This window comes from Alcaligenes sp. Marseille-Q7550 (genome assembly GCF_965112015.1).
In genome coordinates this window covers 1,647,767-1,705,437 of the sequence record NZ_CBCOPU010000001.1, presented here as the reverse complement: position 1 = coordinate 1,705,437, position 57,671 = coordinate 1,647,767, and the positions used below count along the sequence as shown (strand labels likewise).

The 57,671-nt window shown below is 64.6% G+C and carries 49 protein-coding genes, 1 tRNA gene and 2 pseudogenes (2 of these 52 running past the window's edge); 20 read left to right on the top strand and 32 right to left on the bottom strand.

Translation table 11 applies throughout. The features are described from left to right. The 4 genes from ACWPWO_RS08135 to ACWPWO_RS08120 form a co-directional block, all read right to left on the bottom strand. A protein-coding gene (locus ACWPWO_RS08135) for a DUF4148 domain-containing protein (RefSeq protein WP_454005830.1) crosses the window boundary here: on the bottom strand, positions 1-317 show its 5' portion. It extends 61 nt beyond the left edge of the window; the window shows 317 of its 378 coding nt (coding positions 1-317); the start codon lies at positions 315-317; the stop codon falls past the left edge of the window. A 134-nt stretch (positions 318-451) separates the two neighbouring features. Next, positions 452-1,975 carry an MFS transporter gene (locus ACWPWO_RS08130; RefSeq protein ID WP_454005828.1) on the bottom strand — a complete coding sequence of 508 codons (1,524 nt, stop codon included), beginning with the start codon at positions 1,973-1,975 and terminating at the stop codon, positions 452-454. 8 nt (positions 1,976-1,983) lie between these two features. Further along, entirely contained in the window at positions 1,984-3,072 is a 1,089-nt protein-coding gene (locus ACWPWO_RS08125; RefSeq protein WP_454005826.1) for an HlyD family secretion protein, read from the bottom strand. Positions 3,073-3,092: 20 nt separating this feature from the next. Next, entirely contained in the window at positions 3,093-4,529 is a 1,437-nt protein-coding gene (locus ACWPWO_RS08120; protein ID WP_454005824.1) for an efflux transporter outer membrane subunit, read from the bottom strand. A gap of 81 nt (positions 4,530-4,610) precedes the next feature. Here ACWPWO_RS08120 and ACWPWO_RS08115 point away from each other — a divergent pair, with 81 nt between their 5' ends. Together ACWPWO_RS08115 and ACWPWO_RS08110 are read left to right on the top strand one after the other, a co-directional pair. Next, positions 4,611-5,255: a TetR/AcrR family transcriptional regulator C-terminal domain-containing protein gene (locus ACWPWO_RS08115; RefSeq protein ID WP_454005822.1), complete on the top strand. Its 645-nt coding sequence runs from the start codon at positions 4,611-4,613 to the stop codon at positions 5,253-5,255. Between the two features lie 188 nt (positions 5,256-5,443). Next, positions 5,444-5,557: pseudogene (locus ACWPWO_RS08110) on the top strand (aspartate/glutamate racemase); the annotation flags it as partial. A gap of 81 nt (positions 5,558-5,638) precedes the next feature. Here the strand turns inward: ACWPWO_RS08110 and ACWPWO_RS08105 are convergent. Beyond that, positions 5,639-7,138: a peptide MFS transporter gene (locus ACWPWO_RS08105; RefSeq protein WP_454005820.1), complete on the bottom strand. Its 1,500-nt coding sequence runs from the start codon at positions 7,136-7,138 to the stop codon at positions 5,639-5,641. Positions 7,139-7,184: 46 nt separating this feature from the next. After that, positions 7,185-8,348 (bottom strand): OprD family outer membrane porin, encoded by a 1,164-nt coding sequence (locus ACWPWO_RS08100; RefSeq protein WP_454005818.1) that lies wholly within the window; start codon positions 8,346-8,348, stop codon positions 7,185-7,187. Between the two features lie 281 nt (positions 8,349-8,629). Between ACWPWO_RS08100 and ACWPWO_RS08095 the strand changes: the two genes are divergently transcribed. Together ACWPWO_RS08095 and ACWPWO_RS08090 are read left to right on the top strand one after the other, a co-directional pair. Next, a complete protein-coding gene (locus ACWPWO_RS08095; RefSeq protein WP_454005816.1) occupies positions 8,630-8,857 on the top strand; it encodes a hypothetical protein in 228 nt (75 codons plus the stop codon). Between the two features lie 750 nt (positions 8,858-9,607). Continuing rightward, positions 9,608-10,126 carry a GrpB family protein gene (locus ACWPWO_RS08090; RefSeq protein WP_454005814.1) on the top strand — a complete coding sequence of 173 codons (519 nt, stop codon included), beginning with the start codon at positions 9,608-9,610 and terminating at the stop codon, positions 10,124-10,126. A 353-nt stretch (positions 10,127-10,479) separates the two neighbouring features. Here ACWPWO_RS08090 and ACWPWO_RS08085 read toward each other — a convergent pair whose 3' ends face one another. The 3 genes from ACWPWO_RS08085 to guaA form a co-directional block, all read right to left on the bottom strand. Then, positions 10,480-10,686 carry a hypothetical protein gene (locus ACWPWO_RS08085; RefSeq protein ID WP_454005812.1) on the bottom strand — a complete coding sequence of 69 codons (207 nt, stop codon included), beginning with the start codon at positions 10,684-10,686 and terminating at the stop codon, positions 10,480-10,482. A 162-nt stretch (positions 10,687-10,848) separates the two neighbouring features. Next, entirely contained in the window at positions 10,849-11,703 is an 855-nt protein-coding gene (locus tag ACWPWO_RS08080; RefSeq protein ID WP_454005810.1) for a hypothetical protein, read from the bottom strand. Between the two features lie 337 nt (positions 11,704-12,040). Then, positions 12,041-13,627 carry a glutamine-hydrolyzing GMP synthase gene (gene guaA / locus ACWPWO_RS08075; protein ID WP_454005808.1) on the bottom strand — a complete coding sequence of 529 codons (1,587 nt, stop codon included), beginning with the start codon at positions 13,625-13,627 and terminating at the stop codon, positions 12,041-12,043. Between the two features lie 161 nt (positions 13,628-13,788). On the opposite strand from guaA, the gene ACWPWO_RS08070 reads away from it, so the two are divergent. Together ACWPWO_RS08070 and ACWPWO_RS08065 are read left to right on the top strand one after the other, a co-directional pair. After that, the gene (locus ACWPWO_RS08070) at positions 13,789-14,325 is read left to right on the top strand and encodes an alpha/beta fold hydrolase (RefSeq protein ID WP_454005806.1); all 537 of its coding nucleotides are present in this window, start codon (positions 13,789-13,791) and stop codon (positions 14,323-14,325) included. Further along, positions 14,322-14,669, top strand: a complete 348-nt coding sequence (locus ACWPWO_RS08065; RefSeq protein WP_454005804.1) for an alpha/beta fold hydrolase — start codon at positions 14,322-14,324, stop codon at positions 14,667-14,669. The genes ACWPWO_RS08070 and ACWPWO_RS08065 overlap by 4 nt, the downstream gene beginning before the upstream one ends. Positions 14,670-14,739: 70 nt before the next feature. On the opposite strand, the gene guaB is transcribed toward ACWPWO_RS08065, so the two are convergent. The 9 genes from guaB to ACWPWO_RS08020 all read right to left on the bottom strand — a co-directional run bounded on the left by guaB (position 14,740) and on the right by ACWPWO_RS08020 (position 28,607). After that, the gene (guaB, locus tag ACWPWO_RS08060; protein WP_454005802.1) at positions 14,740-16,200 is read right to left on the bottom strand and encodes an IMP dehydrogenase; all 1,461 of its coding nucleotides are present in this window, start codon (positions 16,198-16,200) and stop codon (positions 14,740-14,742) included. A 41-nt stretch (positions 16,201-16,241) separates the two neighbouring features. Further along, positions 16,242-20,303, bottom strand: coding sequence for a phosphoribosylformylglycinamidine synthase (purL, locus tag ACWPWO_RS08055; protein ID WP_454005800.1), 4,062 nt, complete (start codon positions 20,301-20,303; stop codon positions 16,242-16,244). A gap of 205 nt (positions 20,304-20,508) precedes the next feature. Next, a complete protein-coding gene (gene greB / locus ACWPWO_RS08050) occupies positions 20,509-21,090 on the bottom strand; it encodes a transcription elongation factor GreB (RefSeq protein WP_454005798.1) in 582 nt (193 codons plus the stop codon). Positions 21,091-21,110: 20 nt separating this feature from the next. Further along, positions 21,111-21,959: a 3',5'-nucleoside bisphosphate phosphatase gene (locus ACWPWO_RS08045; protein ID WP_454005797.1), complete on the bottom strand. Its 849-nt coding sequence runs from the start codon at positions 21,957-21,959 to the stop codon at positions 21,111-21,113. A 4-nt stretch (positions 21,960-21,963) separates the two neighbouring features. Further along, positions 21,964-22,857, bottom strand: a complete 894-nt coding sequence (locus tag ACWPWO_RS08040) for an alpha/beta fold hydrolase (protein ID WP_454006325.1) — start codon at positions 22,855-22,857, stop codon at positions 21,964-21,966. A 237-nt stretch (positions 22,858-23,094) separates the two neighbouring features. Further along, on the bottom strand, positions 23,095-25,539 hold the full coding sequence (locus tag ACWPWO_RS08035) for a DNA internalization-related competence protein ComEC/Rec2 (RefSeq protein ID WP_454005795.1): 2,445 nt from the start codon (positions 25,537-25,539) through the stop codon (positions 23,095-23,097). Between the two features lie 171 nt (positions 25,540-25,710). Then, entirely contained in the window at positions 25,711-26,544 is an 834-nt protein-coding gene (locus ACWPWO_RS08030) for a TatD family hydrolase (protein WP_454005793.1), read from the bottom strand. A gap of 94 nt (positions 26,545-26,638) precedes the next feature. Beyond that, complete coding sequence (locus ACWPWO_RS08025) at positions 26,639-27,340, bottom strand: ABC transporter ATP-binding protein (RefSeq protein ID WP_454005791.1); 702 nt, start codon at positions 27,338-27,340, stop codon at positions 26,639-26,641. Continuing rightward, a complete protein-coding gene (locus ACWPWO_RS08020; protein WP_454005789.1) occupies positions 27,333-28,607 on the bottom strand; it encodes a lipoprotein-releasing ABC transporter permease subunit in 1,275 nt (424 codons plus the stop codon). Before ACWPWO_RS08020 ends, ACWPWO_RS08025 begins: the two co-directional genes overlap by 8 nt. A gap of 42 nt (positions 28,608-28,649) precedes the next feature. Here ACWPWO_RS08020 and ACWPWO_RS08015 point away from each other — a divergent pair, with 42 nt between their 5' ends. Next, entirely contained in the window at positions 28,650-29,597 is a 948-nt protein-coding gene (locus ACWPWO_RS08015) for a hypothetical protein (RefSeq protein WP_454005787.1), read from the top strand. Continuing rightward, positions 29,579-31,288 carry a single-stranded-DNA-specific exonuclease RecJ gene (gene recJ / locus ACWPWO_RS08010; protein ID WP_454005785.1) on the top strand — a complete coding sequence of 570 codons (1,710 nt, stop codon included), beginning with the start codon at positions 29,579-29,581 and terminating at the stop codon, positions 31,286-31,288. The genes ACWPWO_RS08015 and recJ overlap by 19 nt, the downstream gene beginning before the upstream one ends. A gap of 108 nt (positions 31,289-31,396) precedes the next feature. Here the strand turns inward: recJ and ACWPWO_RS08005 are convergent, their stop codons facing one another. After that, positions 31,397-32,308, bottom strand: a complete 912-nt coding sequence (locus ACWPWO_RS08005; RefSeq protein WP_394065462.1) for a DMT family transporter — start codon at positions 32,306-32,308, stop codon at positions 31,397-31,399. Positions 32,309-32,559: 251 nt separating this feature from the next. Between ACWPWO_RS08005 and ACWPWO_RS08000 the strand changes: the two genes are divergently transcribed. Then, positions 32,560-33,498 (top strand): bile acid:sodium symporter family protein, encoded by a 939-nt coding sequence (locus ACWPWO_RS08000; RefSeq protein WP_394065461.1) that lies wholly within the window; start codon positions 32,560-32,562, stop codon positions 33,496-33,498. A 103-nt stretch (positions 33,499-33,601) separates the two neighbouring features. Here the strand turns inward: ACWPWO_RS08000 and ACWPWO_RS07995 are convergent, their stop codons facing one another. Further along, complete coding sequence (locus ACWPWO_RS07995; RefSeq protein ID WP_454005782.1) at positions 33,602-34,516, bottom strand: DMT family transporter; 915 nt, start codon at positions 34,514-34,516, stop codon at positions 33,602-33,604. 442 nt (positions 34,517-34,958) lie between these two features. Between ACWPWO_RS07995 and infA the strand changes: the two genes are divergently transcribed. The 6 genes from infA (at position 34,959) to lysS (ending at position 40,613) form a co-directional block, all read left to right on the top strand. Next, the gene (gene infA / locus ACWPWO_RS07990) at positions 34,959-35,228 is read left to right on the top strand and encodes a translation initiation factor IF-1 (protein ID WP_394065459.1); all 270 of its coding nucleotides are present in this window, start codon (positions 34,959-34,961) and stop codon (positions 35,226-35,228) included. A 115-nt stretch (positions 35,229-35,343) separates the two neighbouring features. Next, positions 35,344-35,733: a hypothetical protein gene (locus ACWPWO_RS07985; RefSeq protein WP_454005780.1), complete on the top strand. Its 390-nt coding sequence runs from the start codon at positions 35,344-35,346 to the stop codon at positions 35,731-35,733. Positions 35,734-35,795: 62 nt separating this feature from the next. Then, the gene (locus tag ACWPWO_RS07980) at positions 35,796-37,052 is read left to right on the top strand and encodes a methyl-accepting chemotaxis protein (RefSeq protein WP_454005777.1); all 1,257 of its coding nucleotides are present in this window, start codon (positions 35,796-35,798) and stop codon (positions 37,050-37,052) included. A 182-nt stretch (positions 37,053-37,234) separates the two neighbouring features. Then, a protein-coding gene (gene prfB, locus ACWPWO_RS07975) for a peptide chain release factor 2 (protein ID WP_454005775.1) occupies positions 37,235-38,339 on the top strand; the annotation gives its coding sequence in 2 pieces (ribosomal slippage) (positions 37,235-37,315 and positions 37,317-38,339; 1,104 coding nt in all). 1 nt (position 38,340) lies between these two features. Further along, positions 38,341-39,078, top strand: coding sequence for an SDR family NAD(P)-dependent oxidoreductase (locus tag ACWPWO_RS07970; protein ID WP_454005773.1), 738 nt, complete (start codon positions 38,341-38,343; stop codon positions 39,076-39,078). A gap of 11 nt (positions 39,079-39,089) precedes the next feature. Then, positions 39,090-40,613, top strand: coding sequence for a lysine--tRNA ligase (gene lysS, locus ACWPWO_RS07965; RefSeq protein ID WP_454005771.1), 1,524 nt, complete (start codon positions 39,090-39,092; stop codon positions 40,611-40,613). Between the two features lie 68 nt (positions 40,614-40,681). On the opposite strand, the gene ACWPWO_RS07960 is transcribed toward lysS, so the two are convergent. The 7 genes from ACWPWO_RS07960 to uvrB all read right to left on the bottom strand — a co-directional run bounded on the left by ACWPWO_RS07960 (position 40,682) and on the right by uvrB (position 47,035). Beyond that, complete coding sequence (locus ACWPWO_RS07960; protein ID WP_454005769.1) at positions 40,682-41,563, bottom strand: methylglyoxal synthase; 882 nt, start codon at positions 41,561-41,563, stop codon at positions 40,682-40,684. 6 nt (positions 41,564-41,569) lie between these two features. Beyond that, on the bottom strand, positions 41,570-41,893 hold the full coding sequence (locus ACWPWO_RS07955; protein WP_394065453.1) for a HesB/IscA family protein: 324 nt from the start codon (positions 41,891-41,893) through the stop codon (positions 41,570-41,572). Positions 41,894-41,921: 28 nt separating this feature from the next. Next, on the bottom strand, positions 41,922-42,326 hold the full coding sequence (locus tag ACWPWO_RS07950) for an iron-sulfur cluster assembly scaffold protein (RefSeq protein ID WP_394065452.1): 405 nt from the start codon (positions 42,324-42,326) through the stop codon (positions 41,922-41,924). An 18-nt stretch (positions 42,327-42,344) separates the two neighbouring features. Then, positions 42,345-43,526: an IscS subfamily cysteine desulfurase gene (locus ACWPWO_RS07945; RefSeq protein WP_454005767.1), complete on the bottom strand. Its 1,182-nt coding sequence runs from the start codon at positions 43,524-43,526 to the stop codon at positions 42,345-42,347. A gap of 22 nt (positions 43,527-43,548) precedes the next feature. Then, positions 43,549-44,034 (bottom strand): Fe-S cluster assembly transcriptional regulator IscR, encoded by a 486-nt coding sequence (gene iscR, locus ACWPWO_RS07940; protein ID WP_454005766.1) that lies wholly within the window; start codon positions 44,032-44,034, stop codon positions 43,549-43,551. Positions 44,035-44,176: 142 nt separating this feature from the next. Continuing rightward, positions 44,177-44,668, bottom strand: a complete 492-nt coding sequence (locus ACWPWO_RS07935) for a low molecular weight protein-tyrosine-phosphatase (RefSeq protein ID WP_454006323.1) — start codon at positions 44,666-44,668, stop codon at positions 44,177-44,179. A 345-nt stretch (positions 44,669-45,013) separates the two neighbouring features. Further along, positions 45,014-47,035 carry an excinuclease ABC subunit UvrB gene (gene uvrB, locus ACWPWO_RS07930; protein ID WP_454005764.1) on the bottom strand — a complete coding sequence of 674 codons (2,022 nt, stop codon included), beginning with the start codon at positions 47,033-47,035 and terminating at the stop codon, positions 45,014-45,016. Positions 47,036-47,118: 83 nt separating this feature from the next. Here uvrB and ACWPWO_RS07925 point away from each other — a divergent pair, with 83 nt between their 5' ends. From ACWPWO_RS07925 to lexA, 3 genes and pseudogenes are all read left to right on the top strand, one after another. After that, positions 47,119-48,321: an amino acid aminotransferase gene (locus ACWPWO_RS07925; protein WP_454005762.1), complete on the top strand. Its 1,203-nt coding sequence runs from the start codon at positions 47,119-47,121 to the stop codon at positions 48,319-48,321. A gap of 68 nt (positions 48,322-48,389) precedes the next feature. After that, positions 48,390-48,950 carry a GNAT family N-acetyltransferase gene (locus ACWPWO_RS07920; protein ID WP_454005760.1) on the top strand — a complete coding sequence of 187 codons (561 nt, stop codon included), beginning with the start codon at positions 48,390-48,392 and terminating at the stop codon, positions 48,948-48,950. Positions 48,951-49,052: 102 nt separating this feature from the next. Then, positions 49,053-49,704 (top strand): annotated as a pseudogene (gene lexA / locus ACWPWO_RS07915) (transcriptional repressor LexA). 188 nt (positions 49,705-49,892) lie between these two features. On the opposite strand, the gene lon reads toward lexA, so the two are convergent. From lon to tig, 4 genes are all read right to left on the bottom strand, one after another. Beyond that, entirely contained in the window at positions 49,893-52,358 is a 2,466-nt protein-coding gene (gene lon / locus ACWPWO_RS07910; RefSeq protein ID WP_454005758.1) for an endopeptidase La, read from the bottom strand. A gap of 143 nt (positions 52,359-52,501) precedes the next feature. Next, positions 52,502-53,803 (bottom strand): ATP-dependent Clp protease ATP-binding subunit ClpX, encoded by a 1,302-nt coding sequence (gene clpX / locus ACWPWO_RS07905; protein ID WP_394065444.1) that lies wholly within the window; start codon positions 53,801-53,803, stop codon positions 52,502-52,504. A gap of 99 nt (positions 53,804-53,902) precedes the next feature. After that, positions 53,903-54,556, bottom strand: coding sequence for an ATP-dependent Clp endopeptidase proteolytic subunit ClpP (clpP, locus tag ACWPWO_RS07900; protein ID WP_394065443.1), 654 nt, complete (start codon positions 54,554-54,556; stop codon positions 53,903-53,905). Beyond that, positions 54,557-55,867: a trigger factor gene (gene tig, locus ACWPWO_RS07895; protein WP_454005756.1), complete on the bottom strand. Its 1,311-nt coding sequence runs from the start codon at positions 55,865-55,867 to the stop codon at positions 54,557-54,559. A gap of 193 nt (positions 55,868-56,060) precedes the next feature. Here tig and ACWPWO_RS07890 point away from each other — a divergent pair, with 193 nt between their 5' ends. Then, positions 56,061-57,278: a CaiB/BaiF CoA transferase family protein gene (locus tag ACWPWO_RS07890; RefSeq protein ID WP_454005754.1), complete on the top strand. Its 1,218-nt coding sequence runs from the start codon at positions 56,061-56,063 to the stop codon at positions 57,276-57,278. A gap of 109 nt (positions 57,279-57,387) precedes the next feature. Then, positions 57,388-57,472, top strand: a tRNA-Leu gene (locus tag ACWPWO_RS07885). Positions 57,473-57,500: 28 nt separating this feature from the next. Here ACWPWO_RS07885 and ACWPWO_RS07880 read toward each other — a convergent pair. Further along, a protein-coding gene (locus ACWPWO_RS07880) for a hypothetical protein (RefSeq protein ID WP_454005752.1) crosses the window boundary here: on the bottom strand, positions 57,501-57,671 show its final stretch. The gene runs 240 nt beyond the window's last position; 171 of the gene's 411 nt are visible here — the last part of the coding sequence; its start codon lies beyond the right edge, outside the window; the stop codon is at positions 57,501-57,503.

Below are 57,671 nucleotides of genomic sequence, written 5' to 3'. Positions count from 1 at the left end.
TCGTCGCGCGACTTGCCCGGCCCTTGTGAAATGACGACGGGATAGTCACTGTCCGCCACGTTCAACAGCCCTTGGGCTCGCGCTTGCTGCAGTTCGCGCTCCACCTGCTCGCGCGACTTCTCCGGCCCGCTCCGATCCAGGATCGGATAGTCGCTGTCTGTCACGGGGATCAGGCCCCGGCTGCGCGCCTGCTCGAGCTCCGCCCTCACCTGCTGACGCGTCAGACCGTCCTGGCCATCCGTGCCGGCAGCCTGTACCCAGCTCGCAGGCAGGACAAGCGCTGCCACCATGCTTGCGGCCATGATTCGTACTTTCATCTTTCAACTCCTTTTAAAAAACGCTTTCGGTCTCGGCGGCTCCAGGACGTTCCTTTCCCGCCCCAACCGTGCGCATGACAAGAAAAACAAACTAACAACGTTAGATTAAAAGCAAAAAAATAGCGGCTGACGGCTCAGGAAACCGGCGCCGCGAACGGCGGCACAATGGGATTGGGTGGCGATGCACGCAGTCCCATTGCCAGAAGCAAAGCCGTCAGGCTGGTGCAGAACACCAGGTTGAAGCCGTCGATATAGGCGATGACCTGGGACTCGCGGGCCAGGACCTGAGCAAGCTGCGCCAGTCCTGCGCCCGCCCTTTCGATCGCCAAGGGCGATCCCGCCTGCACGTGCAGGTCCAGCGAAGCCCGGCTCAGATCGCCGGCGATGCGCAGCCAGGCCGTCATCACGGTGCCCGCCAGCACCGGCGTCAAGACACGCGCCACCGGCACGTAGGCGCCCAGCGCCGCTGCATGGACCGGATCGAGATTGGTGACGAACGCCGCGATCAGACCGATGAGCATGATGCACTCCCCTACGGACTGCAGGATCAGGATTCCGACGAACTGCTCGACCCGCCAGTCATGCGAGAGCTGCGCGCCCATCCGGGCCACCAGCGCAATCACGATCAGTCCGGCCATGATCAGGAGCCGAGGCTCGATCCTGCGGCCCAGATAGACCGCAAGCGGCGTGCACGCCAGGTAGGCGGCGAACGCAATCAGGGCGGCCGTGCCCGTCTGCATGGGCTTCAACCCGCCCATCAGGCCCAGAAATGCCGGGATCAGCAGGGAGGTTGGAGTCATCAGCACGCCGAACAGGCAGGCGATGGCCAGGCAGATGCGGATGTTCCTGTTCCCCAGAGGAGCCAGGGCGCCGAACAGGGACGGATGGCGCGCCGCGCGCAGGACGGCGGCCCCGAACAGGATCAGACCGCCCGCCAGGCTGGATGCCACCAGGCGGGAATAAATCCAGCCCAGGCGCTCGGCCGGCTCCACGCCCAGGAAGATCAGCCCCAGGCCGCCGCAGAACAAGGCCATCCCGCCCCAGTCGGTCCGGCTCAAGCCGTCCTGGTCCACGGGCGCCATGGGCACCGCCTTCCAGACCAGCAAAGCGATCAATGGCCCCACACCTGCGGCGGTCCAGTAGATCCAGCGCCAGTCCAGTTCCTCGACGAACCAGGCCGACACGCCCATGCCCGCGTCCATGCCCGTCGACACCCGCAGGCTGTACGCCGCCATGACGAGCAGCCACAGTCCGGGCCGCACGCTGCGCAGCGCCAGCGAGACCGTCAAGGGCAGGTACACCCCCAGGCACAGCCCCGCAAGCAGATGCAGGGCCACCAGGGCGGGATAGTGGCGGGCGCAGAACGGTATGGCCAAGGTTGCGGCCCCCAGGACCAGGCCAGGGATGCACAGCACGCGCGCGGGCCCGATCGTCAGGGCCAGCCAGGGCACGACGGGCATGGTCAATAGCTGCGCCCCGTTCAAGGCCGTTCCCAGCCAGGCGGCTTCCAGCACGTCCAGCCCGAACTGGCCGCGCAGGTCGGGCAGCGCGGCGGAAAACAGCCTGCCCTGCAGCGTGGTGAGCACGGCGCCCAGGAAAATGGCGGCCACGGTCAGGGAGGGGCGCGCAACAGCGGCATTGGCAAGAAGACGAGGCACGCGCGCCATCATCGCCGCCCTCCCGCCGCCGCCTGCGCGAGCGAACCCTGGTAATCGGGGACCACGTCTCCCCGCGTGTCGGTACGGGTCTCGACCGGCATGCCCGGCCGCAGGCTGTCCAGTCCCTCCTGGCCCGGTTCGAGCTCGATGCGCACCGGAATCCGCTGCACGACCTTGGTGAAATTCCCCGATGCATTATCCGCGGGCAGCAGGGCCGACTTGGCGCCGCTCATGGGCGCCAGCTCCCCCACCCGGCCGCGGAAACGCCGCCCGGGCAAAGCGTCCACCGCAATCTCCACGGGCTGGCCGCGGCGCACATGAGCAAGCTGGGTTTCCTTGTAATTGGCCATCACATAGGCCTGGCCGGACGGCACGATGGACACGACCTGCGTTCCAGGCGACACCAGACCGCCCAGCTGCACATGGCGCCGGCCCAGCACGCCGTCGAACGGCGCCACCAGACGCGTATGCTCCAGCTCGCGCTGCGCCAGCTCCAGGGCCGCCTGCGCCGCCTCCACATCGGCCTGGCGCAGGCTGCGCTGGCCTTGCAGCACCTCCAGGGTCTTGCCGGCCAGCTCCAGCTGGGCCTGCGCCGCATCGCGCAGACTCACGGCATGGTCCAGTTCAGCCTGGGCGCGCTCGAACAGTTGGCGCGACAACGCGCCCTCCCGGACCAGGTCCGCCTGCCGGGCGGGATCGCGGCGATACTGGCGCACGCGCACCTGGGCGGCGCTCAGCCTGGCGCGTTCCTGGGCGACGCCGGCCTTCTGCTGAGCCAGCTCCGCATCCAGATTGTCCAGGCTGGCCTGCGCCCGGTTCAAGGACGCCCGGGCGGCGGACACTCGCGCCTGCGCGTCGCCATCGTCGATGCGCGCCACCAGCTCCCCCGCCTTCACCGGCTGATAGTCGCCTACCGGCAAGGCCCGGACGTAACCGGACACCCTCGCGCTGAGAATCGCCGCGTCCGATTCCACGAAGGCATTCTGGGTTGTCTGGACGGTGCGCCGGCTGGTCCACGCATCCCATTGGCCGGTCGCCGTCGCAACCAACGCGACCATCGCCACGCACGCCGCCCAGGGCGCCAGGCGCCGAATCATCGTCTTTCGTTCCTGCCTACTCATTCTTTTTCTCCTGCCACATCATTCGTGGCGTCAAACCCGACCCCCAATGCCCGGATCAACTCCACGCCCAGCGCGGCGGAACGGACCTTCAGGTCCAGGCTCCGGCGGCGCTCCTGCAACAGCGCATCCTGGGCGTTGAGCACGGTCAGGTAATTGCTCAGCCCTCTTTCATACTGGCGACGGGCCAGGTCGAACGCCGCCTGGCGGGCGTCCAGCGTTTCTTGCTGCGCCTGTTGCTGCGGAGCCAGGGAATCGAGCGAGACCAATTGATCAGCCACGTCCCGCACGGCGTTCAACAGTGCCCGGTTGTAGCTTTCCACTGCGGCATCCAGTTCCGCGCTGCGCGTCTTCAAACGCGCCCGCAGGCGGCCGGCATCAAAAATCGGCAGGCTGATCGCCGGCTCCACGCCGTAATGGCGGCTGCCGGCGGCCAGCCAGTCCCCCAGGCCCAGGGACAGGCCGCGTCGGGCGAGGCCGGCAAATGCGCGCAGGCTGATATTCGGATAGAAGTCCGCCTTGGCAGCCTGGGCGGACTGCGAAGCGGCCTCGACCCGCCAGCGGGCGGCCACGATGTCCGGCCGCCGGCCCACCAATTGCGCCGGCACCAGCGACGGCGCCTCATCCGCGCGCATCGTCGTCAAGATGGGTGCTGCATCAGACAGAGCGTCGACAGGCAGACCCGCCAGAGCCGCCAGGGCATGGCGCTGCAGGCGCGCCTGTTCCAGCAGGCTGCTGATGTCTCGCCGGCTGGACGCCACGTCGGCCTGCGCCTGCCGGTACTCGACATCCGTGTCCAGCCCGGCTTGCCGCCGGTGTCCCACGATCTGCACAGTCTGCTCGCGCAGCGCCAGCGCCTGCTCCGCCTGGCCCTGCGCCTCCACCAGACGGGCCAGTTCGAACCAGCCCTCCGCCAAGCGGCTGGCCAGGAGCAGCCTTGCCTCATGGACTTCCGCCTCCCGCGCCGCCGCCTCGCCCAAAGCCGCCTGGAACGCCGCGCGCTGTCCGCCCCAGAAATCAAAGCTGTGATGGATCTGGGCGCTGACGACGCCTGTGGTTCCATAAGAGCCCGCCAAAGGGGGGCCCGCATCATATTCTTGCGCGAAGCGCTTGCGCTGCACGCTGCCCGTCGCATCGAGTTGCGGTCCGCGTTCCGCCTGGGCCTGATCGGCCAGCGCGGCGGCCTGCGCCAGCCGCGCCTGCGCCATGCCCAGATCCGGACTGTGTTGCAAGGCCTGGGCAATCAACTGGTTCAGCATGGGATCCTCATAGCGCTCCCACCACTGGTCCTGCGGCCAACGGACTGCCGCCTGCCGCCGGGCGCCGAACGATTCGGCGGAATAAATGCCTTTTCGGGGGCCTTTGTCCACATCCCCCATCCCGGCGCATCCCGCCAGCATCGCGCAGAGCAGGCTGGAAAAAATGATTGGTTTCATAGCAACCTAACAGTGTTAGTTTATTTTCAAATGATACACTAACATCGTTAGATTCAAAACTCATTTTCAGGAAGGCGTTGCATGAAAGCACCCAAGATCCAACGCGACCATGTCATCCGCACAGCGCTGAATCTGCTGGACCAGGACGGGCTCGAAGGCCTGACCATGCGCAAACTGGCCCAGGCGCTGCAGGTCCAGGCCCCTTCCCTGTACTGGCACTTCAACAGCAAGCAGGCCCTGATCGACGGCATGGCCGACGCCCTGGTCGACTCGGTCGCCCGGTCCTTCCCCGACGGCCAGAACTGGGATGCGCGCGTGCGGCAGGTGGCCGGCGAACTGCGCCAGGCGCTGCTCAGGCACAGGGACGGCGCGCGGGTCTTCGCCGGGACCTATGTCGTGACGGACAATGTGCTGCGCACGGGCGAAGCCATGATCTCCGCTTTCATCCAGGCCGGCGCCGCCCCTGATCTGGCCGCCGCTTCCAGCTTCAGCGTCACCTACTTCGTGCTGGGCCTGGTCACCGAAGAGCAGGCGCTGGGCCCAGGAAGCACGCTGGACCTGGTCACACGAAAACAGGCCTTCCGGGCCTGCGCACAGGAAAAATTCCCCCAAAGCTGGACAGCCCGCGACGCCATCTTTTCCGAAGACTTCAACAGCCGCTTCACGACAGGGCTGGACCTGCTGATCAGCGGCTTCAGCCAGCGCATCGCAGAAGCGCAGCGGTAAAGATCCGCTCACATAGAAAATGCCCGCCGGCTCTTGCCGGCGGGCATTGGTTTCCAGACACGAAATCAGGCTGGCTGGCGAAATGCAGCCTGGGTCAAGCCTGTACCGTATGCCCTCCAGACAATGACGCACGGTAGTGTCCCGGCGTTTGCCCAAGCACCTTGCGAAAGGCGACACCCATATGCGTGAGGTGCACGGAAATCACGCTGCTCATCAAACCGGAGGACAGCATGCTCCCTCTGCTAGATACGACAGGGCTGCATGCCCGCGCGGCCGTCGACTTTGCCCTTCAGGGCTCCTGACGCCTGCCTCGGGTCCACGCCCTGGCCAAAGGCGGAAGAGCCCCGCCCAATGGCAGACATGCAGCAGAACCTGGCCGGGCGTCAGGAACAGACCGCCCCTGCCGGGTTGGACTCCCCTGCCGCATGCCGGGCGGAGTAGCGGGCCAGAATGGGCAGGAGCGCCACCGCCACCACGGCGCATCCCGTCGCGGCAAGGCCCAGGATATTGAACAGGCGCGTATAGATAGGCAACGTCTGCAACGGATCGGTCAAGTTCACAGGCACGTGGGCGATATTGGCGACCACGCTGCCCAGGTACTGCGCCACCCCCGTTGAAATGAAATACGCTCCCATCATGAAACCCGACATGCGCGCAGGCACATAACGGGCGATCATGGCCAGGCCCAATGCACTGACGAGGATCTCTCCCATCGTGTAGAAGAAATAGCCCGCAACCATGAGCCAGGAAGAGACCGTGCCCCCGTCCGCCAGGTGCTCGGCGGCGCCGAAGATGAAAAATCCCACGGCCACGGTTACGAAGCCCAGGAAGAACTTCACGGATATAGGCGGATCCATGTCGCGACGGGCCAGCCAGTCGTAAAGCATGGCCATGGGGGGGCTGGCGATAATGATGATGAGCGGATTCAAGGCCTGAAACTGGGCAGGCGAAAAGTTGAACAGATGCACGCCCAGAATATCGAACGCAGGCCGCACGTTATGCAGGGCGAACAGTGTCAGCGAGGTGGCCATCTGCTGGTAGAAGATGAAGAAGAAAATACTCTGCAGCGTCAGGATCAGCGCCACCGTCAATCCGGCGCGCTCAGGCCCCACAGTCTTGCGGATCATATTGCCGAAGATGAGCAGTACGATGAAGCTCGCGGTATATATGCATATGGCCGCCAGCTCGCCATGCTGCAGCACGAAGGCCACCGTGGCAACAACCACCGCGCTGCCGGCCAGTACGGCCAGCAAGGCCCAGAGACGCAGGGGCCGGGCATCGGAAGGAGAATTCACTCTGGCCAGCGTCTGTCGCATGAACGCATAATTGACCAGCCCCACCAGCAAGCCGGCCAGGCTCAGGGCAAACGCCTGGCGCCAGCCCCAACGCGCCTGTATCCATGGCGTGGCCAGCATGGACAGGGTGGACCCGACATTGACGGCCATATAATAGATCGTGAATGCACTATCCAATTTTTCGGGCGTGTCGGCGAAAATCTGGCGCACAAGGTTGCCCGCATTGGCCTTGAACAGGCCATTGCCCACGACGATGACGCCCAGGCTGACGAAGAGCGCCGTCACGCCATGCCCGCCGGCGGCAAGCAGGAAATAGCCGAGGGCCAGAACCATTGCGCCCAGAATCATGGTGCGCCGGGTGCCCAGCACCTGGTCGCCAATCCAGCCCCCAACCGCGGGCATGGCATAGACCAATGCGCCGAATACGCCCCAGGTCAGGTTGGCCTGGACATCCGGGAACCCCAGCCGGCCAACCATGAACAGCACCATCAAGGCGGCCATGCCGTAAAAACCGAAGCGCTCCCACAATTCTATGAGCCACAAGGTTGAAAAAGAACGGATTCGTGGTGAAAAGGTGGCGAACAACATCTCTCCTCCTTCTGCCTGGGGCAGGGCAAGCATCAAATGATGTGGCTTAGAAAAATTCCACCGGGACGTTGATCATCAATCGGACGGAGTCGCTGGTCGCATCCGAATAGTGCGCAGAGCCGACGTGATGCATCACGGAGAGCGCCACCGTTGACCCTTTCAGCGATGACGACTGGACGGTATAGGCGGGAATCACCCCGACTTCGTAATGGGGCCCATGCACCGGTTCGCCATTGGACCAGTACAGGTCACGCCCCGGAGTCCCAGGAGACATGCGGTACGCGGCATTGCTGGCGTCCGCTCCCCAGCCTTTCACTCCCCAGAGGGTGATGTTCAAGCCCGGCGCGCCGTAGTCCCGCATATCAATGGCATAGCGCAATTGAATGGAACGCTCGTGCGGCGCGTTGTAGTCCACGTCCATGGAGTTGGCCAGACGGATGTCGGCGGTTTCCCCCAGATAATCGAAGAACTGGTCGCTCAGTATCTGCTGGAAAGCCAGCGTCACGGCATGGGCTCTGTGGCGGGCGGTCAGCGCGAGACTGTAGGCGTCATTGCGGATGTCCCCTCCCCGCGCCTGCCCGGTGTCCTGGGTGTGGTAGTAATCCACGCGCCCCGTCCACTGCAGATCCTCGGGCTTGCCAATGCTGTGCTCAGCGCTGACATAGAACCGGTTCCACACGTCGCGGGCCTGATTGGCGCTCACGGTGAACTGGGTGTCCTTGCCAGCCTGGTAAGTGCCGCCGACATAGGAAAACCGCGAAACAGGCGCCCGGGTGTATTCCGTGGTGAGCCGTTGCAGCCTGTCCTGACCACGAGGCACGACCCTGTCGACGCTGCCCGCCGTCAGCTTCAGCCCCGGGATATCCTCGCTGACGAAAGAGCCGCCCCTGAACGTGGGAGGCAGAGCTCGATTGTCATGCGGCACCAGGTAGTGGGCATCCGCCTCGGGCAGCAACAGGCCGTACTTCAACAGGCTCTCCTTGGCGCGAGCCTGCACGTCCCATTGCCCGATATAGGCCCACCCGCGCTGTTTCCAGCTATCCGGCGAACCGGCGTGCGCCATATTCCCCGCATGCTTGTCGGCCGCGAGCGTCAGCGCGGAGAACAAGGATGCGCTGGCGGCAAACCCGATCGGCCCCGGCGTCCAGCCGGATGAAATCCACGGCCGTGCACCGAGCACCGAGGCGCTGCGTTCGGGTTGACCTTTCATGTTCAGGTAGTCGTTGTAGCTGCGCAGCTTTCAGGCCGGCGTGGCTGCCCCGGAAAAACCCAAGGTCATCGGCCGGCGGGCCGGACTCCCCTTGCGCTTGCAAGGGCAAGGCCAAGGTCAACGCCCAGAGCGCAAAAGCAAGCGCACACAGACGGCGCCGGTGAAATAAAAAGTGAAAAGGCCAGCAGTGGCTCATAAAGGCCTCCTTGCGCGACTGATCGTCCGTCACGCTTCCAAAACCGGCGGTTCACGGTAACGCCGCCGGAATTTCTGGCAAAGAAATGGCACCTGTTGACGCCAGCATTGGATTGTCATCATTTTTGATGACCATTAATCCATGGAAGGTAAATTTACTCCTAAGCCTTTTTTATGGCACTCTGGATTACCCTGACAATGCAATGCATTTTTTATTAAATGGCCAAGCTCATCAGCAAATTGAATTTTTTATTGTAAATATTGAAAATTCTTATCGCCGAAAAGCATCTAAAACCAAGACTTTCCAAATGTAAAATTTAATCGCTGTGTTAGAGCCAAAATTTAATCATCTTTGAAGATCACAAGGAAAGCCAGTCTGGATATTTTATTTTCCAGAACAAAAATTTTCGTGCTTAAAAAGTATATGGCGTGTACGTTTTTTATTATTGATCCGCCTCGGGCGATGTACCTGGGCCGCGTCGTGTTCAACACCTTGGCGCCTCCCATGCCGGGCCGTGCCAGATGCGGCCGGTCTGCAAGACACCATGCCTCCCCTTGTGTGCTTGAGCAGATTGACCTTTGCTTCAGCCGGTACTCAGCATGCAGCCCTCCGGAAGATCCGCTTGCGTATTTGTTGCACTTATTTGCATCCACAGTCACCTGGAGCGCAAAACAGCCCTATGGTATATGACAAATCTTTATTGTTAGAATTTCAAAAGCAGTAAAATGATCAATACAGATAAACTTACAATCAGCCATCCAACCACCAACACACAAAAATCAAACATTTTCGACTTTAAAAAATAATTCGAAAACTTACAATCACAACCTCAGGCAGAATCACAAAAAATTCCGCGATGTCATTTTTGAATAACCATCAAAGCCATCTAAAAATTAATTCTAGATTTACTTTTTATTCATAATCCGCACCATCCATACCAGAAAAAAATTTAATTCACTCACAAATATCAGATTTAGAATGAAAAATAACTCTAGTCGCTCAAGCTCTCTGAGCAAACACACCAAAACCGAACGAAGATCAGTTTTTATTATGAGGATCAACCATGTCGGAAATCGAAGAATCTGTACATATCCTGAGCCACAGGCCTGAATGGCGTATCCAGGCGAAAGAAGAAGCCTTTCGGATATCCAAGGAATTAGGCATGCCCGTTTCAGACATCGAGCACATTGGAAACACAGCCGTCGAAGGTTTGGCGGCCAAGCCAATCATCGACCTGATGCTGGGTGCAAGGGAACTGCCGTCCGAAAAACTCCACGCTGCGCTCGCGGCGCTGGGCTATGAATGGCTAGGCGACCTTCCTGGACGTTCGTACTTTCGCAAGAGAGGCGAGCGCGGCTTCAATGTGCATGTCGTCATGAAAGATGGCGATCACTGGAAGAACAATCTCCTGTTCCAGGATTACTTGCGTCGCAATGAAGCTGCCCGAGCACGGTACGCCCAGGCCAAGCAGGCCGCCATTTCATCCGGTCACGGCGCGCTGCTGTCTTATTCGGCCGCGAAAGAACCCACCCTGTCGTCCTTGCTGCGGGAAGCGGCGTCAGTTCACAAGAAGAACCAGTGAGCTTGCTTGTTTCGTCCAGCGCCGATTCACCGCAGCTCCAGTTTCACCAGCGAACGCTGAATCCGCAGGTAGATCACATGATCCAACCATGCCCGGAACCGATCCAGCAAAGCGTGCGGATGATATTGCTGCAGATCCATTCCGGCCTCTGATGGCGACACTCTTTCCGTTCTTGACACCAGAAACCCAGGAGACGAAAGCCTGCTGCTTGCCGGCGGGCGCCATCGCTGGACAAACTTATTCCTGAAGCAACGGCCGCCTGAGCTTTCTTTGCCCGCAGACCCTGCCCATCCGGCAGACCCGCCCTGAACACCTTCTTGGTTCAAGCCCTGAACACTCTGCCGGCGCCCCGCCTAGAACAATCTTCTCCTGCGCGGGTCGGCAGGTTCGTCCAGTTCCAGCCCAAACTGACTCAAATACCAGGTCGGCAGCGTCAGATGTGTATAAGAGGCAACAGTAGCATCGTCCAAGCGGCCCAGTGATGCGGCATTCAACGCCCCATGTGCATTATTCTGCATGTCCCGAAACAGAAACAGGCTCGATTCGACCAGTCGGCTCACCTGTTGAGCCGATCCTATAGGTAGAAGTTTATAAGTTCGTCGAACCGTGCTTACAAAGAGACCCAGCTCATTTAAAACCTGCGATGCGGCGAGCTGATTCCTTGTCTGCCTCGCTTGACGCAAGGCGTTGCCGAAACTCTCCAGAGGCTGACGAAGCCGTGTTTAAATCTCGCGCGCCACTGCTTTGCGAATATAGATCAGCATGGCGTGGGCCTGCTGCTCTTCTCTCTCTGTGACGATGTCGTGCATTGCACGTCGAGCGCTATCAACATAATCCTGTCCAAATAATATCGACATGCCTGCCAAATTCGTCTCGGACACAGACTGGAGATAAATTTTCAGCATGGACTTCTCAGCGAACAAGCTTAACAAAGACATCGCCAGCTCCTGCCCACGCTCCGAAGGGGCCTTCATCATGTCGCAAAGGCTCACTAACGGCCCATGCAGGACTTCTTGAGCCACGCACTGATCCACAGCATAGGAAATCTGCTTCAGCACCTCTAAGGCCTGCGCATTCAAGTCACGCGAAATCCGATCAATTACTATCGCTTTGGCAGTCCGATTACCCAGCACCCCGTCCCGCAGAGCATCGATATCTTCCCGCTTCAATTCGCTCAGGTAGAAAGACAAGGATTCCATTGCGCCGGGCAGATTGGCCAAATTGCCCTGTGTCAGATTGGCCAACTGTCCCAGTTCCTCGATAATTTTGCCCCGGGCTTTGGCATCGTTCGTCCGAGCCGTCAGCAGGCCCAGCATATTGCCGATGCGACGACTGTTGTCGTGGCGCTGAGTCATGTATCCGTACTGTGCCCTTACCTCAGGAGAAGCGCGGCTGAAGCGAAATTTCAGTTCGGCCAACGCATCGCGAACCTTCGGCGGCAAGCTGCGCCTGATAGGCGCCGTGCCGCCCTGCACTGGTTTGAAACGCAGATTGCCGACGGTGCCCAGAGGGCCGGGCGCAAAGCCCTGCGGCTGCAGATCTTGGACATTCGTCTGGCTGGAGGATTGAACATTCATGGCGATTTTCCTTGAAAAAGTCGGCCTCCCATGCAAACTCAGTAACGGACGAATGCCCGGTGTTCCGTCGCCAAACAAAGCCGATGCGCAAGTCTCACAGCCGTCCCCATCCGGTGAACCAAGCGACAGCATGTCGTTTCACCTTCCTGTAGAGCCTCGAACGCTCCCTGATCTTGACAAGCAACGCCGCCAACGCGAAAGGCTGGAGCGCCGCGTCCGCAGACATGTCCTCACGGCACACCCGCCAGCGGCCACCAGACTTCTCCAAACAAAAAAGCCCTGAAAAAACAGGGCTTTAAAAAAATTGGCAAATGCGGTGTTACTGCCAGCCGCTAAATCACTCCCACTCAATCGTTGCCGGCGGTTTGCTGGACACGTCGTAGGTGACGCGGTTGATGCCGCGCACTTCGTTGATGATGCGACCGGATACGCGCTTGAGCAGCGAGTATGGCAGTTCGGCCCAGTCGGCGGTCATGAAGTCGGAGGTCTGCACGGCGCGCAGGGCCACGACGTAGTCGTAGGTGCGGCCGTCGCCCATGACGCCCACGGACTTGACGGGCAGGAAGACGGCAAAGGCCTGGGAAGTCAGTTCGTACCAGCTCTTGCCCGTTTCGGGATCGATGGTGCTGTTCAGCTCTTCGATGAAGATGGCGTCGGCGCGGCGCAGCAGGTCGGCATATTCGCTCTTGACTTCGCCCAGGATGCGCACGCCCAGGCCCGGGCCGGGGAACGGGTGGCGGTAGACCATGCCGTGCGGCAGACCCAGGGCCACGCCCAGCTTGCGCACTTCGTCCTTGAACAGTTCGCGCAGGGGCTCCAGCAGCTTCAGGTTCAGGGTATCGGGCAGGCCGCCCACGTTGTGGTGCGACTTGATGGCCACGGCCTTGCCGGTCTTGGAGGCGGCCGATTCGATGACGTCCGGATAGATGGTGCCTTGCGCCAGCCAGCGGGCGGAAGTGAGCTTGCCGGCTTCTTCCTGGAAGATCTCCACGAATTCGCGACCGATGATCTTGCGCTTGGCCTCGGGGTCGGTGACGCCGGCCAGGTGACCCATGAAGCGATCGGTGGCGTCCACGTGGATGACCTTGACGCCCAGGTTGTCGGCGAAGGTCTTCATGACTTGCTGCGCTTCGTTCAGGCGCAGCAGACCGTGATCCACGAACACGCAGGTGAGCTGGTCGCCGATGGCGCGATGGATCAGCGCGGCGGCCACCGAGGAGTCCACGCCGCCGGACAGGCCCAGGATGACTTCGTCCGAGCCAACCTGTTCGCGGATGCGGGCGACGGCCTCTTCCACGTAGTCGGGCATGTTCCAGTCGCCGACGCAGCCGCAGATGTCGCGCACGAAACGCTGGAACAGGGCCTGGCCCTGGACGGTATGGGTGACTTCGGGGTGGAACTGCACGCCGTAGAAACCGCGTTCTTCATCGGCCATGCCGGCGATCGGGCAGCTGGGCGTGGAAGCCATGAGCTTGAAGCCGGCGGGCAGATCCGTGACCTTGTCGCCGTGGCTCATCCAGACCTTGAGCATGCCGTGGCCCTGCTCCGTGGTGAAGTCCTGGATGCCGTCCAGCAGGCGGGTGTGGCCGTGGGCGCGGACTTCGGCGTAGCCGAATTCGCGGTGGTCCGAAAAGGACACGGTGCCGCCCAGTTGCATGGCCATGGCCTGCATGCCGTAGCAGATGCCCAGCACCGGCACACCGGCCTTGAACACCGAGGCGGGCACCTTCAGGGATTCTTCGGCGTAGGCCGAAGCGTGGCTGCCCGACAGGATGATGCCCTTGAGCCCTTCCTGACTGGCGATGAATTCGTCCGACACGTCGCCGGGATGAATTTCGCAATACACGCCGGCTTCGCGCACGCGGCGCGCGATGAGCTGGGTGACTTGGGAGCCGTAATCGAGGATCAGGATTCGCTGGTGCATGAAAATTTCGAGCCAATAAGAAAGCGGTAAAGGATCTATTTTACGCTGTGTCGCGTCGCTTAGGGAGGAGCAGGACCGCAGCGGGAGCAAAATGTCCCGCCCGGCTGGCATTCGTGCGGCAAGGCGGATACAGTACATGCAGCCACATAGGGAGTTCCAGTATGTCTTCGAGTCGTACCCCACACCTGACCGGCCCCATCGATCAGACCGACACCGCGCAGGCCAGCGGCCAGCAGGGCGGCGGATCCATCGCCCCTTCCTCGCGGCGCCACAGCCTGCCGCACGCCTTCTCCTACGATTGCGACACCCAGGTCGACGACGCCCCTTCCAGCCACGCCTTCGTGCTGGTGCACGGCGCCTGGCACGGTGGCTGGTGCTGGTCGCGGGTCGCCGCCCGGCTCCAGGCCCAGGGCCACAAGGTCTACACTCCTACCCTGACCGGCCTGGGCGAACGCAGCCACCTGCTCAGTTCCAACATCACGCTGGACACCTTCGTTGACGACGTGGCCAATCTGCTGCGCTGGGAGGAACTGTGCAATGTGGTGCTGGTGGGCCACAGCTTCGGCGGCCTGGTCATCAGCGGCGTGGCGGACGTGCTGCCGCGCTGCCTGCGCCAATTGGTCTACCTGGACCCTTCATCCTGCCCAGCGGCACCAGCACCTTCGACACCCTGCCCCCCAAAGTGGTGGAAAGCATGACGGCCTCGGCCGCCAAAAGCGTCATCCCCGCCGTGCCCCCTCCCCCGCTCAACGCCCTGGGCCTGCACGCCACCGAAGACCTGCACTTCGTGGGCCACAGGCTGACGCCCCAGCCGCTCAGCGTCTACCGCTCGGCGCTGCGCCTGCAGAATCCCATGATAGGCAATTCCCGCCCCTGCGCCTATGTCTCCTGCACCCAGCCGCCCTTCAAGGCCGTGGACACCTCCCGGGAATGGGCGCGACAGCAAAAAGACTGGGACTTCCGCGAACTGGACAGCGGGCACAGCGCCATGATCACGCACCCCGACCAGGTGGCCCGGCTCCTGCTGGAACTGGCGGACTGAACCATAGGCCACAGAAGAAAACCGCCGGCAACAAGGCCGGCGGTTTCTGGCATGCAAGAGACTGTGAAGATCAGTCGGCGCGGTAGTTCGGCGCTTCCTTGGTGATCTGCACGTCGTGGACGTGGGATTCACGCACGCCGGCGGCGGTGATTTCCACGAACTCGGCCTTGGCGTGCAGTTCCTCGATAGACTTGCAGCCGCAATAGCCCATGGAGGCGCGCACGCCGCCCACCAGCTGATAGATGATGGCGATGACGCTGCCCTTGTAGGGGACTCGGCCTTCGATGCCTTCGGGGACCAGCTTGTCGGCGTTGTTGGAGGGATCCTGGAAGTAGCGGTCGGCCGAGCCGTCCACCATGGCGCCCAGGCTTCCCATGCCGCGATAGGACTTGTAGGAACGGCCCTGGAACAGCACGACTTCGCCGGGGGATTCTTCCGTGCCGGCGAACATGCCGCCCATCATGCAGGCGGACGCGCCGGCGGCCAGGGCCTTGGACACGTCGCCCGAAAAGCGGATGCCGCCGTCGGCGATCAGGGGCACGCCCGTGCCTTCCAGCGCCTTGGCCACATCGGCGATGGCGGTGATCTGGGGCACGCCCACGCCGGCCACGATGCGGGTGGTGCAGATGGACCCTGGGCCGATGCCGACCTTGACGCAGTCCGCGCCGGCTTCAACCAGAGCGCGCGCCGCTTCGGCCGTGGCGATGTTGCCGCCGATGACCTGGATGCGGGGGAAATTCTTCTTGACCCAGCGCACGCGTTCGATCACGCCGCGCGACTGGCCATGCGCGGTGTCGACCACGACCGCATCGACGCCGGCGGCCGCCAGTTTTTCGACGCGTTCCTCGGTGCCTTCGCCCACCCCCACCGCCGCGCCGACGCGCAGCTGGCCCTGGGCATCCTTGCTGGCCAGTGGGTGCTCCGTGTTCTTGACGATGTCCTTGACGGTGGCCAGGCCGCGCAGCTGGAACTGATCGTTGACGATCAGGACGCGCTCCAGGCGGTGGCGATGCATCAGGGCCTGGGCTTCTTCCAGCGTAGCGCCTTCACGCATGGTGACCAGGCGCTCCTGCGGCGTCATGACGTCGCGCAGCGGCAGGTCCAGGCGGTCTTCGAAACGCAGGTCGCGGTTGGTGACGATGCCCACCACCTTGCCGCCTTCGACCACGGGCAGGCCGGAGATGCCATGCTGGCGCTGCAGCGCGATGGCGTCGCGCACCTTCATGGTGGGCGTGACCGTGACCGGATCGATGACGATGCCGAACTCGTGGCGCTTGACGCGGGCCACTTCACGGGCCTGGGCGTCGGCGGACAGGTTCTTGTGGATGATCCCGATGCCGCCTTCCTGGGCCATGGCGATGGCCAGGCGCGATTCAGTGACGGTATCCATGGCGGCGGACACGAGCGGGATGTTCAGGGTGATGTCCCGCGTGAAGCGGGTGACCAGGGATGTATCGCGAGGCAGAACCTCGGAGTAAGCAGGAACCAACAACACATCGTCGAAGGTCAGTGCTTTCTTGATGAGACGCATGCTTTTTACTCCGTCCAAAAATGGATTATACGCGCAAGCATTTAAGCAATCCAGACCCGAGCGTTGCGGAACATCCGCATCCAGGGAGTAAAGCCGCCATTGGCCATCTGGTCGGCGCCGCGATCGGCCTCGCCCCAGCTGGCGGGCGTCCAGGACATCATGACGTTGCGGGTGACCCGCTCAGGGTGCGGCATCATGATGGTGAAGCGGCCGTCGGCCGTGGTGACGCCGGCCAGGCCGTCAGGGCTGCCGTTGGGGTTCAGAGGGTACTGCTCCGTGCGGCGGCCGTGATGGTCCACGAAATGGACGGCGCCGTGCACGCGGGACGCATCGCCCTGGCGCTGGAAGTTGGCAAAACCTTCGCCGTGGGCGACGGCCACCGGCAGGCGCGTGCCTTCCATGCCCCGGAAGAAGATGGACGGCGATGCGGCGATCTCCAGGGTGGAGAAGCGCGCCTCGTATTTTTCCGACTGGTTGCGCGTGAAGCGCGGCCAGAAGTCAGCGCCGGGAATCATGGGCGCCAGGGCCGCCATCATCTGGCAGCCATTGCACACGCCCAGGGCGAAGGTGTCCTGACGGCCGAAGAAGGCGGCGAACTGGTCGGACAGCTGCGTATTGAAGCGGATGGTCTTGGCCCAGCCCTCGCCGGCGCCCAGCACGTCGCCATAGCTGAAGCCGCCCACGGCCACCAGGCCCTGCATGCGCTCCAGCGACACGCGGCCGGACAGAAGGTCCGTCATGTGCACGTCCACGGCCTCGAAGCCCGCGGTGTCGAAGGCCCAGGCCATTTCCACCTGGCTGTTGCAGCCCTGCTCGCGCAGGATGGCCACGCGCGGGCGCTTGCCGGTGGCGATGAAGGGAGCGGCGATGTCTTCCTGAGGATTGAAGGCCACGCGCGGCGAGATGCCGGGATCCTGGGCGTCCTGCCAGCGGTCGAACTCGGCCTGGGCGCAGGCGGGATTGTCGCGCAGCGCCATGATGCGGCGGCTGACTTCGCTCCACTGCTGCGCCAGCTCCACGCGGGACGCCTGGTAGATGCAGGCGCCGTCGCGATAGAACTCGATCTGGTCGGAACCGTTCAGGCCGCCGATGACGTGCGAATGGGCCGACAGGCCGGCCTCGCGCAGCGCCTGCATGACCGCGTCGCGCTGAGCCAGCGGCACCTGGATGACGGCGCCGGCTTCTTCATTGAACAAGGCGCGCAGCGTGATCTCGTCGCGCTGCACGGATAGCTGCTCGGGACGGATCTTGTAGTCGCCCCAGTCGGCGGCGTGCGGATCGATGGTCAGCATATCCAGGTTGATGGATACGCCGGTGCGGCCCGCGAATGCCATTTCCGCCACGGTGGCCGCCAGGCCGCCGTCGGAGCGGTCGTGGTAGGCCAGGATACGGCCCTGGTCCGCCAGCTGGCGCACGGTCTTGACGAAGGCCAGCATGGCCTGGGCGTCCTGCATGTCGGGCACGGACTGGCCCACCTGGTTGAAGGCGTGCGCCAGCACGGAGGCGCCCATGCGCTGGCGGCCCTGGCCCAGGTCGATCAGGATCAGGACGGTGTCGCCCTGGTCGGTCCTGAGCTGCGGGGTGAGGGTGCGGCGCACGTCGGCCACCTGGGCGAAGGCGGTGACGATCAAGGATACGGGCGCGATGACCTGGCGGGACTGTCCGTCCTGCTCCCAGGTGGTGCGCATGGACAGGGAATCCTTGCCCACGGGAATGGAGAGGCCCAGTTGCTGGCACCACTGGCTGACCGCCTGCACGGTATCGAACAGGGCGGCGTCCTGGCCGTCCACGCCGCAGGCGGCCATCCAGTTGGCGGACAGCTTGACGTCCTTCAGGTCGCGCACGTCGCTGGCGACCAGATTGGTCAGGGCTTCGGCCACGGCCATGCGGCCGGAGGCGGCGGCATCGATCATGGCGCTGGGGGTGCGCTCGCCCATGGACATGGCTTCGCCGCGCACGCCCTCGAAATCGGCCAGGGTGACGGCGCAGTCGGCCACCGGCACCTGCCATGGGCCGACCATCTGGTCGCGGCTGCACATGCCGCCCACGGTGCGGTCCCCGATGGTGATCAGGAAACTCTTGTTGGCGACCGTGGGATGGCGCAGCACGCGCTGCATGGCCTCTTCCAGCTTGATGACGGTCAGGTCCAGCGGCTCCTGCACGCCGTCGCGGCGCTGCACGTCGCGCTCCATGCGCGGCGCCTTGCCCAGGATGACGTCCATGGGCACGTCCACGGGCCGCTCGTCCACGCTCTTGGGCGTATGGTCGGCATCCACGCCGGGCAGGCGCTCGCCGAAGGTCACGCGCAGCTGGCGTTCCTCGGTGGCCACGCCGACGACGGCGTAAGGGCAGCGTTCGCGCTTGGCGATGCGGTCGAAGCGGTCCAGGTCCTGGGGCAGGATGGCCAGCACATAGCGCTCCTGCGATTCGTTGGACCAGATTTCAGCAGGCGACAGGCCCGATTCCTCCAGCGGCACGCGCGTCAGCTCGAAAATGGCGCCGCGCTTGGCATCGTTGGCCAGTTCGGGGAAGGCATTGGCCAGCCCGCCCGCGCCCACGTCGTGGATGGCGATGATGGGGTTGTGTTCGCCCTGCTGCCAGCAGCGGTCTATGACTTCCTGCGCGCGACGCTCCATCTCGGGGTTGCCGCGCTGCACGGAATCAAAGTCCAGTTCGGCGCGATTGGCGCCCACGCTCATGCTGGAGGCCGCGCCCCCGCCCATGCCGATGCGCATGCCGGGACCGCCCAGCTGGATCAGCAAGGCGCCCACGGGCAAAGGATCCTTGTGCGTGAGGCGGTCATCGATGTAGCCCAGGCCGCCGGCGATCATGATGGGCTTGTGGTAGCCCCAGCGCTGCTGCGCGGCGGTCTGCTCGAAGGTGCGGAAGTAGCCCAGCAGGTTGGGACGGCCGAATTCTTTGTTTAAGGCCGCGCCGCCGATGGGGCCGTCGATCATGATGTCCAGCGGCTTGGCGATGCGCTCGGGGATGCCGTGAGAGTCGCCTTCCCAGGGTTCCGGATTGTCCGGGAAGCACAGATTGGAGACGGTGAAGCCCGTCAGGCCGGCCTTGGGCTTGGAGCCTCGGCCCGTGGCGCCCTCGTCGCGGATCTCGCCGCCCGCGCCGGTGGAGGCGCCGGGGAACGGCGCGATGGCCGTAGGGTGGTTGTGCGTCTCCACTTTCATCAGCGTGTGCACCAGGGCCTGGTGGCGCTGGTAGACAGGTTCGTCGGCCTGGTCGCTGATGCCCGCATGGAACAGGCTGGCCTGGCCGCCCGTCATGATGGCGGCGTTGTCCGCATAGGCCACCACGGTATTTTCCGGCTGGGCGGCGTGGGTTTCGCGGATCATGCCGAACAAGGTCTTGTCCTGGCGCTGGCCGTCGATCACCCATTGGGCGTTGAAGATCTTGTGGCGGCAGTGCTCGCTGTTGGCCTGCGCGAACATCATCAGTTCCACGTCGTGCGGATTGCGGCCCAGACGCGTGAAGGCGTCCATCAGATAATCGATCTCGTCGTCCGACAGAGCCAGGCCCATGCTGTCGTTGGCCTCGCGCAAGGCGGCGACGCCCCCTCCCAGCAGGTCCACGGACTGGATGGGCTTGCCGGGCAACTCGGCGAACAGCGCCTGGCCGTCGAACTGCTGCCCCACCACGGTCTCGGTCATGCGGTCGTGCAACAGGGCCGCGATCTGCTCCAGCTGGACCTGGTCCAGCTCCTTGGCGCCGAGCAGGCCGCGCTTGGGCGTGATCAGGTAGCGCACGCCGCGCTCGATGCGGCGCACCGCCGCCAGCCCGCAGTTGTGAGCGATGTCCGTGGCCTTGCTCGCCCAGGGGGACACCGTGCCCAGCCGAGGCACCACGCGCAGCACCAGGTCGCCCTTGGGCGGCTCGGGGCTGAGCACCTGCTGGCCGTCGTCGAGCAGGTCGCTCAGCTGCTGGCGCGCCGTCGCATCCAGGCCAGACTCGTCGATCCAGACGTAATATTCGTGCAGGGCGCGGATGTCGGCGACAGGCAGCTGCAACTGTTCGATGCGTTCAAGCAGGCGCTCGCGACGAAAGGCGGAGAGCACGGACGAACCGGGGAAGTACAGAATTTGGCTCACGATACGGGAGGGGCAAAAAAGAAGGAAAGATAAGTAAACACATCATTTTACCCGGAAGCGACCGGCTCGGTCCAAAAGCAAAATGGCGTGCGCGAAAAAGAAAAATCAATGGCCTTGCGGCCGACGCGTTACTCGCTTGGGCGCCTGCATGCGCCTCGGAACAGCCTGCTGCGGGACGGCCGGCAAGGCCGTCCCATACCCAGGCTCATTCATCGGGATCGGGGTCCGGGGCCGGGTCGGGATAGATGACTTCGAGGATATCCAGCTCTTTCTTGCCGCCGGGCGTGCGCAGCACCACGGTGTCGCCTTCGCGCGCCTTGATCAGGGCCCGGGCGACGGGCGAGATCCAGCTGATGCGGCCCTGCAGGGGCTCGGCCTCGTCCACGCCCACGATGGTGACGCGGAACTCCTCGCCCTGGCTGTCGCTGTAGAGCACCGTGGCGCCGAAGAAGACCTGGTCGCGGTTGGGCTGCAGGCCCGGATCGACCACTTCGGCGATCTCCAGGCGCTTGGTCAGGAAGCGGATGCGGCGGTCGATTTCACGCAAGCGCTTCTTGCCGTACAGGTAGTCGCCGTTTTCGGAACGGTCGCCGTTGGACGCGGCCCAGGACACGATCTGCACCACGTCGGGCCGCTCCTTGTTCATCAGCTGCATCAGTTCGGCCCGCAGGCGACGGTAGCCCTGCACGGTCATGTAGTTCTTGGTACCCGCGGGCAAGGCGCTGGCCTGGGGTTCCAGGTCCTCGTCGTCGTCCCGGTCGGATTCTTTCACAAAAGCTTTGTTCATCGTGATTTCCTGCCTTCGAGCTAGAGCCATTCCTGCCATACGGGAGTCAGCCCGGACGGCAAGGGCGGCAAGCCGCCCAGATCGATGAGTCCTTCGCCAGGGCCGTGGAAATCGGACCCGCAGGACACCTGGAAGCCGTAGCTGCGCGCCACCTGGGCATACAGGCCGTATTCCCGAGGGGAATGGCTGCCCGTCAAGACCTCTATCCCGACCCCGCCCAGTTCCAGGAACTGGGTGTACAGGGCGTGATAGCGGGTGTCGTCGAATTCATAGCGCCCCGGATGAGCGATGACGGCCTTGCCGCCGGCCTGCAGGATCCAGTCCACCGCCTGCGCCAGGCTGGCCCACCGGGTGGGCACGAAGGCCGGCTTGCCCTCGCCCAGGTAGCGCCGGAACGCTTCGCCCAGATCAGCGCAGTGCCCTTGCTGCACCAGAAAGCGCGCAAAATGGGTACGGCTGATCAGTTCGGGGTTCCCGGCAAAGGGCAAGGCGCCCTCGTAGGCATTCTCGAAGCCCAGGGCGGCCAGGCGCTCGCTCATGGCGCGAGCGCGGGTCTGCCGTCCGGCGCGCATGTCGCTCAACCCGTCCCGCAGCGTCTCGTTGTCCGGATCTATCCCCAGGCCCACGATGTGCACCGTCTGGCCGGCCCAGGTCACGGAGATCTCCACCCCGTCCACAAAACGCATGCCCAGAGCCCGGGCGTGTTCGCGCGCCGGTTTCAGGCCCGCGATCTCGTCGTGATCGGTCAGGGACCAAAGGCGCACCCCGTTGGCATGGGCGCGCTCGGCCAGTTCAGCGGGGGTGAGCAGGCCATCCGAAAACACGGAATGGCAATGCAGGTCAACCGGCAGACGGGCCTGGGCGTGCATAAGACTATCCTGCAAGAAAATGGTCGATGTAATCAATCTGTTCGGCGTTGCGCAGCATGGGCGCATGGCCTACCTGGGGAATCTCCACCAGTTGCGCGTGCGGATTGCGGCGCAGCATCTCGTGCGCGGCCTGGGCGGACAGCAGGTCGGACTGTTCGCCGCGCAGGATCAGCACTTTGTCGGGCAGCCCTTCGTAGGCGCTCCAAAGCAGAGCCTGGGCGGCCTCCAGGTCCACATCGGCCTGACGCGAAAAGGCCTGCGACAGGCGCAGATCGTAGTGCCGCTGCCATTTGCCGTCGTGTTCCACAAAGACATGGCGAGACATGTCCTCCCAATCGGCGGCCTGGTGCTCGCCGAAAGAAGCCGACACGGAGCGCACATACTCCACCGCCTGCGCGAACGTGTCAAAGGTGACCGCCTGGCCCACGTATTCGCCGATGCGCTGCAAGCCCGTCAGGTTCAAGGCCGGCCCCACGTCGTTCAGCACCACGCGGCCCAGCGGCAACTCCAGCGGCGCCTCCAGCCCCGGTCCGGGACGGGCCGGACGCAGCAAGGCGGACATGGCCTGGGCGCCATGCAGCCCCAAGGCGATGAGCCCGCCCATGGACGTGCCCACCCAGTCCAGCCTGGCGGGCTCGAGGCGGGCGATCAGCACCAGCATGTCCGCCACGTATTGCGCAATGGCGTAGGCGGCCGGATCGATCAGCCAATCGGAGCGGCCGCGCCCCACGACGTCGGGCGCCACGACCCGGCAGCGGCCGGCGAGCCGTTGCGCCAGGCGATCGAAATCCCGGCCGGTACGCGTCAAGCCGTGCACGCACATCAGCACCTGGTCGTTGTCCGGGTCGCCCCACTCCCAATATGCCATGCGGTGCGTGCCCGAGGCGCTGGCGCACATGACCCAGTCGAGGCGTGGTTCCTGAAATTTCGTAGTCATGACGGGACGAAGGCCTGAATTTGACAAAAGAAAATGCTTCCATGCCGCGCCTTGGGCTGGCAGCCTCCCCAAGGGGACGCTTCTTACCTTGGGAATGCCCGGCGCTCCGGCGGCCGGCGCTCCGGCGGCCCGGCGGAAAAAAATCCATTGTAGCCCAGCCTGACGGCTTTCCCTGATCTTCCCTGTCCATAAGGGCTGTCAGGGTGCGGGCGCCTGCCAGTAACGCGCGTAGCGATCGCGCTCGCCGCTGTAGTACAGGACTCCAGGACGCGACTGTGCACTGACCGCCCCCCACTGGTCGGTGCGCAGGAACAGCGCCCCGGACCGCTCCCAGCGACGCTGCACGGCGGCATGCGGATGGCCGAAACGGTTCCACCAGCCATTCTGGGAAATAGCCAAGGACGCCCGCAAGCCGGCCACCAGCCCCGGCCCCGATGAGGTGCGCGAGCCATGATGCCCGACCACCACCACGTCGACCGGGCCCAGACCCGCGGCCAGCATCGCCTGCTCCTGCGCCACTCCGGCATCGCCCAGCAGCAAGGCTGAATGATGGGCTCCCCGCACTTCCAGCACGCAACTGATTGCATTCTTGTCATCTTCTTTGTGCGCCTGGGCGAAGCCGCCGTCCCGCCGCGCCGGCGGCCACCAGAAACGGAAATGCACTCCATCCAGATCCCAGCTCGCGCCCTGCTCGCAAGGCGCGGCCGACTGCGGACGCGGGACTGTCCCTCTGGGCAGCCCCAGCAGACGCTCTTCCCTGTCCAGATGAGCGTCCAGGTCGAAACTGCTGAACGCCTGGCGCACCGGCACGCCCTGCAGCACGCTGCGCGCTCCGCCCACATGATCCATATCGGCATGCGAAAGCACCAAGGCGTCCAGCCTGCTGATCCCCGACGCACGCAACAGGGGACGGATGGCGCGCGATCCTTCATCGGACTGCGGTCCATACATATTGCCCGCATCGAACAGCAAGACGTGCCCTCGGGTGCGCAGCAGCACGGCGCTGCCCTGCCCCACATCCAGCGCCGTCAGGTCCCATTCTCCTGTTTGCAGCAAAGGCGGCCGCAAAGCCAGGGCGGGCAGGAGCAGCAGGGCCGCCACTGCACGGGGTAGAAAACCTCTGGGCAACAGCATCAGGAATACCCCCGCCAGCGCCAGGACCGTCCAGCCCGGGCTCTGGGCGGGAACCGGCATGCTGGCCAGGGGTTGCGCCGCCAGCCAGACCGTGGGCAGCATGGTCAGCTCCAGCGCACCATGAGCCAGCCATGCCGCCGCCTCGCACCACGCCGCCGGCGCCTGCGCGGCCGCCAGCAGCATCAATCCCAGCACCAGGGACGTGGCCACCGACCCCATCAGCACGATGGCATAGGCATTGGCGGCCAGCGAGGCCAGGGAAACTTCGTGGAACAAAGGCGCCAACGCAGGCATCAGGGCCAGCGTCATCATGCCCTGCAGGCGCGCAGCGGCCCGCACGATGGCGCCCCGGCGCCGCCAGAACCCGCCGCCGGCCGGCGCCTGGCCCGAGCCTTCCTGCACCGCCAGCAGAACGGATACGGCGCCGAATGACAGATAGAAGCCGGTGGCAAGGCCCGCCCAGGGATCATGCAGCACCACCGCCACGGCCGCCAGCACAAGGATGCGGCTGGCGGCCAGTCGGCATCCTGAGACCCTGCACGCCCCGGCCACCAGCAGCATCAGAAAGGTGCGCTGGGCCGGCACGCCCCAGCCGGCGACCACGCAGTAGGCCCCCGCGGCGGCCACGCCTATCCAGATGGCCGCGATCTGGGCCGGGCAGTATTCGGCCAGCGCCCGGCCTCGCCATGCCAGGCGCCGCCAGGCCCAGGACAGGGCGCCGGCCAGCAAGACCGCCAGCAGAGTGACGTGCGTGCCGCTGATGGAGACCAGATGCGTCAGGCCGCTGCGGTTGAAGACCTGCCAATCGGCCGGCGCGATGCTCGCCTGGTCGCCCAGCGCCAGCGCCAGCATCACTCCGCCCCAACGCTTGTCCTGGACATAGGGCCGCATGGCGGCGCGCAGATCGTGGCGCAGGCGTTCGGCTCGCACGCCCCAGCCCAGCGTCTGCGCGGACGCCAGCGGCTCGGGGTACCCTCGCACGCTGCCCACGGCGCGCCACCCTTGGGCCATGGCGTGGCGCTCCGCATCGTAACCATGAGGATTGCGCGCGCCCTGAGGCGGGCGCACCAGCAAGGACATGCGCCAGCGCTGGCCCGGCGCCAGGTCGGGAAATGAGTGGACCTGCGGCTCGCGATAGATCGAATGGCGCTGCGGCGCGTGCCAACGGACCAGGAGGTCCTGCGGCAACCCGGGCGGACGCGACTGAAGGACACGCGCCTGAAACTGCCGATGGGCCGGCCCGGCCTGCACCAGGGACACGATTTCCAGATCCACGCGGCTGACCTTGTTGACGTCTCCGGCGGGCACGGACTGGCTCAAGCGCGCCTGGATATGCCACACGCTGTACAAGGCGCCGAGCAAGGCAAACACGGCCAGCCAGGCCAGGGGAAAGCGCAAGGACAGCACAAGCGCGGCCAATGCGCCCGCGCCCCAGACCCAAACGGAAACGGTCAGGACCGCAGGCGGCAGGAAATGCACCGCCGTGGCCGCTCCCGCGAATGCGCCCATGCATGCGCGCCCGATCACCCCGTTGCTCCCGCCGCCATGCACGCCTCCGCCCAAAACACCAGCTTAAGGGCTGGCGGCCGTCGGCGGGCGGCCCGGGCGGAGCGTTGCGACACTCGGCTTGTACGGTGGACAAGCCCCTGCTCCGACGCCGACTCGGCGTGCTCCGACGTGCTAGGGCTGCGGATTGTTCAGCAAGGCATCCAGGCGCGGCAGGACGCGGCGGGCAGTTGCCCCGGTGGCCGCAATCACCTCTTGCACGTCCAGGCCGCGCAACTCGGCCAGGCTGCGCGCCACCCCGGCCACTTCCATTGGTTCGTTGCGCACCGAGGCCAGAGGCGTGCCCGGTTCCACCCTCCATGAAGGGGCCAGGTCGGGCGCATCGGTTTCCAGGACAATGCTGTCCAGGTCCAGCTCCTGGGCCAGGCGTCGTATCTGCTTGGCGCGGCCAAAGGTCATGGCGCCGCCAAAACCCAGGGCGCAGCCCTGGCGCACGAACATGTCGGCCTGCTGGCGGCGGCCATTGAAGGCGTGGGCAATGCCGCCCACGCCGGGAAACTGCCTCAAGTACTTCAGCACCCTGTCCTGCGAGCGCCGCACATGCAGCAATACCGGCAGGCCGCAGCGCTGCGCCAATGCCAGCTGGCGTTCATAAATCCATTCCTGATGCCGGGACGCCGCCTCGGTCTTGAGTTCGGGCACGAAATAATCCAGGCCGATCTCGCCTATGGCCACGAAGCGCGGATCGTCCAGGCTGGCCTGGACCTGCCGCTCCAGTTCGCTCAGATCGTCCTCGCCCGCCCCGGGCGCAAATAAAGGATGAATGCCCAGGGCATAGGCTCCGCCCGGCACGGCCTGCGCCGCCAGGCGGGCGTCCTGGAAATCGAACACGCCCACGGCCGGCACCACGATGGAGCGCACGCCCGCCTGGCGCGCACGCGCGATCACGGCCCCGCGGTCCGCGGAAAACTCAGGGGCGTCAAGATGACAATGGGTGTCGATCAACATGGCAAGGCTCCAGACAAGCGGCTGTCTTTTCACTATACAGGCAGGAAGAAAAAGGGGCGCGGCGCGCCTTTTGTCCCGCCGACCCAGGCCCGCCTCAGGCCTTGATTTCCTGCGCCAAGTGACCTTTGTCCATGACCAGCTGGCGATGCGCCAGCGCGGCCAGCGCCGGATCGTGCGTGACAATGACGAAAGCCGTGCCGAATTCCTCGTTGACCTTGGTCAGCAGGTCGAACATGCCTTCGGCCGTGTAGCGGTCCAGGTTGCCGGTGGGCTCGTCGGCCAGCACGCAGGCCGGGCGGGTGACCAGTGCGCGCGCCAGGGCCACGCGCTGGCGCTCGCCGCCCGACAGCTGGCCGGGATAGTGGCGGACGCGTTGGGCCAGGCCGACCTGCTCCAGCCCGACCTGAGCCTGCTCGCGCGCCTGGTTCCGGTTCATGCGGCGCACGATCAAAGGCATGGCCACATTGTCCAGGGCGTCGAATTCGGCCAGCAAGTGATGGAACTGATACACGAAGCCCAGCACCTGATTGCGCAACTGGCTGCGCTGGCGCTCATTGAGCGCTTCAGCCTGCACGCCGTTGACTTCGATGCTGCCGCTGCTGGGCTTGTCCAGCAGGCCCAGCGAATGCAGCAGCGTGCTCTTGCCCGAGCCGGAAGCGCCGATGATGGCCACCATTTCGCCGCGGCGCACCTCCAGGCTGACGCCCGAGAGCACCTGGATGGTATTGCCGCCCTCTTCGTAATGCACGCTGACATCGCGCGCCCGCAAAACAATGGGATGAATGGTCTCAGTCATGGCGCAGCACCTGGGCGGGTTGAAGCTTGGAGGCGCGCCAGCTCGGATACAGCGTCGCCGGGAAAGACAGCAGCAGCGACACTACCGCGATCACCGTGATGTCGTCCAGCTGCGGATCGGAGGGCAGCTCGCTGATGAAGTAGATCTGCTGCGGCAGGAACTTGCGGCCCATCAGATTTTCTATGAAGGGCACGATCACATCGATGTTGTAGGCGATCAGCATGCCCAGGCCCACGCCCAGCAGCGTGCCCACCACTCCGATCAGCGCGCCCTGCACCAGGAAGATGCGGGCGATCTCGCGCGGGGTCGCCCCCAGCGTGCGCAGGATGGCGATGTCCGACTGCTTGTCCTTGACGGCCATCACCAGCGAAGACAGGAGATTGAAGGCCGCCACGGCCACGATCAGGGCCAGGATCAGGAACATCATGCGCTTTTCCGTCTGCACGGCGGCGAACCAGGTACGGTTGTTCTCGGTCCAGTCCGAGACGAAGACGTAGCTGGGCATGACGTTGGCGATCTCCCGGGCCACCTGCGGCGCCTTCTGCATGTCCTTGATGCGCAGGCGCACGCCGCTGTTGCCCACGTCGCGGAAGACGCGCGCGGCATCGTCCACGTTCACGAAGGCCAGGGTGGCGTCATACTCGTAATACCCCGAGGAGAACACGCCGGTCACGGTGAACTGGCGCATGCGCGGCGAAAAGCCCGCCGGCGAGATCGAGCCCTGCGGCGCCATCACCATGATGGTGTCGCCGGTGCTCACGCGCAGCATGCCGGCCAGTTGCTCGCCCAGCACGATGCCGAACGAGCCCGGCTTCAGATTCTCCAGCCTGCCCATGACCATCTGCTGCGCCAGCTCCGAGACGCGCGACTCCTGCTCGGGATCGATGCCGCGCACCTGCACGCCGGTCAGCTGGTTGCTGCGCACCAGCATGCCCTGTCCGGCCACGTAGGGCGCCGAGCCGATCACGGCCGGATTGATCTGGGCCTTCTGGGCCAGCGTCTTCCAGTGGTCCAGCACTTGCTGGTGATCGGCGTTGCGCACGATCAGTTCGATATGCGGCAGGACCGACAGCATGCGGTCGCGCACCTGCTTCTGGAAGCCGTTCATGACCGACAGCACCACGATCAGCGCGGCCACGCCCAGCGCTATGCCCGCCATGGAACTGCCGGCGATAAATGACACGAAACGGTCCGACCGCCCCCCGCGCCGCTTGCGGCCCCGGGCCAGGCCGGCGTACCGCGCTCCTATCCAAAATTCATATGCCATTCGAGCTGCTACCGCCTCAAAGAAAACACTACAATCGCTGTCATGCAGATCGTAATCAAGGGCGCGCTGCCGGATCCGGCCATTGCGCGCGAACTCATCAAACACCTGGCGCAGACCGCTCCCACCCTGGTCCAATGGCTGGAGCAGGGACAGGGAGAACTGTCTCTGCGCGAGCCGGCCGTGGAGCTGTGCACCCCGGCGGAATCCTGCCTGCTGCAGGCCCACGGCTTTGAGGCCGGCCAAGCTCAGCATCTTAGCGCAGGTCTGGCCCCTTTGCGGGCCCGCCAGATAAAACAAATCCAGAATGTTCCAGGCAATGCCCCCCTGTGGCTGGCCGAACTGGTGCACATCGCGCCCTCGCGCGAAGGAGCCATGCTGCTGCCGGCCGCGCAACTGGAGGTCTCCGAGGCGCACGGCCGCACCCTGCTGGAGGCCTTCGCGCCCTATCTGGAAGGCACGGGGTTTACCTTCCGTTACCTGACTCCGCAGTACTGGTGCGTGACCACGCCTTCCGGATTCGATTATCGCGCCGCCTCGCCGGAGCTGGTCAGCCAGAGCAATCTGAACGACTGGTGGACCCAGGACGCCGCAGCGCGGCCCTGGCGCCGGCTGGTCAATGAATTCCAGATGCTGGCCTTCGATCTGCCCGTCAACCGCGAGCGCGAGCAGGCCGGCCTGCCGCCCGTCAACAGCCTGTGGCTGTTCGGCGGCGCGCGCCCCGACCAGCTGGGCGCCGAACCGCGGGAACTGCTCGTGCTGGACACGCTGCAGGACAGCCTGATGCAGCAGGACTGGGGCCGCTGGCTCGAAAGACTGGCCGAGCTGGACCGTGATGTGCTCGCGCCGCTGGCCGGGCAGGCCCAGCCGGAGCTGGTGCTGGCCGGCCAGGACCGCTACGCGCGCGTGCGGCCCGCCGCGCGCCGCGTCTGGCCTTTGTCCTTATTGAAAAACAAGCAGAACTGGAGTCAGTGGTGGTCACCCCAATCCTGAAGAATCGTCCCGAACAACGACAAGCCAGCCAGGCCCTGGAGCAGGCCGGCCTGCATCCCCTGATGGCCCGCCTGCTGGCGGCCCGCGGGGTGGCCGACGCCGCCCAGACCGAAATCAGCTGGCAGCGCCTGATCCCGCCCGCCATGCTGAGCCAGGCCCAGCATGCCGCCGCCCTGCTGGCCGACGCCATAGACCGGCGCGAGCGCATGCTGATCATTGCCGACTACGACTGCGACGGCGCCACGGCCTGCGCCGTGGGTCTGCGGGCCCTGCGCAGCATGGGCGCCATCGTGGACTTCCTGGTGCCCAACCGCTTCGAGACCGGCTATGGCCTGTCGCCCGCCGTGGTGGACCTGGCCCTGCGGCATCCGGCCGGCAAGCCCGACCTGCTCATCACCGTGGACAACGGCATCGCCAGCATAGACGGCGTGGAGGCGGCCCGGCAGGCCGGCATGCAGGTGCTGGTGACCGACCACCACCTGCCCGGGGACGAATTGCCCGACGCCCTGGCCATCGTCAACCCCAACCAGCCCGGCTGCGATTTCCCGTCCAAGAATCTGGCCGGCGTGGGCGTGATCTTCTACCTGATGCTGGCGCTGCGCGCCGAGCTGCGCCAGCGCGGCGTCTATCCGGCCAATGGCGGCCCGCGCCTGGACACCCTGTGCGACCTGGTCGCGCTGGGCACGGTGGCCGACGTGGTCAGCCTGGACGCCAACAACCGCCTGATCGTCACGCAGGGACTGGAGCGCATGCGCGCCGGCCGCATGCAGCCCGGCCTGCGCGCCCTGTTCCAGGTGGCCGGCCGCGAACCGCGCCAGGCCAGCGCCTTCGACCTGGGTTTCGCCCTGGGGCCGCGCATCAATGCCGCGGGACGTCTGGCCGACATGTCCCTGGGGATACGCTGCCTGATCACCGACGACGAGCAGGAAGCCGCCGACATCGCCCGCGAGCTGGAAGACATGAACCAGGACCGGCGCGCCATCGAGAACACCATGCGCGAAGAAGCCCTGCGCGCCGCCGAACAGGCCGAACCCGACACCTGCGCCACGGTCTGCGTCTATCATCCGGACTGGCACCAGGGCGTGGTGGGCCTGGTCGCCTCCCGGCTGAAGGAAAAGTACTGGCGTCCGACGCTGGCCTTCGCCCAGGGCGACGCCGGCGAGATCAAGGGCTCGGGCCGCTCCATTCCCGACGTGCACCTGCGCGACGCGCTGGACCTGGTCTCCAAGCGCTACCCCGGCCTGATCCTGAAGTTTGGCGGCCATGCCATGGCCGCCGGCCTGACCATAGAGGAAGACAACTACGACGTCTTCGTGCAGGCCTTCGAAGAGGCCGTGCAGGAACTGACCGGCCGTTTCCAGTTCGACCCCGTCATCGAAACGGACGGTTCGCTGGAGCCGCAGCATGCCACGATCTCCGTGGCCGGCCTGCTCCAGAAACAGGTATGGGGAGCGGGCTTCCCGCCGCCGGTGTTTCGCGACCAGTTCCTGGTGCGCCAGCAGCGCCTGCTCAAGAACAAGCACCTGAAGCTGACGCTGGAGCGCGACGGTGCGCGCTTTGACGCCATCTGGTTCAACCGGGATTCCCTGCTGCCCGAGGAAATCGAGGCCGCCTATCGCCTGGACCAGAACGAATGGAACGGCAACGTGAACGTGCAGCTGATCATCGAATTCGCCCAGGGCCGGCCCTGACCCTCGGCGGGAAGTAACGTCAAGCGCTGGCTCGGGCCTTCAGCGCCGCCGGGACCCGGCCCCGCATGGCCTCGCCGCCGAGGGCAAGGCTTGCGCAAGAGTACATGATCAAGAACGGCGGCCCGGCGCGGTCGCCAGCACCAGGCCAGCCAGGGCGAGCACGAAGGCCAGCAGGTGCATGCCGGTGAAGGGCTCGCCCAGCACCAGCACTCCGACAGCCGCCGTGCCCAGGGGCATCAGCACCATGAACACGGCGGCGCGCGAGGCCGGCACATGGGTCACCCCCGTCATCCAGAGCCACACCGTCCAGACGCTGGCCGCCAGCGAGTAAAAGACCAGCAGCAGCCAGATCCAGCCGGGCACCTGCGCGAACGCGAAGTCCCGCGCCGCATACACGCCCAGCGGCGTGATCAGCGCCAGGCTGCACAGATTGATGACGGCGCTGATGCGCTTGGGGCTCATGACCGAGGTCAGCCGCTTGCCGATGACGGCGTAGGCCGCCTCGCACAGCACGGCGCAGAAAATCAGCGCATTGCCCAGCCAGACGCGTCCCGGATCCAGGCCCGTCGGGCCATCTTCCTCGTGCTGCACCAGAGCCAGCAAGGCAATGCCCAGCATGCCCAGGGCCAGGGCCGTCCAGGTGCGCGGACCGATGCGTTCCTTGAGGAAGTACCAGCTGAACAGGGCCACCACGCCGGGAATGGCGGACAGGATGACGCCGGCCGACACCGCGCTGGTCATGCTGATGCCGGTGACCATGCACAGCGTGAACATGAAATTGCCCAGAAACGACTCCAGAAAGATCAAGCCGCGCGTGCGTCCGTCCAGCGCCGGCTCGGTGGCGGGCTTGCGCAGCCAGCGCAGCATGGCCAGCGCGCCTATGCCGAAACGGAACCAGGCCAGCAGAAAGACCGGCAAGGCGGCCACCAGCGGCCGCGTCAAGGCGATGTAGCTGCCCACCAGGCTCATGGACAAGGCCAGGCAGCCGTAGGCCGTCCAGCGAACGCCCGCCGCGCTCATGACAATACCCCGAATGGATACATGGTTTTATGGTTCAACTGGAAACTCGACTCATAATAAGGTCTACAATAACGCCCGAGCCCGGCCTCCGAGACCCCCAGGAGGCCGTTTCGTTTGCGCACAAGATGGCGACGAACAGCGCCCGGCCCGCACCCCGGCCCGCGCCCCGCTCCCTTGTTCCCGTTCCGACCCGCACGCCGCCGGCCTACAGGCCCGCGTCGCCGTGCCCATTCCTTGAAGGATAGACAATCATGCAGGCCATCGCCCGCCTGAGCCGCTTCGTTGGCAATACCTTTGCCATCTGGGTTCTGCTGTTCGCCATTCTGGCTTTTTACTTCCCCGACCATTATCGCTGGTTGGGCGCCTATATTGTTCCCTTGCTGGGCATAATCATGTTCGGCATGGGCCTGACCCTGTCCCGCCAGGACTTTGCCGAAGTCTTCACCCGCCCGGGCCGCGTGGCCATCGGGGTGCTGGGCCAGTTCATCATCATGCCCGGCCTGGCCTGGCTGCTGTGCAAGCTGTTCGCCCTGCCGCCCGAACTGGCCGTGGGCGTCATCCTGGTGGGCTGCTGCCCTGGCGGCACCGCCTCCAACGTCATGACCTTTCTGTCGCGCGGCGACGTGGCCCTGTCCGTGGCCATCACTTCGGTAACCACGCTGCTGGCCCCCGTCGTCACCCCCGCCCTGATCTACCTGCTGGCCAGCCAATGGCTGGAAGTCAGCGCCTCGGCCATGTTCTGGTCCATCGTCCAGGTCGTCATCCTGCCAATCGCGCTGGGCGTCATCGTGCAATCCGTGCTGGGCGAAAAGGTCAAGGCCGGCGTGACCGTGCTGCCGCTGGTCTCCGTGATCGCCATCGTGGCCATCGTGGCCGCCGTGGTGGCCGGCAACCAGGCCAAGATCGCCACCAGCGGCCTGCTGGTGTTCTCCGTGGTCGTGCTGCACAACGGCCTGGGCTATGCGCTGGGCTACCTGCTGGCGCGCCTGTCCGGCATGCCCCTGCCCCAGCGCAAGACGCTGGCCATCGAGGTCGGCATGCAGAACTCGGGCCTGGGGGTGGCGCTGGCCAGCGCCCACTTCTCGCCCCTGGCCGCCGTGCCCAGCGCCATCTTCAGCGTCTGGCACAATATCTCCGGTCCTCTGGCCGCCACAATCTTCCGGCGCATGGACGACCAGCCCAAGGCCTGATCACCATGGGCGGGCGCGGCCAGGTCCGCTCCGCCGCTCCAGAAAAAAAGCCCGCTCATCAAGCGGGCCTTTTTTCATCCAGTCGGGCTTCCGGCCTGAACGCTCATGCCTTGCCGACCTTGCGCGAGGACACGTAGATGCCGCCCACGATCAGCAGGAACGCTGCGGCATGATAGAGCTTGGGCGTGTCTCCCAGGATCAGGACGGACATCAAGGCCGCGAACACGGGCATCAGATTGACGAAGAAGCCCGCCGTGGCGGCGCCCACCCGCTGCACGGCCACGCCCCAGCTGCGCAGCGCCACCAGCGCCGGGCCCGTGCCCACATACAGCACCGCCGCCAGCAGGCCCCAGCTCCAGTCGATATGCCAATCGGTGAATTGCCATTCCAGGGCGGCGAAGGCGCCCGACCAGATCAGGCCGAAGAAGACCTGCGCCATGATGACCGTGGCCCAGCTTTGCGCGATGTCCACGGGATGCTTGCGTGTGCTCAGCATCCAGCTGTAGACGGCCCAGGCGATGGTGGCGATGACCATGTACAGGTCGCCGGGCACGAAATTCAGGGCCAGCAGCTCGTGCCAGTCCGCGCGCGTCAGCACCAGGATCACGCCCAGCAGGGACATCAACCCGCCTGCCAACTGCCGCCAGTTGACCGAGGCGCCGAAGAACAGGCGCCCGATGACCAGCATCCAGAACGGCAGGCTGGCGTTGACCAAGGTGACGTTGACGGGGCTGGAGCTTTGCAGGGCCAGGTATTGCAAGGCGTTATAGATGCCTATGCCCAGCAGGCCCAGGATGGAATAGCGGCGCCAGGTCGCCCACAGGCTGCTGCCGCGCCGCAGCACCTGGCGGCCGAAGAACAGCAGGATGACGAAGGCCACCAGCCAACGGAAGAAGTTCAGGGTGATGGGCGGCACCTGATCATGGATCAGGCGTCCGACAATGGCGTTGCTGGCCCACAGGATGGTGGGCAACACCAGCAGGGCCGTAGTGCCGGGCGTTAGTTTCTGAGTGCTCACGAACATGTCCAAAAAAAACGGCGACGGCGGGGCGCGCCCCCTTCCAGGGCACGCCGCGCCGTCCAGACAAGGCACAGTATAGTGAAGAAACGTTGCGCTTCCAGCCTGCCGCCTGTGCCTTTCCTGCACACTTAGCCTGGTCAATCTTTGACCAATCCATAAATTTTATTTATAATCAAAGTATTGCCTCGCCATGGCGCCGACTGATTCGCCGGCCCATCCCGTCCACGTTCTTCCGGCTGTGTGCCGGATGCAACTCCCTCGGCTTTGCCGGAGCCGCGCGCCCCGGAAAAGCACAGCTTGAGCCCCCTTGCGGGCCTATTGCGACCCAGACCACCCGCGCCGGCGCCGCCGGCCCACCGGTCCGCTCTCGCGACGACGTCCTCCCGTCCCGCCCGCCCGGGCCCGACGGGACATATTCATTTTTTTAGGAGTCCGATCTATGGCCAAAGAAGAGTTACTTGAAATGCATGGTTCCGTCACCGAGATCCTGCCCGACTCGCGCTTTCGCGTCACGCTGGACAACGGCCACGCCGTCATCGCCTACACCGGCGGCAAGATGCGCAAGCACCACATCCGCATCCTGGCCGGCGACAACGTCACTCTGGAGATGTCGCCCTACGACCTGAGCAAGGGCCGGATCATCTTCCGCCACCTGCCCAAGCGCACCGGCGCCGCCATGGCCCCCCGCCGCACGCACAAGCAGCGATAAAACGGCCCGGCCGACACACCCCTGTCACAATCAGATGCAAAAATCACAGGCCATGACAGGGGTGCGGCACTGATACCCATCGGAAAGGCGCACTCGGCATACTGTGGAGTCCGCCTTGAAGAAACTGCTCACCCTTAAAACAGGCTTCATCGCCTATTTTGCCGTCCTTGGGCTTTTCCTGGCGCTGATGCTCAGCGCGCTGCAACACCTGACCCACAGCATCGAACAGCTCAAGCAGCTGGAAACCCAGCGCTACCAGGCCACTGCGCTGGCCAATGAATTCAAGCGCGTCACCGAATCCATCAGCCGCCAGACCATCGCCTTCGTCTCCAGCGAACAGCCCGAATTCCAGCAGAACTTCGAACGACTGCTGGAGGTCTTCACCGGCAGGCAGGCGGACGCCGGCGGCCAGGCCCGGAGCATACTGGCCCGCTTCGAAGCCATCTCGCTTCCCCCGAGGAACTGGCCATCCTGCGCTCGGCCTACGAGCAGACCCTGGAGCTGAGCAAGATCCAGATCGAAGCCATCAGCACGGCCAGCGGGCAGTTCGACGATGGCGCCGGCGGCGTGCGCGTCGCCCTGCCTAATTCGCTCATGGCCAAGGTGCTGGTGTTCAGCCAGCAGTACACCAAGGCGGCGGCGGGCATCGCCGCCACCATAGACCAGTTCGACCAGCAGGTGAGCCAGCGCCTGGACGCCCTGCTGGAGCGGGCCGGTCATGCCAGCGACCGCGCCTTCCGGCTGGCGCTGGTGGCGCTGGGCCTGTTCTTCCTGGTCAGCGCGGCCGCCCTGCTCATGCTGTACCGCTCCATCAAGCGGCCTATCGACCAGGGCGTGGCCCTGGCCAATGAACTGGCCGGCGGCAACCTGACCGCCCGCCTGGACGTGCGTCGCCAGGACGAGATCGGCGCGCTGCTGGCCGCCCTCAACGGCATAGGCGAAGGCCTGCAGCAGGCCGTGGAACAGGTGCGCCAGCAGACCCGCCTGATCGCCGACGGCTCGCAGGCCATCTCGCACGGCAATCAGGACCTGGCCCAGCGTACCGAAGAACAGTCCGGCAGCGTGCAGCGGACCGTGGCCACCATGGGCCAGCTGGCCCACACCGTGCGCCAGAACGCCGACAACGCCCAGCACGCCGACCAGCTCGCCCAGCAGGCTTCCAGCCAGGTGCGGCACGGCAACCAGGCGGCCGGCAGCATGCTGGACATCATGCGCGAGATCGGCGAGAGCTCCCGCAAGATGAGCGACATCACCAACCTGATCCGCAACATCGCCTTCCAGACCAATATCCTCGCCCTGAACGCCGCCGTGGAAGCGGCCCGGGCCGGGCCGCAAGGCCGGGGCTTCGCCGTGGTGGCCACCGAAGTGCGCCAGCTGGCCCTGCGCTCCTCGGACGCCTCGCGCGACATCGAGGCGCTCATCTCCAGCTCGGTCGAACAGATCGCCAAGGGCGCGCAGGCGGCGGCCTCCGTGGGTCAGGCCATGGCCGACACCGAGCAGACCGTGGGCAAGGTGCGCAACATCGTGGCCGACATCGCGCTGGCCTCGCGCGAGCAGGCCGAAGGCGTCGAGCAGGGCAGCCACGCCATGACCCTGCTGGACGAGATCACCCGCCGCAACAGCCAATTGGTGCAGCAGGCCGCGCATACCACGCTGCAACAGCTCGCGCAGGCCGACACGCTCTCGGACGTGGTCGCCCATTTCCAGTTGGACGAGACCTTGGCGCAGGCCGACAAGGACGCCTCCCGGGAGCAGGCCTGCGGCCCCGATTCGGCGATCCTCGGCCGGTATGTGCCGGCCCTGCGGCTGGCTGCCCTGCACTGACCGCGCACGGCCGGCGCCCCCTGTCCGATGCGGCGCCGGCCGCCATCGCCGGGACGTTCGAGCGCCGATTCAGTTCAATGCGTGCCACATCCTGCCGATAAGGGTAAAATCAGGGGTTTCCCGCGTCGCCTTCAGGGACGCCGCAGGGACTAGCACATCTATAACAGGAAACCCTCTGAACCATGGAATCGGAACGCCTCAATCAACTCGAAGCCCGCCTGAACGACTATTCGGAGCGGGAAGAAGCTCTTCGGAGGTATCTTTGACTACGATGACAAAGCGCAACGCCTGCACGTAGTCAACGCCGAACTCGAAGACCCCAACGTCTGGAACAACCCCCAGCACGCCCAGGACCTGGGCCGAGAAAAGAAAAGCCTGGAAAACGTGGTGCACGTGCTCGACGCCCTGCACACCGGCCTGAAGGACTCGCGCGACCTGTTCGAGCTGGCCGCCATGGATGACGACGACGCCACCATCGCCGCCATCGAAGAAGACTGCGACGCCATGGCCGCCCGCATCGAAGAGCTGGAGTTCCGCCGCATGTTCTCCAATCCGGCCGACCCCATGAACTGCTTCCTGGACATCCAGGCCGGCGCCGGCGGGACCGAAGCCCAGGACTGGGCCTCCATGCTGCTGCGCCAGTATCTGCGCTATGCCGAGCACAAGGGCTTCAAGGCGGAAATCCTGGAGCAGTCCGACGGCGACGTGGCCGGCATCAAGTCCGCCACCATCAAGATCGAGGGCGACTACGCCTACGGCTTCCTGCGTACCGAAACCGGCGTGCACCGCCTGGTCCGCAAGAGCCCGTTCGACTCCTCCAACGGTCGCCACACCTCCTTCTCCAGCGTGTTCGTCTACCCCGAGATCGACGACTCCTTCGAGATCGAGATCAACCCGGCCGACCTGCGCGTGGACACCTACCGGGCCAGCGGCGCGGGCGGCCAGCACATCAACAAGACCGACTCGGCCGTGCGCATCACCCACGAACCGACCGGCATCGTGGTCCAGTGCCAGAACGACCGTTCCCAGCACCGCAACCGCGCCGAAGCCATGCAGATGCTGAAATCCCGCCTGTACGAGCTAGAAATGCGCAACCGCATGGCCGAACAGCAGAAACTGGAAGATTCCAAGAGCGACGTGGGCTGGGGCCACCAGATCCGCTCCTACGTGCTGGACCAGAGCCGCATCAAGGACCTGCGCACCAACGTGGAAATCTCCAACACCCAGAAAGTGCTGGACGGCGACCTGGATCCCTTCATCCAGGCCAGCCTGAAGCAAGGCGTCTGACATGGCCGGCACGACGCTGACCGTCCTGAGCGGCGCCTCGCGCGGCCTGGGCCTGGCGCTGGCCCGGCGCAGCCTGGCCGCCGGCCACCGCCTGATCACGCTGGCCCGCAGTCCGCTGGCCTTGCCGGCGCCTGACGGCGCCCATCAGCACATCCAGGCCGACCTGGCCACGGTGCAGGGCGCGCAGCAGGCCTCGCACGCCCTGCTCCAGGCCCTGCAGCAAGCCCAGGCGGAACGCTTCGTGCTGATCAACAACGCCGGCACGGTGGACCCGGTCGCGCAGGCGGCCGATCTGCTCGAGGCCCAGGCCCTCGCCCGAGCGCTGCAACTGAATGTGGCCAGCGTCATGGTCCTGACCGCCGCCTTCCTGCAAGGCACACCCGCCGCGGCGCGCCGCCAGGTGCTGAACATCTCCTCGGGCGCGGGCCGCAAGCCCGTCTCCGGCTGGGCGGCTTATGGCACGAGCAAGGCCGCCCTGGATTTCTACACCCAGACCCTGCAGCTGGAAAATCCGACGCTTCAGGCCTGCTCCCTGGCCCCCGGCGTCGTCGACACCGACATGCAGGCCCACATCCGCAGCCAGTCCCGGGACGACTTCCCCGGCCTGAGCCGTTTCATAGACCTGCACCAGCAGGGCCAGCTCAGCAGTCCGGACGACACCGCCGCCCGTATCCTGCGCTACCTGGACAGCCCGACGTTCGGCCGCCACACCCTGGACGACATCCGCCACTACGACTAGATACTGACAACATGACTGAACCGCTAGACACCGCCACGCCCGTCGTGGACGAAAACCGCCTGATCGCCGAGCGCCGCTCCAAGCTGGACCGCGTGCGCCAGGCCGGCGTCGCCTACCCCAACGATTTCCGTCCCGACGCCCACGCCGCCGAGCTGCACGCCCAATACGGCGAACAGGACAAGGACGCCCTGGCCGAGCTCGCCAAACCCGTCAAGGTGGCCGGCCGCATGATGCTCAAGCGGGTCATGGGCAAGGCCAGCTTCGCCAGCCTGCAGGACGGCACGGGCCGCATCCAGATCTACCTGGACAAGGCCGCCCTGGGCGAAGAGCTGTACGCGGAATTCAAGGGCTGGGACATCGGCGACATCCTGGCGGTCGAAGGCACGGTCTTCAAGACCAACAAGGGCGAGCTCTCCGTGCACGCCTCGTCCGTGCGCCTGCTGGCCAAGTCGCTGCGCCCGCTGCCCGACAAGTTCCACGGCCTGGCCGACCAGGAACTGAAGTACCGCCAGCGCTACGTGGACCTGATCATGGGCGAGGACACGCGCCAGACTTTTCTTGCACGCAGCAAGGTCATCAGCAGCATCCGCAAGCACATGCTGGATGCGGACTTCCTGGAAGTGGAAACGCCCATGCTGCACCCCATTCCGGGCGGCGCGTCGGCCAAGCCCTTCGTCACTCACCACAATGCGCTGGACATGGAGAAGTATTCGAGCACCGCCCACGCGCTGTACCTCAAGCGGCTGATCGTGGGCGGCTTCGAGCGTGTCTTCGAGATCAACCGCAACTTCCGCAACGAAGGCGTGAGCCCGCGTCACAATCCTGAATTCACCATGATGGAGTTCTACGCGGCCTACACCGACTACCAGTGGCTGATGGACTTCACCGAAAGCCTGATCCGCCAGGCCGCCGTCAGCGCGCGCGGCACCGCCACGCTCCAGTACCAGGGTCGCGAACTGGACCTGAGCCAGCCTTTCGATCGCCTGACCATCACCGGCGCCATCCTGAAGTACGCTCCCTCCTACACCCGGGAACAGCTGGAAGACGCCGCCTTCCTGCGTGCCGAACTGGCCCGCCTGAAGGTGGACGTGAATGCGCCGCCGCTGCGCGACGCGGGCCTGGGCGCACTGCAGCTGGCCCTGTTCGAGGAAACCGCTGAAAGCCAGCTCTGGCACCCCACCTTCATCGTGGACTACCCCGTGGAAGTCTCGCCCCTGGCTCGCGCCTCGGATACCCAGGCAGGCATCACGGAGCGCTTCGAATTGTTCGCCACCGGCCGCGAGATCGCCAACGGCTTTTCGGAGCTGAACGACCCCGAAGACCAGGCCGCGCGCTTCCAGGCGCAGGTCCAGGCCAAGGACGCCGGCGACGAAGAAGCCATGTACTACGACGCGGACTACATCCGCGCCCTGGAATACGGCATGCCGCCCACGGGCGGCTGCGGCATCGGCATCGACCGCCTGGTCATGCTGCTGACCGACAGCCCCGCCATCCGCGACGTCATCCTCTTCCCGCACCTGCGCCGCGAAGACTGATCGCCTCAAGCCTGAACGTGAAAAGGCCCTGCATCAGCAGGGCCTTTTTCATGCCATACGGAAAAGGTTCAATCCGCCTGCGGCAAGCGGGCCATGGCCTGGGCCCACTTGTGCGCCACTTCCGGCGAGGCGAAGCAACTGGCCTTGTCCGAGACCACGCGTACGGCGCGCTCCAGCAGCTGGATGTCGGCCTCATGCTGGCGGGCCACGTGCGGGTCCTCGAAAAAGACCACGCGCTGGCAGCGGTTCTCCAGCACCAGTTCGGCGATCTGCGCGTCCCCGCCCAGCGGACCGCTCAGGTAAGGCTGGACCCAGGGCGTTTCCCTGGGCCACCCCTTGGACCAGGCCAGTTCATTCAGGCGGCTGCCGGTCGTGCCCGTACCCACGCGATGGGCAAATCGCGACAGCAGGTCGAAATGCTCATCGGCAAAGGCGACCATCCGGTCCTTGAGCGCGTCGTGGGCGATCAAGGCCAGGGTCTGGCTGGAGAAGTCGAACATGCGCTTGTGGCTGGAATCGGGCCACAGGCCGCGGCTCAGCCGCTCGACCTCGATCCACTCGATGGCGCCCATCAGGGTGGAGATGAAAGGACGTCCGTGCGTGATGCACTGGCGCTTCAGGGCCAACGCTTCCGGAAAGATCGAAGACGGATCGACCGGATCGATCAGGTAGATGGCGCCGTCGAAGGGAGGCGTGCCATCCGGACTTTGGGTGACGCGCGCCACCAGCTTCATCAGCCCGCCTTCGCGCCCATAGGGATAACGGATCAGGCCGGGGTAGCCCTCCAGCAGGCCGGAACGCTCGATGGCGTTACAGGTGCGCCCGACCGTATAGAGCTCGATTTCCAGTTCGCGTATGCCGCTGGCAGAACGCCGTAACCACTGAAACAAGGCCGCGTCTGCAGAATCGTGATGCAGTTGATTGGCCGCCAAACCGAAACGTAGTGACATGTGTTCCTACACAGTAAACGATTCGCCGCACCCGCAGGAGGCTTTTTCGTTTGGGTTGATGAACTTGAAACCTTCATTCAGGCCGTCCCGGCCGTAGTCCACGCGCGTGCCGTCGATGAACGGCAGGCTCTTGGGGTCGACGAACAGCTTGACGCCGTGTTCCTCGAACAATTGATCGCCTTCGACCGCCTCGTCCACGAAGTCCAGCTTGTAGGCCAGACCCGAACATCCGGTCAGGCGCACGCCCAGGCGAAGACCCAGCCCGCCGCCCCGTTTCTTAAGGTGACGCTGGATGTGGTCCGCTGCCGGTTGAGTAAGAGAAATAGCCATGATCTTGTCCTAAATATGAAACAGGGATTCACCCCAGTACCTTGGACCGCTGCGCCAGCACTTTGTTCTGCGCCTGCGCCACGGCGGCCTGCACCGCCTCCTGCGCGAGCAGCGCGCAGTGCACTTTCACGGCGGGCAGCTCCAGTTCCTGCTGCACATAGGCCTGCGAGAATTCGCCGGCCTGCTCCAGGCTGCGCCCTTGCAGCCACTGCGCGGCCAGCGAGCCGGCCGCGATGGTGCAGCCGCAGCCATATGCCTTGAAGCGGCTGTCCTCGATGCGCCCGTCCGCAGACGCGCGCACCTGTATCTGCAGCAGCGCGCCCAGCTCGCGGCTGCCGGCCACGCCGGTACCGACGTCAGCATCGCTGCTTTCCATGACACCCACATGACGAGGGTGCATAAAGTGATCCATGACGGTTTTGCTGTATGCCATTGTCGTATTCCGCCGTCTTCAGGCCTGCACGGCCTCGTCCCACAGGGGCGAGATGGCGCGCAAGTGCTCGACTTTGGCGCGGATGGCCGCAATGGTCGCATCCACGTCCTGCTCGGTGGTGAAGCGCCCCAGACTGATGCGCAGGGAACTGTGCGCCAACTGGTCGCTGCGCCCCAGCGCCTTGAGCACATAGGATGGCTCCAGGCTGGCCGACGTGCAGGCCGATCCGCTGGAGACGGCCAGTTCGGTGAGCGACATCATCAGGGCCTCGCCCTCGATGTGATCCACGCTGATGTTCAGGTTGTGCGGCACGCGCTGGTCCAGGTCGCCGTTCAGGTACAGGTCGGGAATCTGCCGCAGGCCGGCCCACAGGCGATCTCGCAGCGCGCGGATGCGCCGGCCCTCCTGCCCCATCTCCTGACCGGCCAGCTCGAAGGCCCGGCCCATGCCCACGATCTGGTGGGTCGCCAGGGTGCCCGAGCGGAATCCGCGCTCGTGTCCGCCGCCGTGGATCTGCGCCTTCAGGCGCACCGCCGGCTTGCGGCGCACATACAGCGCGCCCACGCCCTTGGGACCGTAGGTCTTGTGGGCCGACATGGACATCAGGTCCACCGGCCACTCCTGCAGATTGATGGCCACCTTGCCGGTCGCCTGCGCGGCGTCCACATGGAACAGCACCTTATGCTGGCGGCAGATGGCGCCCAGCGCCTGCACGTCCTGGATCACGCCGATCTCGTTGTTGACCAGCATGACCGAGGCGAGGATGGTGTCCGGGCGGATGGCCTGCTCGAAGGCCTGGGCGTCCACCAGCCCGTTGGGCAGCACGTCCAGGAAGGTGACCTCGAAACCCTGTTCCTCCAGGGCATGGCAAGTGTCCAGGACGGCCTTGTGTTCGGTGCGCACCGTGATGATGTGGCGGCCCTTGGACTGGTAGAACTGCGCCGCGCCCTTGAGCGCCAGGTTGATGGACTCCGTGGCGCCGGAGGTCCAGACAAGCTCGCGCGGCTCCGCGCCCACCAGGGCGGCCACCTGGCGGCGGGCCTGCTCGACCGCCTCTTCGGCGTCCCATCCGTACGGATGACTGTTGGAGGCCGGATTGCCGAAACGCTCGGTCAGCCAGGGAATCATGGCATCGGCCACGCGCGGGTCCACCGGCGTGGTGGCCGAATAATCCATGTAGATGCGCTGAGCTTGGGTCATACGATACTCCGGGCTGGCGGCTCTAGCCAGCCTGCAAGGTGCATTCTTCCGGATGGCTCGCCTCCTGGGCGGCCTGCTTGAGCTGGCGCAGGCGCTGCTGGTCCACCAGGTCCTGCAGCGAAACGGAATCCAGATAATCCACCATTTTACGACTAAGCGTAGCCCAAAGCTCGTGCGTCATGCATTCGCCCTTCAGGCCGTTGCCGCCCTGCTTGCAATTGCCTTTGCCGCCGCACTGAGTGGCGTCCACCGGCTCATCCACGGCAAACACGATGTCCGCCACGGTGATGTGCCGCGCCAGGCGGGCCAGCGTATACCCGCCGCCCGGCCCGCGCACGCTGTCCACCAGTTCGTGGCGGCGCAGCTTGCCAAACAGTTGTTCCAGGTAGGACAGCGAAATACCCTGCCGCTGGCTGATCCCAGCGAGCGTCACGGGTCCACTTTGCTGGCGCAGCGCAAGATCGATCATCGCGGTCACGGCGAAACGCCCTTTTGTCGTCAAACGCATGATAGTTTCCTTGCCAAAGGCTAAAGCGGCCGGATGCGCAAGCGCAAATCCGACCAATTTGGTCCAGTATAGCAAATACAAGGGAAACTACCGTGCCTTGCCTGTCTATTTTTACACTTATACTGAAGAGTTCAGCCGGGTGTCAGGCAGCCTGGCAACTAGGGATGCGCTTGCGCACCTGTTCGAACACGCCCTGGCAGGCGTCCTCCAGATAGTCCAGGACCTTGTTGAAGCCTTCCTGCCCGCCGTAGTAGGGATCGGGCACCGTGGCGGCTTCGTGGTCGGTGGCAAAGCGCATCAGCAGCATCAGCTTGTGACGATAGATCTTGGGGCACATCTGCTGCAAGGCGGCATGATTTTCCCAATCCATGCTGAGAATAAGGTCGAAGTCGCGGAAGTCCTCGCGGCGCACCTGGCGAGCCTGGTAGGCGGAGATGTCGTAGCCGCGCTTGCGGGCCGCCAGCTGGGCCCGGGTGTCGGGATGCTCGCCCACGTGAAAGCCATGCGTGGCGGCCGAATCCACCTGGATGAGCTCGGAAAGACTGGCCTCGTTCACCAGGCGGCGCAAGACGCCTTCAGCGCTGGGAGAGCGACAGATCTTTCCCCTACAGACGAAAAGAACCTTACTCATAATTCTTAAAAGTCTGAGGGAAAACCCCAAATAAGGCAAGCCGCAAAAAGGCCTCAACCCGCAGCCCCGTTGGCCTGCGACGCTTCCCGGGAGACTCGCCGCGCACGTTCAGGGCCGTGATTGAAGCGCTGATTTTTTTCGCACCAGGACAAAAATGCCCGGTAGCAGCCGCCTGCCGGACGAGCCTAGTTCCAGAGGGCGGCGCGCCGGACCGGCTCACAGCCATCATCGCCCAGGCCTCCTCATCCCGAGGCCGGAAGAACAAAGCGGCCGAATAGTTGCACATACACAACAAAAAACGGAGCCGCGCCAAGGCCGGCTCCGCTTTTAATCCTGCTGCAACACGTTTCAGCCCAAGAGCAGTTTGTCCTTCAGGCGCTGCAGCTTGTCGCGCGCCGCCGCCGCCTGCTCGAACTCCAGGTTGCGGGCGTGATCCATCATCTCTTTTTCCAGGCGCTTGATTTCGCGGGCCGCCGCCTTCTCGTCCCGGAGCAGGATCTCGGGCACGTCCTCCTGCAGCATGGCGGCCGCATCCGGCGCCACGACGCCGTCGATCAGTTCGCGCACCGCCTTGTTCACGCCCCGCGGAGTGATGCCGTGCTCCAGGTTGAAGGCGATCTGCTTGGCCCGGCGGCGCTCGGTTTCATCGATGGCCCGGCGCATCGAATCCGTGACCTGGTCCGCATACAGGATGGCCTTGCCGTGCAGGTTGCGCGCCGCCCGGCCTATGGTCTGGATCAGGCTGCGCTCTGAACGCAGGAAGCCTTCCTTGTCGGCGTCCAGGATGGCCACCAGCGACACCTCCGGTATGTCCAGGCCTTCGCGCAGCAGGTTGATGCCCACCAGCACGTCGAATGCGCCCAGCCGCAGATCGCGGATGATCTCGGCGCGCTCCACGGTATCGATGTCCGAATGCAGGTAGCGCACGCGTATGCCGTTTTCCGAGAGGTAGTCGGTCAGGTCCTCGGACATGCGCTTGGTCAGGGTGGTGACCAGCACGCGATCCTGGCGCGCCGTGCGCAGCTTGATCTCGCCCAGCAGATCGTCCACCTGGGTGGTGGCCGGACGCACTTCGATCTCCGGGTCCACCAGGCCGGTGGGCCGCACCACTTGTTCCACCACATTGTCCGCATGCTCCTGCTCGTAGGCGGCCGGCGTGGCCGACACGAACACGGTCTGCGGCATGCGGGCCTCGAACTCCTCCAGCTTGAGCGGCCGGTTGTCCGTGGCCGAAGGCAGGCGGAAACCGAACTGCACCAGCGTTTCCTTGCGCGAGCGGTCGCCCCGGTACATGGCGCCCAGCTGGCCTATGGTGACGTGGCTTTCATCGATGAACATCAGCGCATTGCGCGGAAGGTAGTCGATGAGGGTCGGCGGCGGATCGCCGGGCGCTGCGCCCGACAGATGCCGGGAATAGTTCTCGATGCCCTTGCAAAAGCCCAGCTCCTGCAGCATTTCTAGGTCGAAGCGGGTGCGCTGTTCCAGCCGCTGGGCCTCGACCAAGTGCCCTTCCTTGACCAGGAAGTCCACCCGCTCGCGCAATTCCTGCTTGATGCTTTCGATGGCGCGCAGCACGGTGTCGCGCGGCGTCACGTAGTGGGAGCTGGGAAACACCGTGAAACGGTTCAGCTTCTGCACCACCTTGCCGGTCAAGGGATCGAACAGCTCCAGGGTCTCGAGTTCGTCGTCGAACAAGGTGACCCGCAAGGCGTGTTCGGCGTTTTCCGCCGGAAAGATGTCCACGACCTCGCCGCGCGCCCGGAACACGCCGCGCTGGAAATCCAGATCGTTGCGCTCGTACTGCATGGCCACCAGGCGGGCCAGCAGTTCCTGGCGGGCGATGCGGTCGCCCACGCGCAGCGTCAGCACCATGGCATGGTAGTCGCCCGGATTGCCGATGCCGTAGATGCACGAGACCGTGCCCACGATGACGGTGTCGGGACGCTCCAGCAGGCTCTTGGTGGCCGACAGGCGCATCTGCTCGATGTGCTCGTTGATGGACGAGTCCTTTTCGATGAACAGGTCGCGCGAAGGTACGTAGGCCTCGGGCTGGTAGTAATCGTAGTAGGAGACGAAATACTCCACCGCATTGCGCGGGAAGAACTCACGCATCTCCGCATAGAGCTGGGCCGCCAGGGTCTTGTTGGGCGCCAGCACGATGGCCGGACGGCCCGTGCGGGCGATGATGTTGGCCATGGTGTAGGTCTTGCCCGACCCGGTCACCCCCAGCAGGGTCTGGTACATCAGTCCGTCATCGATGCCTTCGACGAGCTGATCGATCGCGCCCGGCTGATCGCCAGCCGGCGGATAGGGCTGGAAGAGCTTGAAGGGACTACCCGGAAATTCGACGAACGCAGGCTCAAAATTCATGCTAGACACGCTTTAGGGTAACCCCTTATTATCACATTAATGCTCCACTTTTCCACACTCTCAGGCAACGTCCCCAAATTATCATGACAACGCTTTTCGAAACCGTCGAACTGGCTCCCCGCGACCCTATTCTGGGTTTGAACGAACAATACAATGCCGACGAACGCGCCGGCAAAGTCAATCTGGGCGTTGGCGTGTACTACGACGATCAGGGACGCATCCCCCTGCTGCAGGCGGTCAAGAAAGCGGAAGACGCCCTGGCGGCCAACGCCGCGGCCCGCAGCTACCTGCCCATCGAAGGCATCGCCGCCTACAACAAGGGCGCGCAGACCCTGCTGCTGGGCGCGGACTCCCCCGTCATCGCCGAGGGTCGCGCCCTGACGGTGCAATCCCTGGGCGGCACCGGCGCCCTGAAGATCGGCGCCGATTTCCTGAAGCAGCTCCTGCCTGATTCCCAGGTGTTCATCAGCGATCCCAGCTGGGAAAACCACCGCGCCCTGTTCGAGCGCGCCGGCTTCAAGGTGGGCACCTACGCCTACTACGACGCGGCCACCCACGGCCTGAACTTCGAAGGCATGCTGGCCGCCCTGCGCGCCATGCCCGCCCAATCCATCGTGGTGCTGCACGCCTGCTGCCACAACCCCACCGGCGTGGATCCCAGCGCCGAACAGTGGGCCCAGGTGGCCAAGGTCATCCAGGAGCAGAAGCTTGTCCCCTTCCTGGACATCGCCTACCAGGGCTTCGGCGACGGCCTGGAGCAGGACGCCAGCGTCGTGCGCCTGTTCGCCGCCCTGGGCCTGTCCATGCTGGTCAGCTCCTCCTTCTCCAAGTCGTTCTCGCTCTACGGCGAGCGCGTGGGCGCCCTGACCCTGATCACCTCCAGCAAGGACGAAACCTCCCGCGTGCTCAGCCAGGTCAAGCGCGTCATCCGCACCAACTACTCCAACCCGCCCACGCACGGCGGCAAAGTGGTGGCCACCGTGCTGAACTCGCCTGAACTGTTCCAGGTCTGGGCCGACGAACTGGCGGGCATGCGCGACCGCATCCGCGCCATGCGCAGCCAGCTGGTGGAAAAGCTCAAGGCCCACGGCGTGGCCCAGAACTTCGATTTCGTGCTGCAGCAGCGCGGCATGTTCTCCTACTCCGGCCTGACCGCCGAACAAGTGGAGCGCCTGCGCAACGAACACGGCGTCTACGCCGTCAGCAGCGGCCGCATCTGCGTGGCCGCCCTGAACAGCCAGAACATCGACTACGTGGTCCAGGCCATCGCCAAAGTCCTGAAGTAATCCCTTCCGGCCCCTGCAACGCCCTTCCCCGGAAGGGCGTTTTTCATTGCCGCAATGGCGACACGAACGTGACCCAAGCCCTTGCCCTGACCACCGCTCGCCTGCTGCTGCGCCCCTGGCAGGAGTCCGATCTGGAACCCTTCGCGCGACTCAATGCGGATCCGCAGGCATTGCGTCATTATCCGTCCACCCTGGACCGGGCCCAGAGCGATGCCATCGCCCGCCGCAGCCAGGCCTTGATCGAGCGGCAGGGCTGGGGCCAATGGGCCGTGGAAGTGCGCGCCACCGGCCAGTTCGCCGGCATGGTGGGTCTGAACGTGCCGCTGGCCGAACTGCCTTTCCAGCCATGCGTGGAAGCGGTCTGGCGCCTGCTGCCCGAACTCTGGGGCAAGGGCTACTCCAGCGAGGCCGCGCGCTCCAGCCTGGACTTCGGCTTCGACGTGCTGGGCCTGGAGGAGATCGTGGCCTATACCGCGCTGCCCAACCTGCCTTCCCAGGCCGTGATGGAACGCCTGGGCATGCGGCGCCAGCGGACTTTCGATCACCCCGCCTTGCCCGCGGGCCATCCGCTGGCGCCGCACGTGCTGTACACCCAAGGTCGCGCCGACTGGCTGCAGCGCCGCTCCTGACGGCTCAAGGCAGAAAACACCTCGGCAGGCAAGCTGCGCCTTGCAAAAAAGCGACAAGTAACGCACAATCATCACTGTATATATATTCAGCAGCCAATACTCATGACCGTCAAGCTCACCGCGCGCCAGCAGCAAGTGCTGGACATCATCCGCTCCGAAATCGAGCGCACCGGTTTCCCCCACCCGGGCCGAGATCGCCCAGGTGCTGGGCTTCAAATCGGCCAACGCCGCTGAAGACCACCTCAAGGCGCTGGCGCGCAAGGGCGCCATCGAACTGACGGCGGGCGCCTCGCGCGGCATCCGCCTGCTGGGCGCAGACCAGCGCGACACCCCCGAACCCGGCCTGCTGGCCAGTCTGTCGGACGCCCTGCTGCTGCCCATCATCGGGCGCGTGGCCGCCGGCAGCCCCATCCTGGCCACCGAGCACATCGAACGCGAGATCGGCGTGGCTAACACCCTGTTCTCGCAGTCGCCGGACTACCTGCTGCGCGTGCGCGGCCTGAGCATGCGGGACGCCGGCATCCTGGACGGGGACCTCCTGGCCGTCAAGAAGACCTCGGAAGCCCGCAACGGCCAGATCGTGGTGGCCCGCATCGGCGACGAAGTCACCGTCAAGCGCCTGTCGCGCTCGAACAATCAGGTGCTGCTGCTGCCGGAAAACCCTGATTTCGAACCCATCGTGGTTACCGACCCCGACTCGCTCGCCCTGGAAGGCGTGGCCGTGGGCCTCATCCGTGCCACGCCATTGCACTGATCCCGCACGTTCACCCATGAAAAAACCCGAAGCTCGCACTTCGGGTTTTTTATTGCCGGGCCGCCCTAAAAAAGCAATGCCTTGAAGGCGCGGCAGGCAGCGCAGCGTGGAGCACTTCCTGCGGCTCCGGACCTGACAGGCCCAGGCCGCGCCCGCTTCTCTTGAAGCAAGCGCGCCATGGACATCCATCAGTGCTTGAAGGACTCCGACGTCGCGCCGGGGCCACGGCTGGCAGCCAGGGCCTCGGCCGCCAGACGGGCGACTTCCTCGTCGCTGAGCGGCTTGACCGCGTCCTGCAGAGCCACTTCCAGAACCCGGTCGATCCAGCGCACCGGAATGATCTCCAGGTGGTTTTTCACGTTGTCCGGGATCTCTGCCAGGTCCTTGACGTTTTCCTCGGGAATCAGCACCGTCTTGATGCCGCCCCGATGCGCCGCCAGCAGCTTTTCCTTCAGGCCGCCAATGGCCAGGACCTCGCCGCGCAGGGTGATCTCGCCCGTCATGGCGACATCGGCGCGCACCGGAATGCCGGTCAGGCTGGAGACGATGGCCGTGGTGATGGCGATACCAGCCGATGGACCGTCCTTGGGCGTGGCGCCTTCCGGAAAGTGCACGTGCAGGTCGCGCTTCTCGAACACGGTATCGGCAATGCCCCACTTCTGAGCGCGCGAGCGCACCACGGTGCGGGCCGCTTCCACCGACTCCTTCATGACGTCGCCGATGGAACCGGTGCGCAGCACATTGCCCTTGCCGGGCATGTCCGCCACCTCGATGGTCAGCAGATCGCCGCCCACTTCGGTCCAGGCCAGGCCTGTGACCTGCCCCACCTTGTTCTCTTTCTCGGCCAGGCCGAACGAGAAACGGCGCACGCCCAGGTAATCGTTCAGATTGGACGAATCGGCCACGATGGCCTCGGTCGGCAGCGCCTTGCCGCGCGCGGCACGATTGTCGGCCTGCGGATTGGCGGCCAGCAGCTTGCGCACCACCTTGCGGCAGATCTTGCTGATCTCGCGCTCCAGCGAACGCACGCCGGCGTCGCGGGTGTAGTAGCGGACGATGTCGCGCACCGCTTCTTCCTTGACCACCAGTTCGCCGTCGCGCACGCCGTTGTTCTTCATGAGCTTGGGCAGCAGGTGATCGAAGGCGATGTGCACCTTCTCGTCTTCCGTATAGCCGGACAGGCGGATCACTTCCATGCGGTCCAGCAGGGCCGGCGGAATGTTCAGCGTATTGCTGGTGGCCACGAACATGACGTCGGACAGGTCGTAGTCCACTTCCAGGTAGTGATCCTGGAAGGTGTGGTTCTGTTCGGGGTCCAGCACCTCCAGCAATGCCGAGGATGGATCGCCGCGGAAGTCCGCGCCCATCTTGTCGATCTCATCGAGCAGGAACAGCGGATTGCGCACGCCCACCTTGCTCATGTTCTGCACGACCTTGCCGGGCATGGAGCCGATATAGGTGCGGCGGTGACCGCGGATCTCGGCCTCGTCGCGCACGCCGCCCAGAGCCATGCGCACGAACTTGCGGTTCGTGGCCTTGGCGATGGATTGGCCCAGCGAGGTCTTGCCCACGCCCGGAGGGCCCACCAGGCACAGGATCGGCGCCTTGAGCTTGTCCACGCGCTGCTGCACGGCCAGGTATTCGACGATGCGCTCCTTGACCTTCTCCAGGCCGAAATGGTCCGCATTCAGCACGTTCTCGGCATTGGCCAGCGAATTATTGATGCGGCTCTTCTTGCGCCAGGGCAGGCCCACCAGCGTTTCGATGTAGTTGCGCACGACCGTGGCTTCGGCTGACATCGGCGACATCAGCTTGAGCTTCTTCATCTCGGCCTCGGCCTTCTTCAGCGCTTCCTTGCTGAGCTGGGCCTCTTCGATGCGCTTCTCCAGCTCTTCGATGTCCGCCCCGTCCTCGCCTTCGCCCAGTTCCTTCTGGATGGCCTTGACCTGCTCGTTCAGGTAGTAGTCGCGCTGGCTCTTTTCCATCTGCTTCTTGACGCGGCCGCGGATGCGCTTTTCAACCTGCAGGATGTCGATCTCGCCTTCCAGCTGCGAGAGCAGCCCCTCCAGGCGCTCGGGCGCGTTGGCGGTCTCCAGCATGGCCTGCTTCTGCTCCAGCTTCAGGGGCAGGTGCGCGGCAATGGTGTCGGCCAGCCGGCCGGCCTCGTCGATGCCGGTGAGCGAAGTCAGGATTTCCTGGGGAATCTTCTTGTTCAGCTTGACGTACTGCTCGAACTGGGCAAGCACGGCGCGCCGCAAGGCTTCCGTCTCGGCGGCGTTGCCGGCGTCGCCGGGCACTTCCACCACGGAAGCAATGAAGTGGGTCTGCGCGTCCTCGACCTTGCGCACGCGCGCGCGCTGCAGGCCTTCGACCAGCACCTTGACGGTGCCGTCGGGCAGCTTGAGCATCTGCAGGATGCTGGCCGCGCAACCGATGTCATAGAGATCTTCCGGCGTGGGATCATCCTTGCCGGCGGACTTCTGCGCCACCAGCATGATGTTGTTGCCGGACTCCATGGCCAGCTCCAGCGCCTTGATAGAGCGAGGCCGACCGACAAAAAGCGGAATCACCATGTGAGGGAACACCACCACATCGCGAAGAGGCAGCAGCGGCAGCTCAATGGGTTCCGTAGAGAGAATCTGGCTCGCAGACATAGTAATTTCCTATAAATGTCCTTAGACGCGAAAGGGAAGCCTGGGCTTCCCTTTCACGGTTCAACCTGTTGTAGGTCAGATTGTGGCGAACTTCGATATTTCAAGTAGGCCGGATCAACAACAGGAAAGGGCCTTGCCCGTCGCTAGGCGGCGGCGTCTTTCAGGGTCTGAGAGACCTCGTCAGAATTACTATCGGTCAAAGGACGGCCCAGGATCAATTCGGGTTTACTCTTTCCAAGAATCACATCCTCGGTCAGGACCACCTTGCTGACGTCCTTGCGCGAGGGCAGCTCGTACATGGTGTCCAGCAGAGCCTGCTCGACGATGCTGCGCAGGCCGCGCGCGCCGGTGCGGCGCTTGATGGCCCGCTGGGCCACCGCATGCAGCGCCGCCGGTTGGATCTCCAGCTCCACGCCTTCCATCTCCAGCAGCTTCTGGAACTGCTTGACCAGGGCGTTGCGCGGCTCGGTCAGGATGCGCACCAGGGCATCTTCGCGCAGCTCTTCCAGCGTGGCCACCACGGGCAGGCGGCCGACCAGCTCGGGGATGATGCCGAACTTGATCAGGTCCTCGGGCTCCACTTCGGAGAACAGCTCGCCAACGCCGCGCTCGGACTTGGCCTTGACCGAAGCCGAGAAACCGATGCCGGACTTTTCGGTACGGTCGCGGATGACTTTTTCCAGCCCGTCGAAGGCGCCGCCCACGATGAACAGGATGTTGGTGGTGTCCACCTGCACGAAGTCCTGGTTGGGATGCTTGCGCCCGCCCTGCGGAGGCACCGAGGCCACCGTGCCTTCGATCAGCTTGAGCAGCGCCTGTTGCACGCCTTCGCCGGACACGTCGCGGGTAATGGACGGATTGTCGGACTTGCGGGAAATCTTGTCGATTTCGTCGATGTAGATGATGGCGCGCTGCGCCTTTTCAATGTCGTAGTCGCAGTTCTGCAACAGCTTCTGGACGATGTTCTCCACGTCCTCGCCCACGTAGCCGGCTTCGGTCAGCGTGGTGGCGTCGGCCATGACGAAAGGCACGTCCAGCATGCGCGCCAGCGTCTGGGCCAGCAGCGTCTTGCCCGAGCCGGTGGGCCCGATCAGCAGGATATTGCTCTTGGACAGTTCCACGTCGTCCCGGCCGGGCTTGCCGTTGCGGATGCGCTTGTAATGGTTGTAGACCGCCACCGCCAGGGTGCGCTTGGGCGTCTCCTGGCCGATGACGTAACCATCGAGGAATTCCTTGATTTCGCGGGGCGTGGGCAAATCCTTGCGCTCGCCATCGGGCGTGGCGCCCGCCGCTTCGTCACGAATGATATCGGTACAAAGATCAATACACTCGTCGCAGATAAACACCGACGAAGGCCCAGCGATCAGTTTCTTGACCTCGTGCTGGCTTTTATTGCAAAACGAGCAATGCAGAACTTTTTCGTCGGCCGATTTCTTTTCGGACATAGATTCAAATTTTCACTTCAGGATAGTAAAAGGACGGGAACAAGTCCCGTCCCAGAACAGCCATAGTACTGCTTTATGTCGTCCGTGGGGACGCCGGGCTTACACGTCGCGCGTGGACATCACCCGGTCGATCAGGCCGTAGGACTGGGCGTCTTCGGCTGCCATGAAGTTGTCGCGTTCGGTATCCACCTCGATGCGCTCCACAGGCTGGCCGCAATTGGCCGCCAGGATGCGGTTCAGGCGCTCGCGCAGACTCAGGATTTCCTTGGCCTGGATCTGGATGTCGGAGGCCTGGCCCTGCGCACCGCCCGAAGGCTGGTGAATCATGATGCGCGAGTTGGGCAGCGCGAAACGCTTGCCGCGCGTGCCCGAGGACAACAGGAAGGCGCCCATGCTGGCGGCCATGCCGGTGCACAATGTCGAGACTTCGGGCTTGACGAACTGCATCGTGTCGTAGATGGCCAGGCCGGCATACACCGAACCCCCGGGGGAGTTGATGTACAGGGAAATATCCTTTTCAGGATTTTCCGACTCCAGGAACAGCAGCTGGGCCACGATCAGGTTGGCCGAATTGTCATTGACGGGGCCCACCAGGAAGATGATGCGCTCGCGCAGCAGGCGCGAGTAGATATCATAGGACCGCTCGCCGCGGCCCGACTGCTCGATCACGATGGGCACGTAGCCCAGCCCCGTGGGGGTCACGGAATGCCCCCCGTTCATCGAGGCGTAGAAGTCGACAAAGCTTGACGACATTTAGTTGGTCCCCATGATTTGGTCGAACGCCACCTCCTCGTCGGTCACCTTGGCCTGGGACAGCACGTGTTCGACGACATTGTCCTCGAGCACGACTGCCTCGATCTCGGCGCGACGCTGGCGATCGGACAGATAGTAAGCCACCACTTGGGCGGGCTGTTCGTAGTTCTGGGCGAACTCTTCGATGCGGGCGCGCACCTGCTCGGGCTTGGCTTGCAGGTCGGCGGCCTTGACCAGCTCGGAGACCAGCAGGCCCAGACGCACGCGGCGCGTGGACTCTTCCTGGAAGGCTTCGGCGGGAATGGGCATCTTGTCGGCGTTGGGCACGCCGCGCTCTTTCAGTTCGGCGCGGGCCGAAGCGATGCGGCCTTGCACGTCGTTGTCGACCAGGGCCTTGGGCACGTCGAATTCGCTGGCGGCCAGCAGGGCGTCCATGACGGCGGCCTTGTTGCGGGCCTGCACGCGGGCCTTGATCTCGCGCTCGATGTTTCCGCGCACGTCAGCCAGCAGCTTCTCCACATCGCCTTCCGCCTGGCCGAGGGACTTGGCGAACTCGGCGTCCAGCTCAGGCAGCACGGGCCGGGCCACGTCGGTCACGGTGATCTTGAACTCGGCGGTCTTGCCGGCCACTTCCTTGCCGGCGTAGTCGGCGGGGAATTCCAGCGGGAACGTCTTGGTTTCGCCCGCCTTCATGCCGGCGACGGCGTTCTCGAACTCGGGCAGCATGCGGCCGCGGCCCTGCAGATACTGGAAGCCTTCGGCGCTGCCGCCTTCGAAGGCCACGCCGTCGATGGTGCCCACGAAGTCCAGGGTGATGCGGTCATCTTCCTGGGCCTGGCGGTCGGCGCTGGATTCGTAGGTGGCGCGTTGCTTGCGCAGCACGTCCACGGTGCGCTGGATGTCCTCGTCGGACACCTGGGCGGTGGCGCGCTTGATCTCCAGGGAGGACAGGTCGGGGACCTGCACGTCCGGATAGACCTCGAAGGTGGCGGAAAATGCCATGGTGCCTTCAGCGGCCTCGCCTTCCTTGGCTTCCAGGTTAGGCGTGCCGGCTACGCGCAGCTTGGCGTCCTGGAACACTTTGTCCAGGGCCTTGCCGATTTCCTCGTTGATGGCGTCGTAGCGGATGCCAGGGCCATGCGTGCGTTCGATGACGGACAGAGGCGCCTTGCCTGGGCGAAAGCCCTGTACCTTGGCCGTACGAGCCACACGCTTGAGCTGGGCCTGGACTTGTTTTTCTACGTCGGCCACCGAAACGACCACATCGACTCGGCGCTCCAAGCCGGACAGAATTTCAACCTCGGGCTGCATTGAAGACCTATAAAATTGGTTAATTGAGAAGGGTAATCCGGTATTTTACCGGAAAGTAGCACGGTAAATCCAAACAAACGATCTATCAATCATTATTTCTTGTGACGGGCCCCGGCGCCGGGGCGCACGGTCAGGACAAGACAGCCGCGCAAGGCTATCATCCCTTATTTTCAGCGACATACGCAAGACAGACATGCACACTAGCACTCCCCTGGCCGGCATCCGGGTCCTGGAGCTGGGCCAGTTGATCGCCGGCCCCTTCGCCGCCAAGATCCTGGGCGAGTTCGGCGCCGAGGTCATCAAGGTCGAGCCGCCGCAAGGCGGCGACCCGCTGCGCAAGTGGCGCCTGCTGCACGAAGGAAACTCGGTCTGGTGGGAGGTGCAGTCGCGCAACAAGCGATCCCTGGCGCTGGACCTGCGCGAACCCGAATGCCAGCAGGTGGTGCGCCAGCTGGCCGGGCAATGCGACATCGTCATCGAGAACTTCCGCCCCGGCGCCCTGGAGGAATGGGGCCTGGGCTGGGAGGCGCTGCACGCGCTCAATCCCGGCCTGATCATGCTGCGCGTGTCCGGCTACGGGCAGACCGGCCCCTACAAGGACCGGCCGGGCTTCGGCGTGGTCGGCGAAGCCATGGGCGGCCTGCGCCACCTGAGCGGCGAGCCCGGCCGCCCGCCGGTGCGCGTGGGCGTGTCCATCGGCGACTCGCTGGCGGCCCTGCACGGAGTCATCGGCAGCATGATGGCCCTGCGCCAGCGCGAGCAGCACGGCGGCCAGGGCCAGAACATCGACGCGGCGCTGTACGAATCCGTCTTCAACATGATGGAAAGCCTGCTGCCGGAATACAGCGTCTTCGGCGCCGTGCGCGAGCCGGCCGGCAGCAGCCTGCCCGGCATCACACCCAGCAACGCCTACCTGTGCAAGGATGGCAAGTACGCTCTGGTGGCGGGCAACGGCGACAGCATCTTCAAGCGGCTGATGACGGCCATCGGCCGGCCCGACATGGCCGCCAATCCAGATTATGCGCACAACGACGGCCGCGCCCGCCATGCCGGCGTCATAGACGCAGCGATAGGCCACTGGACCAGGGCCCTGACCCTGGATGAGGTGCTGGCCATCCTGGACCAGGCCCGCGTGCCGGCCGGCCGCGTGTACGACATTGCCGACATCGCCGCCGACCCGCACTACCAGGCGCGCGACATGCTGCTGGACGCGGCCCTGCCGGACGGCACTCCCCTGACAGTGCCCGGCATCGTGCCCAAGCTCAGCGCCAGCCCCGGCGCCATCCGCCGACCAGCGCCGCAACTGGGCCAGGACACCCAGGACATCCTGGACAGCCTGGGCGTCACCGCCGAGCAGCAGCAGGACTGGCTGGAGCGCGGCCTGATTGCAAAAAACCCCAAACGTCGTTAAAAAAGAAGCAAACAGCCTTCAGATGCCCCAAACCCTGCCGCATCCTGCGGCGGGCGTCTTTTACTTGCCTAGCCCGGCAAAGCAGGCTAGAATCCCCTTCTTTCGTTTTGCGAACGTGGCGGAATTGGTAGACGCACCAGATTTAGGTTCTGTCGCCGAGCTGTGTGTGACTTCGAGCCTCTCCGTTCGCACCAGAGAATGAAAACCGTTGAAATCAATAATTCAAAAATCAGCAAAAATCAACGGCTTGCATACACGACCCAGAAGCAATTGATCCTCGGGAATCAATTTTTCAAGAAGTTTGCTCCCATCTAGCTCGCAGGCTTGCTTCCACATGGCCAACATTAAAGAGATCGACTCTGGCCGCTGCGCGCCGATCGTCATGCGTCCGCC

Excerpts from the sequence above, each read along its gene's own strand:
- ACWPWO_RS07890 (WP_454005754.1), top strand. The coding sequence starts at position 56,061 with ATGCACACTAGCACTCCCCTGGCCGGCATCCGGGTCCTGGAGCTGGGC.
- ACWPWO_RS08100 (WP_454005818.1), bottom strand. The coding sequence starts at position 8,348 with ATGAAAGGTCAACCCGAACGCAGCGCCTCGGTGCTCGGTGCACGGCCG.
- ACWPWO_RS08115 (WP_454005822.1), top strand. The coding sequence starts at position 4,611 with ATGAAAGCACCCAAGATCCAACGCGACCATGTCATCCGCACAGCGCTG.
- ACWPWO_RS08045 (WP_454005797.1), bottom strand. The coding sequence starts at position 21,959 with ATGCACGCCCAGGCCCGTCTGCCGGTTGACCTGCATTGCCATTCCGTG.
- infA (WP_394065459.1), top strand. The coding sequence starts at position 34,959 with ATGGCCAAAGAAGAGTTACTTGAAATGCATGGTTCCGTCACCGAGATC.
- iscR (WP_454005766.1), bottom strand. The coding sequence starts at position 44,034 with ATGCGTTTGACGACAAAAGGGCGTTTCGCCGTGACCGCGATGATCGAT.
- ACWPWO_RS08065 (WP_454005804.1), top strand. The coding sequence starts at position 14,322 with ATGACGGCCTCGGCCGCCAAAAGCGTCATCCCCGCCGTGCCCCCTCCC.
- ACWPWO_RS08005 (WP_394065462.1), bottom strand. The coding sequence starts at position 32,308 with ATGAGCGCGGCGGGCGTTCGCTGGACGGCCTACGGCTGCCTGGCCTTG.
- ACWPWO_RS08080 (WP_454005810.1), bottom strand. The coding sequence starts at position 11,703 with ATGAATGTTCAATCCTCCAGCCAGACGAATGTCCAAGATCTGCAGCCG.
- ACWPWO_RS07970 (WP_454005773.1), top strand. The coding sequence starts at position 38,341 with ATGGCCGGCACGACGCTGACCGTCCTGAGCGGCGCCTCGCGCGGCCTG.
- ACWPWO_RS07945 (WP_454005767.1), bottom strand. The coding sequence starts at position 43,526 with ATGACCCAAGCTCAGCGCATCTACATGGATTATTCGGCCACCACGCCG.
- ACWPWO_RS08015 (WP_454005787.1), top strand. The coding sequence starts at position 28,650 with ATGCAGATCGTAATCAAGGGCGCGCTGCCGGATCCGGCCATTGCGCGC.
- ACWPWO_RS08125 (WP_454005826.1), bottom strand. The coding sequence starts at position 3,072 with ATGATTCGGCGCCTGGCGCCCTGGGCGGCGTGCGTGGCGATGGTCGCG.
- uvrB (WP_454005764.1), bottom strand. The coding sequence starts at position 47,035 with ATGAATTTTGAGCCTGCGTTCGTCGAATTTCCGGGTAGTCCCTTCAAG.
- clpX (WP_394065444.1), bottom strand. The coding sequence starts at position 53,803 with ATGTCCGAAAAGAAATCGGCCGACGAAAAAGTTCTGCATTGCTCGTTT.
- ACWPWO_RS08000 (WP_394065461.1), top strand. The coding sequence starts at position 32,560 with ATGCAGGCCATCGCCCGCCTGAGCCGCTTCGTTGGCAATACCTTTGCC.
- lon (WP_454005758.1), bottom strand. The coding sequence starts at position 52,358 with ATGTCTGCGAGCCAGATTCTCTCTACGGAACCCATTGAGCTGCCGCTG.
- ACWPWO_RS08105 (WP_454005820.1), bottom strand. The coding sequence starts at position 7,138 with ATGTTGTTCGCCACCTTTTCACCACGAATCCGTTCTTTTTCAACCTTG.
- ACWPWO_RS07950 (WP_394065452.1), bottom strand. The coding sequence starts at position 42,326 with ATGGCATACAGCAAAACCGTCATGGATCACTTTATGCACCCTCGTCAT.
- ACWPWO_RS08020 (WP_454005789.1), bottom strand. The coding sequence starts at position 28,607 with ATGGCATATGAATTTTGGATAGGAGCGCGGTACGCCGGCCTGGCCCGG.
- tig (WP_454005756.1), bottom strand. The coding sequence starts at position 55,867 with ATGCAGCCCGAGGTTGAAATTCTGTCCGGCTTGGAGCGCCGAGTCGAT.
- ACWPWO_RS07925 (WP_454005762.1), top strand. The coding sequence starts at position 47,119 with ATGACAACGCTTTTCGAAACCGTCGAACTGGCTCCCCGCGACCCTATT.
- greB (WP_454005798.1), bottom strand. The coding sequence starts at position 21,090 with ATGAACAAAGCTTTTGTGAAAGAATCCGACCGGGACGACGACGAGGAC.
- ACWPWO_RS08035 (WP_454005795.1), bottom strand. The coding sequence starts at position 25,539 with ATGGGCGCATTCGCGGGAGCGGCCACGGCGGTGCATTTCCTGCCGCCT.
- ACWPWO_RS08040 (WP_454006325.1), bottom strand. The coding sequence starts at position 22,857 with ATGTGCGCCAGCGCCTCGGGCACGCACCGCATGGCATATTGGGAGTGG.
- ACWPWO_RS07960 (WP_454005769.1), bottom strand. The coding sequence starts at position 41,563 with ATGTCACTACGTTTCGGTTTGGCGGCCAATCAACTGCATCACGATTCT.
- ACWPWO_RS08095 (WP_454005816.1), top strand. The coding sequence starts at position 8,630 with ATGGCACCTGTTGACGCCAGCATTGGATTGTCATCATTTTTGATGACC.
- ACWPWO_RS08070 (WP_454005806.1), top strand. The coding sequence starts at position 13,789 with ATGTCTTCGAGTCGTACCCCACACCTGACCGGCCCCATCGATCAGACC.
- ACWPWO_RS07955 (WP_394065453.1), bottom strand. The coding sequence starts at position 41,893 with ATGGCTATTTCTCTTACTCAACCGGCAGCGGACCACATCCAGCGTCAC.
- ACWPWO_RS08090 (WP_454005814.1), top strand. The coding sequence starts at position 9,608 with ATGTCGGAAATCGAAGAATCTGTACATATCCTGAGCCACAGGCCTGAA.
- clpP (WP_394065443.1), bottom strand. The coding sequence starts at position 54,556 with ATGTCGTCAAGCTTTGTCGACTTCTACGCCTCGATGAACGGGGGGCAT.
- guaB (WP_454005802.1), bottom strand. The coding sequence starts at position 16,200 with ATGCGTCTCATCAAGAAAGCACTGACCTTCGACGATGTGTTGTTGGTT.
- ACWPWO_RS08120 (WP_454005824.1), bottom strand. The coding sequence starts at position 4,529 with ATGAAACCAATCATTTTTTCCAGCCTGCTCTGCGCGATGCTGGCGGGA.
- ACWPWO_RS08030 (WP_454005793.1), bottom strand. The coding sequence starts at position 26,544 with ATGTTGATCGACACCCATTGTCATCTTGACGCCCCTGAGTTTTCCGCG.
- lysS (WP_454005771.1), top strand. The coding sequence starts at position 39,090 with ATGACTGAACCGCTAGACACCGCCACGCCCGTCGTGGACGAAAACCGC.
- guaA (WP_454005808.1), bottom strand. The coding sequence starts at position 13,627 with ATGCACCAGCGAATCCTGATCCTCGATTACGGCTCCCAAGTCACCCAG.
- ACWPWO_RS08025 (WP_454005791.1), bottom strand. The coding sequence starts at position 27,340 with ATGACTGAGACCATTCATCCCATTGTTTTGCGGGCGCGCGATGTCAGC.